The organism is Variovorax ginsengisoli (genome assembly GCF_030486595.1).
GTDB lineage: Bacteria > Pseudomonadota > Gammaproteobacteria > Burkholderiales > Burkholderiaceae_C > Variovorax > Variovorax ginsengisoli_B.
Genome location: NZ_JAUJZH010000005.1, coordinates 220534 through 275894, shown reverse-complemented (window position 1 = coordinate 275894; position 55361 = coordinate 220534). Strand labels below are relative to the sequence as shown.

Annotated in this window: 54 protein-coding genes and 3 tRNA genes (2 of these 57 only partly in view); 27 read left to right on the top strand and 30 right to left on the bottom strand. The window is 69.4% G+C overall.

Annotated elements, in window-relative coordinates; genetic code table 11:
* Positions 1-2655, top strand: the 3' end of a protein-coding gene (locus tag QZH52_RS09765; protein WP_301807402.1) for a DUF7379 domain-containing protein. It extends 2832 nt beyond the left edge of the window; the window shows 2655 of its 5487 coding nt (coding positions 2833-5487); the start codon falls outside the window, past its left edge; it ends in the stop codon at positions 2653-2655.
* On the opposite strand, the gene QZH52_RS09760 is transcribed toward QZH52_RS09765, so the two are convergent.
* From QZH52_RS09760 to QZH52_RS09735, 6 genes are all read right to left on the bottom strand, one after another.
* Positions 2606-3415, bottom strand: a complete 810-nt coding sequence (locus QZH52_RS09760; protein WP_301807400.1) for an N-acetylmuramoyl-L-alanine amidase — start codon at positions 3413-3415, stop codon at positions 2606-2608. The two genes, QZH52_RS09765 and QZH52_RS09760, sit on opposite strands and share 50 nt — an antisense overlap.
* A gap of 4 nt (positions 3416-3419) precedes the next feature.
* Complete coding sequence (locus QZH52_RS09755; protein WP_301807397.1) at positions 3420-4559, bottom strand: TIR domain-containing protein; 1140 nt, start codon at positions 4557-4559, stop codon at positions 3420-3422.
* Between the two features lie 99 nt (positions 4560-4658).
* Positions 4659-5636: a Bug family tripartite tricarboxylate transporter substrate binding protein gene (locus QZH52_RS09750; protein WP_301807395.1), complete on the bottom strand. Its 978-nt coding sequence runs from the start codon at positions 5634-5636 to the stop codon at positions 4659-4661.
* A 38-nt stretch (positions 5637-5674) separates the two neighbouring features.
* Entirely contained in the window at positions 5675-6439 is a 765-nt protein-coding gene (locus QZH52_RS09745; protein ID WP_301807393.1) for an SDR family oxidoreductase, read from the bottom strand.
* On the bottom strand, positions 6436-7158 hold the full coding sequence (locus tag QZH52_RS09740) for a fumarylacetoacetate hydrolase family protein (protein ID WP_301807391.1): 723 nt from the start codon (positions 7156-7158) through the stop codon (positions 6436-6438). The genes QZH52_RS09745 and QZH52_RS09740 overlap by 4 nt, the downstream gene beginning before the upstream one ends.
* A 5-nt stretch (positions 7159-7163) precedes the next feature.
* Positions 7164-8117 carry a 2-hydroxyacid dehydrogenase gene (locus QZH52_RS09735; RefSeq protein ID WP_301807389.1) on the bottom strand — a complete coding sequence of 318 codons (954 nt, stop codon included), beginning with the start codon at positions 8115-8117 and terminating at the stop codon, positions 7164-7166.
* Between the two features lie 83 nt (positions 8118-8200).
* Here QZH52_RS09735 and QZH52_RS09730 point away from each other — a divergent pair, with 83 nt between their 5' ends.
* The gene (locus QZH52_RS09730; RefSeq protein WP_301807387.1) at positions 8201-9364 is read left to right on the top strand and encodes a citrate/2-methylcitrate synthase; all 1164 of its coding nucleotides are present in this window, start codon (positions 8201-8203) and stop codon (positions 9362-9364) included.
* Between the two features lie 33 nt (positions 9365-9397).
* On the opposite strand, the gene QZH52_RS09725 is transcribed toward QZH52_RS09730, so the two are convergent.
* Positions 9398-10018: a MarR family winged helix-turn-helix transcriptional regulator gene (locus QZH52_RS09725; protein ID WP_301807386.1), complete on the bottom strand. Its 621-nt coding sequence runs from the start codon at positions 10016-10018 to the stop codon at positions 9398-9400.
* Between the two features lie 117 nt (positions 10019-10135).
* Here QZH52_RS09725 and QZH52_RS09720 point away from each other — a divergent pair, with 117 nt between their 5' ends.
* The 7 genes from QZH52_RS09720 to QZH52_RS09690 are packed head-to-tail and all read left to right on the top strand — an operon-like array spanning position 10136 to position 16935.
* Positions 10136-11365, top strand: coding sequence for an aromatic ring-hydroxylating dioxygenase subunit alpha (locus tag QZH52_RS09720; protein ID WP_301807384.1), 1230 nt, complete (start codon positions 10136-10138; stop codon positions 11363-11365).
* A 27-nt stretch (positions 11366-11392) separates the two neighbouring features.
* Entirely contained in the window at positions 11393-12577 is a 1185-nt protein-coding gene (locus QZH52_RS09715) for an ABC transporter substrate-binding protein (protein ID WP_301807382.1), read from the top strand.
* 16 nt (positions 12578-12593) lie between these two features.
* Positions 12594-13463 carry a branched-chain amino acid ABC transporter permease gene (locus tag QZH52_RS09710; RefSeq protein WP_301807380.1) on the top strand — a complete coding sequence of 290 codons (870 nt, stop codon included), beginning with the start codon at positions 12594-12596 and terminating at the stop codon, positions 13461-13463.
* Entirely contained in the window at positions 13460-14497 is a 1038-nt protein-coding gene (locus tag QZH52_RS09705) for a branched-chain amino acid ABC transporter permease (protein ID WP_301807377.1), read from the top strand. The genes QZH52_RS09710 and QZH52_RS09705 overlap by 4 nt, the downstream gene beginning before the upstream one ends.
* Positions 14494-15255, top strand: coding sequence for an ABC transporter ATP-binding protein (locus QZH52_RS09700; protein WP_301807373.1), 762 nt, complete (start codon positions 14494-14496; stop codon positions 15253-15255). Before QZH52_RS09705 ends, QZH52_RS09700 begins: the two co-directional genes overlap by 4 nt.
* Positions 15242-15970, top strand: a complete 729-nt coding sequence (locus QZH52_RS09695; protein ID WP_301807371.1) for an ABC transporter ATP-binding protein — start codon at positions 15242-15244, stop codon at positions 15968-15970. Before QZH52_RS09700 ends, QZH52_RS09695 begins: the two co-directional genes overlap by 14 nt.
* Before the next feature lie 2 nt (positions 15971-15972).
* Positions 15973-16935, top strand: a complete 963-nt coding sequence (locus QZH52_RS09690) for a PDR/VanB family oxidoreductase (protein WP_436411557.1) — start codon at positions 15973-15975, stop codon at positions 16933-16935.
* A 16-nt stretch (positions 16936-16951) separates the two neighbouring features.
* Here the strand turns inward: QZH52_RS09690 and QZH52_RS09685 are convergent, their stop codons facing one another.
* Complete coding sequence (locus QZH52_RS09685) at positions 16952-17098, bottom strand: hypothetical protein (protein ID WP_301807370.1); 147 nt, start codon at positions 17096-17098, stop codon at positions 16952-16954.
* Between the two features lie 877 nt (positions 17099-17975).
* Positions 17976-18278 carry a hypothetical protein gene (locus tag QZH52_RS09680; RefSeq protein ID WP_301807368.1) on the bottom strand — a complete coding sequence of 101 codons (303 nt, stop codon included), beginning with the start codon at positions 18276-18278 and terminating at the stop codon, positions 17976-17978.
* A 31-nt stretch (positions 18279-18309) separates the two neighbouring features.
* Between QZH52_RS09680 and QZH52_RS09675 the strand changes: the two genes are divergently transcribed.
* A complete protein-coding gene (locus tag QZH52_RS09675; RefSeq protein WP_301807365.1) occupies positions 18310-18624 on the top strand; it encodes a glycine zipper 2TM domain-containing protein in 315 nt (104 codons plus the stop codon).
* 140 nt (positions 18625-18764) lie between these two features.
* Here QZH52_RS09675 and QZH52_RS09670 read toward each other — a convergent pair whose 3' ends face one another.
* Positions 18765-19883 carry an AraC family transcriptional regulator gene (locus QZH52_RS09670; protein WP_301807362.1) on the bottom strand — a complete coding sequence of 373 codons (1119 nt, stop codon included), beginning with the start codon at positions 19881-19883 and terminating at the stop codon, positions 18765-18767.
* A 126-nt stretch (positions 19884-20009) separates the two neighbouring features.
* On the opposite strand from QZH52_RS09670, the gene QZH52_RS09665 reads away from it, so the two are divergent.
* Together QZH52_RS09665 and QZH52_RS09660 are read left to right on the top strand one after the other, a co-directional pair.
* The gene (locus QZH52_RS09665; protein ID WP_301807358.1) at positions 20010-21416 is read left to right on the top strand and encodes a DUF1254 domain-containing protein; all 1407 of its coding nucleotides are present in this window, start codon (positions 20010-20012) and stop codon (positions 21414-21416) included.
* 362 nt (positions 21417-21778) lie between these two features.
* On the top strand, positions 21779-22168 hold the full coding sequence (locus QZH52_RS09660; protein ID WP_301807357.1) for a hypothetical protein: 390 nt from the start codon (positions 21779-21781) through the stop codon (positions 22166-22168).
* Between the two features lie 301 nt (positions 22169-22469).
* Here QZH52_RS09660 and QZH52_RS09655 read toward each other — a convergent pair whose 3' ends face one another.
* Positions 22470-22742, bottom strand: a complete 273-nt coding sequence (locus QZH52_RS09655) for a hypothetical protein (protein WP_301807356.1) — start codon at positions 22740-22742, stop codon at positions 22470-22472.
* A gap of 126 nt (positions 22743-22868) precedes the next feature.
* Here QZH52_RS09655 and QZH52_RS09650 point away from each other — a divergent pair, with 126 nt between their 5' ends.
* On the top strand, positions 22869-23075 hold the full coding sequence (locus tag QZH52_RS09650) for a hypothetical protein (RefSeq protein WP_301807353.1): 207 nt from the start codon (positions 22869-22871) through the stop codon (positions 23073-23075).
* Positions 23076-23318: 243 nt separating this feature from the next.
* Here the strand turns inward: QZH52_RS09650 and QZH52_RS09645 are convergent.
* The 7 genes from QZH52_RS09645 to QZH52_RS09615 form a co-directional block, all read right to left on the bottom strand.
* A tRNA-Ser gene (locus QZH52_RS09645) sits at positions 23319-23406 on the bottom strand.
* Positions 23407-23445: 39 nt separating this feature from the next.
* Entirely contained in the window at positions 23446-24120 is a 675-nt protein-coding gene (locus tag QZH52_RS09640) for a TetR/AcrR family transcriptional regulator (protein WP_301807350.1), read from the bottom strand.
* 20 nt (positions 24121-24140) lie between these two features.
* Positions 24141-25400 carry a radical SAM family heme chaperone HemW gene (gene hemW, locus QZH52_RS09635; RefSeq protein WP_436411556.1) on the bottom strand — a complete coding sequence of 420 codons (1260 nt, stop codon included), beginning with the start codon at positions 25398-25400 and terminating at the stop codon, positions 24141-24143.
* Positions 25397-26002: an RdgB/HAM1 family non-canonical purine NTP pyrophosphatase gene (gene rdgB / locus QZH52_RS09630; RefSeq protein ID WP_301807347.1), complete on the bottom strand. Its 606-nt coding sequence runs from the start codon at positions 26000-26002 to the stop codon at positions 25397-25399. The genes hemW and rdgB overlap by 4 nt, the downstream gene beginning before the upstream one ends.
* A 31-nt stretch (positions 26003-26033) precedes the next feature.
* Positions 26034-26762: a ribonuclease PH gene (gene rph / locus QZH52_RS09625; RefSeq protein WP_301807344.1), complete on the bottom strand. Its 729-nt coding sequence runs from the start codon at positions 26760-26762 to the stop codon at positions 26034-26036.
* Positions 26763-26800: 38 nt separating this feature from the next.
* Positions 26801-27706, bottom strand: a complete 906-nt coding sequence (locus QZH52_RS09620; protein ID WP_286525260.1) for a PP2C family protein-serine/threonine phosphatase — start codon at positions 27704-27706, stop codon at positions 26801-26803.
* Entirely contained in the window at positions 27703-28710 is a 1008-nt protein-coding gene (locus tag QZH52_RS09615; protein ID WP_286525262.1) for a serine/threonine protein kinase, read from the bottom strand. Before QZH52_RS09615 ends, QZH52_RS09620 begins: the two co-directional genes overlap by 4 nt.
* 91 nt (positions 28711-28801) lie before the next feature.
* Between QZH52_RS09615 and QZH52_RS09610 the strand changes: the two genes are divergently transcribed.
* From QZH52_RS09610 to QZH52_RS09595, 4 genes are all read left to right on the top strand, one after another.
* Positions 28802-29719 (top strand): YicC/YloC family endoribonuclease, encoded by a 918-nt coding sequence (locus QZH52_RS09610; protein ID WP_286525264.1) that lies wholly within the window; start codon positions 28802-28804, stop codon positions 29717-29719.
* 43 nt (positions 29720-29762) lie between these two features.
* The gene (locus tag QZH52_RS09605) at positions 29763-30644 is read left to right on the top strand and encodes an RNA polymerase sigma-70 factor (protein WP_301807337.1); all 882 of its coding nucleotides are present in this window, start codon (positions 29763-29765) and stop codon (positions 30642-30644) included.
* 124 nt (positions 30645-30768) lie between these two features.
* Positions 30769-31248 carry a carboxymuconolactone decarboxylase family protein gene (locus QZH52_RS09600; RefSeq protein ID WP_301807334.1) on the top strand — a complete coding sequence of 160 codons (480 nt, stop codon included), beginning with the start codon at positions 30769-30771 and terminating at the stop codon, positions 31246-31248.
* A gap of 5 nt (positions 31249-31253) precedes the next feature.
* Positions 31254-32012, top strand: coding sequence for an SDR family oxidoreductase (locus QZH52_RS09595; RefSeq protein WP_301807473.1), 759 nt, complete (start codon positions 31254-31256; stop codon positions 32010-32012).
* Positions 32013-32017: 5 nt separating this feature from the next.
* Here QZH52_RS09595 and recD read toward each other — a convergent pair whose 3' ends face one another.
* The 5 genes from recD to QZH52_RS09570 are packed head-to-tail and all read right to left on the bottom strand — an operon-like array spanning position 32018 to position 45205.
* Positions 32018-34138, bottom strand: coding sequence for an exodeoxyribonuclease V subunit alpha (gene recD, locus QZH52_RS09590; RefSeq protein ID WP_301807332.1), 2121 nt, complete (start codon positions 34136-34138; stop codon positions 32018-32020).
* Positions 34135-37872 (bottom strand): exodeoxyribonuclease V subunit beta, encoded by a 3738-nt coding sequence (gene recB, locus QZH52_RS09585; RefSeq protein ID WP_301807328.1) that lies wholly within the window; start codon positions 37870-37872, stop codon positions 34135-34137. The genes recD and recB overlap by 4 nt, the downstream gene beginning before the upstream one ends.
* Positions 37869-41387 (bottom strand): exodeoxyribonuclease V subunit gamma, encoded by a 3519-nt coding sequence (gene recC / locus QZH52_RS09580; protein ID WP_301807323.1) that lies wholly within the window; start codon positions 41385-41387, stop codon positions 37869-37871. Before recC ends, recB begins: the two co-directional genes overlap by 4 nt.
* A 9-nt stretch (positions 41388-41396) precedes the next feature.
* Positions 41397-44057, bottom strand: a complete 2661-nt coding sequence (locus QZH52_RS09575; protein WP_301807321.1) for an AAA family ATPase — start codon at positions 44055-44057, stop codon at positions 41397-41399.
* Complete coding sequence (locus QZH52_RS09570; RefSeq protein ID WP_301807317.1) at positions 44054-45205, bottom strand: metallophosphoesterase family protein; 1152 nt, start codon at positions 45203-45205, stop codon at positions 44054-44056. The genes QZH52_RS09575 and QZH52_RS09570 overlap by 4 nt, the downstream gene beginning before the upstream one ends.
* 95 nt (positions 45206-45300) lie before the next feature.
* On the opposite strand from QZH52_RS09570, the gene QZH52_RS09565 reads away from it, so the two are divergent.
* The 10 genes from QZH52_RS09565 to greB all read left to right on the top strand — a co-directional run bounded on the left by QZH52_RS09565 (position 45301) and on the right by greB (position 53046).
* Complete coding sequence (locus tag QZH52_RS09565) at positions 45301-46239, top strand: WYL domain-containing protein (protein WP_301807315.1); 939 nt, start codon at positions 45301-45303, stop codon at positions 46237-46239.
* A gap of 54 nt (positions 46240-46293) precedes the next feature.
* Positions 46294-46914: a guanylate kinase gene (gene gmk, locus QZH52_RS09560; protein WP_286369933.1), complete on the top strand. Its 621-nt coding sequence runs from the start codon at positions 46294-46296 to the stop codon at positions 46912-46914.
* A gap of 32 nt (positions 46915-46946) precedes the next feature.
* Entirely contained in the window at positions 46947-47150 is a 204-nt protein-coding gene (rpoZ, locus tag QZH52_RS09555; protein ID WP_019656435.1) for a DNA-directed RNA polymerase subunit omega, read from the top strand.
* Positions 47151-47245: 95 nt separating this feature from the next.
* Complete coding sequence (locus QZH52_RS09550) at positions 47246-49498, top strand: RelA/SpoT family protein (RefSeq protein WP_301807299.1); 2253 nt, start codon at positions 47246-47248, stop codon at positions 49496-49498.
* 52 nt (positions 49499-49550) lie between these two features.
* Positions 49551-50114, top strand: coding sequence for a cytochrome b (locus QZH52_RS09545; protein ID WP_301807297.1), 564 nt, complete (start codon positions 49551-49553; stop codon positions 50112-50114).
* The gene (locus tag QZH52_RS09540) at positions 50111-50686 is read left to right on the top strand and encodes a YceI family protein (RefSeq protein WP_301807295.1); all 576 of its coding nucleotides are present in this window, start codon (positions 50111-50113) and stop codon (positions 50684-50686) included. The genes QZH52_RS09545 and QZH52_RS09540 overlap by 4 nt, the downstream gene beginning before the upstream one ends.
* 1 nt (position 50687) lies before the next feature.
* Complete coding sequence (locus tag QZH52_RS09535) at positions 50688-51404, top strand: YceI family protein (RefSeq protein WP_301807293.1); 717 nt, start codon at positions 50688-50690, stop codon at positions 51402-51404.
* The gene (locus QZH52_RS09530; protein ID WP_301807291.1) at positions 51401-51976 is read left to right on the top strand and encodes an SRPBCC family protein; all 576 of its coding nucleotides are present in this window, start codon (positions 51401-51403) and stop codon (positions 51974-51976) included. Before QZH52_RS09535 ends, QZH52_RS09530 begins: the two co-directional genes overlap by 4 nt.
* Positions 51977-52129: 153 nt before the next feature.
* Complete coding sequence (locus tag QZH52_RS09525; protein ID WP_301807289.1) at positions 52130-52342, top strand: hypothetical protein; 213 nt, start codon at positions 52130-52132, stop codon at positions 52340-52342.
* 122 nt (positions 52343-52464) lie between these two features.
* On the top strand, positions 52465-53046 hold the full coding sequence (gene greB, locus QZH52_RS09520; RefSeq protein ID WP_301807287.1) for a transcription elongation factor GreB: 582 nt from the start codon (positions 52465-52467) through the stop codon (positions 53044-53046).
* Positions 53047-53098: 52 nt separating this feature from the next.
* Here the strand turns inward: greB and QZH52_RS09515 are convergent, their stop codons facing one another.
* The 7 genes from QZH52_RS09515 to hrcA form a co-directional block, all read right to left on the bottom strand.
* Entirely contained in the window at positions 53099-53512 is a 414-nt protein-coding gene (locus QZH52_RS09515; protein WP_301807285.1) for a VOC family protein, read from the bottom strand.
* A 53-nt stretch (positions 53513-53565) separates the two neighbouring features.
* Positions 53566-53928, bottom strand: coding sequence for a hypothetical protein (locus tag QZH52_RS09510; protein WP_301807282.1), 363 nt, complete (start codon positions 53926-53928; stop codon positions 53566-53568).
* 86 nt (positions 53929-54014) lie between these two features.
* A complete protein-coding gene (locus QZH52_RS09505) occupies positions 54015-54206 on the bottom strand; it encodes a hypothetical protein (RefSeq protein ID WP_301807281.1) in 192 nt (63 codons plus the stop codon).
* A gap of 193 nt (positions 54207-54399) precedes the next feature.
* Positions 54400-54735, bottom strand: a complete 336-nt coding sequence (locus QZH52_RS09500; RefSeq protein ID WP_301807280.1) for a hypothetical protein — start codon at positions 54733-54735, stop codon at positions 54400-54402.
* 164 nt (positions 54736-54899) lie between these two features.
* Positions 54900-54976: transfer RNA gene (locus QZH52_RS09495), tRNA-Arg, on the bottom strand.
* Between the two features lie 167 nt (positions 54977-55143).
* Positions 55144-55220: transfer RNA gene (locus QZH52_RS09490), tRNA-Ile, on the bottom strand.
* A 36-nt stretch (positions 55221-55256) separates the two neighbouring features.
* Positions 55257-55361: the end of a heat-inducible transcriptional repressor HrcA gene (gene hrcA / locus QZH52_RS09485; protein ID WP_286525301.1), read on the bottom strand. Its footprint extends 903 nt past the window's final position; only the last 105 of its 1008 coding nucleotides appear in the window; its start codon lies beyond the right edge, outside the window; it ends in the stop codon at positions 55257-55259.

The window sequence follows — 55361 nt, the reverse complement described above, 5'->3', positions numbered from 1 at the left end:
GCGCTGCTGGTCGGCCACTACAGCGCGATGCGGCTGACCGGCGCCGAGGCCGTGATCGACCGGCTGGTCGGCAAGGGCATGAGCCGGGGGCTCGATGCCGGCCTGTATCCGGACCTGGTCGGCTCGCACCAGATCTTCGGCAATTGGCGCGGCGACCCCGAGAACCCGAAGCGCATGGCCAGCCCGGCCGCCGCGATCGTCTGCGGGCTCGGGCCCGAGGGCAAGCTGCTGGCGAAGGACCTGGTGTTCACGGTGCGCCAGGCGGTGCTGGCCTACGCCCAGCGCCTGTCGGAGCACCCGGGCGGCGCGCCGGCCGACTTCGAACTGGCCGCGACGCTGATCGGCAGCGGCGGCACGGGCATCACGACCGGCGGGTCCGCGATCGCGGTGGCGCTGGGCGCGGCCGAGGCCAGGCAGCGGCTCCAGAAGAGCGGCTGGCCGCAGCTCAGCCGGCTGATCGTGGTCGAGCTGTTCCTCGACCGGGCCGGCGACGCGTGGCGCGCGCTGCACGTGCAGCAGACCGCAACGCCCGATCGGCTGAAGGTGGTCGGCCACGTCGAGTCCGGCGCCGGCGCCATGACGCGGATGGTCGACTCGGGCTATCGCGGCGCGAGCTACGACCTGATCAGCGCGCTGCAGGCACCCCTGGCCGGCGACGCCACGAACCCGGTGATCGCCTACACCCTCGACACCCGGCGGGCGCGGACCGAAGTCCGTGCCCAACGCGCCCAGGGCAACCTGCTGCGCGACATGGTGGCCACGGCCTCGAACGACGGCAACCGCGATCCATCGATCGGCCGCACCTTGTTCAACCTGCTGGTGCCGGTGGAGATGGAGCCCTTCCTCGGCGGCAAGAGCGAGATGGTGATCGAGCTCGAACCGAAGACCGCCGGCATCCCCTGGGAGCTGCTCAACTCCAACCCCGACCCGAGCTCCGACGACCAGCGGCCCTGGGCGATCCGCACCAAGCTGCTGCGCAAGCTGCGGTTGGACGACTTCCGTGCCAAGCCGCGCGACGCCACACCCGAGGCCGCCATACTGGTGGTGGGCGAACCGCAATGCGATCCGACGACGTACCCCAGCCTCGAGGGCGCGCGCCGCGAGGCCACCGCGGTGGCCAACCTCCTGCGATCCGCGAGTGCCGCCGGAACCACCAGCGCCGTGGTGGCGCTCGACCAGCCGAATGCGCAGACGGTCGTGAATGCGCTGTTCGACCGCCCCTACCGCGCCGTGCACGTGGCCGGGCATGGCGCCTTCGGACCGAACGGCGGCGTCGTGCTGTCGGGCACCGACACCTACCTGGGCGCGAACGAGATCGAGGCGATGCGGGTGGTGCCGCAGCTGGTGTTCCTCAACTGCTGCCATCTCGCGGGCCGCGAGGCATCGACCGTGCTCGTGCCCCCGAAGCCGTACGACCGCGCCGCGTTCGCCGCCAACATCGCGGAGGCGCTGATCAAGGTCGGCGTGCGCTGCGTGATCGCAGCCGGCTGGGCCGTGGACGACGAAGCGGCAGCGACCTTCGCCACCACCTTCTACGCCAAGCTGCTCGACAACGCGCGCTTCATCGAGGCCGTCGGCGCCGCGCGCGAGGCCGCCTGGAAGACCGATCGCAACGGCAACACCTGGGCCGCGTACCAGTGCTATGGCGACCCGGACTGGACCTGGCGCGGCGACAACGCGGGTGCCCAGGCACCCCGCCGTGCGCCGTCGGAGGAATACGCGGGCGTGGCGTCGAGGGTGTCGCTCGAACTCGCGCTCGAGAAGATCGCGGTCGACGGCGAGTACCGGTCGCCGGACGCGCGGGGCCTTGGCGACAAGCTGCTCTACCTGGAGCAGGCCTTCGGCCCGATGTGGGGGCATCTCGGCATCGTGGCGGAGGCTTTCGGCAGGGCCAACGAGAACCTCGGCCGTCGCGCGCAGGCGGTCGACTGGTACCGCAAGGCCGTCGGATCCGAGGACGGCACGGCCTCGCTGAAGGCAGCCGAGCAGCTCGGCAACTTGCTCACCCGCCTCGGCGAGGCCAACGGGGACATCGCGCTGATCGACGAAGGTCTGATGCTGCTCGAGAAGGTGCTCGCGGTGGGGCGGACCTACGAGCGCGAGACCCTGCTGGGCTCGGGCTGGAAGCGGAAGACGCTCGCCCTGTCGGCGATCCAGGGCCGGGAAGCCGATGCCAAGGCGGCGTTGAAGCAGGCCAGCCTGCACTATCGCGAAGCCAACGACACGGCCCGCGCGAGTGGCAGTGTGAAGCGCTTCTATGCGGCCAAGAACTACCTCGACGCCGAGGTCCGCGCCGCGCTGCTGAGCAAGAAGCCGCCCGAGCTGGCGGACGCGCGCATCCAGGACGTGCGCGACGCGCTGCAACTGGCAGTCGCGAAGGCGCCCGATTTCTGGTCCGTGGTCGGCGAGACCGAGCTCGACATCCTGGTATCGCTGGTTCGCGGCCGCCTCGACCAGGACGCACCCCGGCTCATCGCCACGCTGTGCGACTTGAAGGTGCGCGTACCGTCGCCGCGCATGTGGGATTCGGTCTGGAACCAGGCCCGCTTCGTTCTCGAACCCTGCCTGTCGCGCAAGGACCAGCCCGAGGCGGACCGCCAGCGGGTCACCGAGCTGCTGGCGACGCTCGAGCGGCTGAAGACGCCTTCGACCTGACGGCCACGCCGGCCGGCGCAGCGGGCGCCTCGTCACAGAACTGCCGGGCCGCCGCGGTGATCGCCTCGGCGAGCGTCTGCCGGAACGACGCGCTGTCGAGCTGCAACTCGTCCGCCCGGTTCACTATCAAGCCGGCCTCGATCAGCACCGCCGGCATCGAGGCTCGCTTCAGCACCACCAGGTCGTCGAAGCGGTAGATGCCGAGCGCCGGATCGAGCAGGGGCCGGTTCTCTCCGGTGATGGGTTCGGCGTGATGCAGCGTGGGCGCCAGCGCGCGGCGCCGGAACTCGGCGCCGAGCAGCTCTGCCATTCGCAGGCTGCGGGCCTCGTCGGCGTTCCTGGCCGACACGAACAGCGAGTAGCCGCTGAACCTGTCGCTGTAGCGCTGCGCCCGGCCCTCGTACACCCAATCCGACATGTACTGGGGCTGTACCGAGTCGTGATGCAGCGAAAGAAACAGGCGCGCATGCTGCGCCTCGGCCCGCGCGGCACGCTCGGGCAGCGTGATCGGGGCCTGGTCCTCGACCGTCAGGAAGGACTGCTCGAAACCGGCGCGCCGCAGTTCGCGCAGCACGACCTCGGCGAGCTGCACATTGAACTGCACCTCCGGCACGCCGCGGGCGCTGGTTGCCCCGGGGCTGGTCCGGGTGTGCCCCGGATCGATGGCGATCGCGAAGCCGGCGCTGTCGCAGGCCCCGGCGGGCGATGCGGCCAGCAGCAGGGGCCAGAGCCACGCCAACGCACGGCGGATGGTGCGCATCGCCTCAGTTCGCCTGCGCGTTGAGGATCTTCTGGCGCTGGCCCACGATCAGCAGCTGACCATCGACGGGACGCACCCGCAGTTCGTCGCGGGCCATGCCCGACTTGCTGTCGCCGCGTTCCAGGCTGCGGACCCCGTAGCGGATCGTGTACGACAGCACCGCCGTTCCGTCGCCCGAAGACCGGTCGATGTCGATCGGTCCGGCGAGCCGGTTGTCGACCTCCGGCCAGCGGCGCTGGAAGTTCAACCGGTCCTTCAGGATGAAGGCCTTGGTGGCGTGCTTCTCGTTGAAGTACTCGACCTCGTCGGCATAGAAGGCCACCAGGTCGGTGGGGCTCGACCGGTTCTGGGTGCTGATGTAGCGGTGCACGAAATCGGTGAGCTGGCGGTCTGAGGCCACGGCCTGCTTCATGGGCGCGGGCGCCGGTGGGGGCACGAACACCGGGGCGGGTGGGGGCGCTGCCGCAACGACCGGTGGCGGCGCCGGCGGCGGCGGCGCGACCGGCGCAGGCTGCACCGGTGGCGCCACGGGCGCAGGCTCGGGCTCGCGCTTGGCCACCACGGGTGCCGGCTGCACCGCGGGCGGCGGCGGGGCGACGACGACCGGTGCCGGCGCGGGCGCCGGGGTCGGACGGCCGAGCACGAGATAGCCCGCGACCGCCGCCACCACCACGACGGCGCCTCCGATCACGGCCTGCTGCGTCCGGCGGCTGGAGGCGCCGGGCGGCACGCCATCGTCCCTGCGCGGCGGAGCCGCGCCGCCGTCGAGCGCGGCCGAGAGCTCGCGATAGCCCCTGTCGTAGTCACCGGTGAAGTCGACGAACTGCAGGCGCTTGAGGCGGAAGGGAATGTCGCACTGCTTCGCCAGGACGGGGATGACCTTCTTCTTCTCGCCGAGCGCATACGAGACCTCGTCCATCACGTTCTGCGAGGCGACCGCGGCCGGGGAGAGGATGGCCAGCAGGCAGGACGAGGCTTTCAGCGCTTTCTCGACTTCGTCGTCCCAGCGCGCGCCCTTGGCGATGTCGATCTGGTCGACCCAGACGTGGCGCCCGTCTCGACGGAGGGCCGAGGCGATCTTCAGCACGAGCGCTTCATCGCTGCGCGAATAGCTGAAGAAGACCTCTTCCGTTGCGTCTGGCATGTGCCCCTCTCGTGGCCCGCCGCGCATCTTCGCGCAGGGCAGGCCCTCGGCACAATCTGGCGGACGGCGTATGCAGCGGGAGCCGCGCGCCCCGCAGGCTCACTCCGGCTGGATGCCGGCCGCCTTGACCACCTTGCTCCACTTGGCGAGGTCGGACTGGATCAGCGAGGCGTACTCCTGCGGCGTGCCGCCCTGGATCTCGATGCCGGCGGCCTCCAGCTTGGCGCGCACATCGGGCAGCTTGAGCGCGGCATTGATCTCGGCGTTGAGCTTGTCGACGATCGCCTTGGGCGTGCCGGCCGGCGCCAGGAAGCCGCCGTTGGTGTTGGCGTCGTAGCCCTTGAGCCCCTGCTCTTCCGCGGTCGGCACGTCCGGCAGCGTCGCTGCGCGCTTGCGGGTCGACACCGCCACCGCCCGGGCGTTGCCGGCCTTCACCTGCGTCTGGATGGCGCTGATGGTGTCGATGTAGAGCGCGGTGCGGCCGCCCAGCAGGTCCGGCTGCGCAGCGGAGGATCCCTTGTACGGGACCAGCAGCATGTCCACGCCGGTCGCCATGCGGAACATCTCGGCCGCCATCTCCTGGGCACTGCCGCGGCCGGAGGTGGCGACCTTGGCCTGCTCGGGATTGGCCTTCATCCAGGCCACGAACTCGGGCAGCGTCCTGGCCGGGATCTTCGGGTAGATGGCGAACACCAGCGGCACCACGTGGGTGTAGACGATGGGCTCGAAGCTCTTCTCCGGGTCCCAGCCCAGGTTCTTGAACAGGAACTTGTTGATGTTGTGGCTGCCGCCCACGATGCCGATCGTGTAGCCGTCGGGCGCCGCCTTGGCGAGCACCTCGGTGCCGAGGTTGTTGGAGGCGCCGGGCCGGTTGTCGATGACCACCGGCTGGCCCATCGACGCCGCCATCTTGTCGCCCACGACGCGGGCGATCGTGTCGATGGCGCCGCCCGGCGGAGCGGGCACGATGACCCGGATGGCATGGGTCGGGTAGGCCTGGGCCGATGCCAGGATCGGCAGCGCGGCCAGGGTCGCCGAAACGGCAAGGATCTTGAACAGGGATGATGGGCGTGGCATGGATGTCTCCTTCTTGGGTTGAATCGAAAAACCGGTCTTCAGCCGCGGCCGACGTAGGGCATGGCGCTGGCCATGACGGTCATGTTCAGCACGTTGGCGCCGAGCGGCAGCGCGGCGATGTGGCGCACCGCATCGGCCACGTGCTTCGCGTCCATCATGGGTTCGGGCGCGACCGTGCCGTTGGCCTGCAGCACGCCGCGCGTCATGCGCTCGGACAGTTCGGTCAGCGCATTGCCGATGTCGATCTGGCTGGCGACGATGCCGAATGCACGGCCGTCCAGCGCCAGTGCCTTGGTCAGGCCCGACACCGCGTGCTTGCTGGCGGTGTAGGGGGCGGTGAAGGGGCGCGGCGTGTGCGCCGACACCGAGCCGTTGTTGATGATGCGCCCGCCCTGCGGCTGCTGGCGGCGCATCAGGCCGAAGGCCGCGCGCGCACACAGGAACACGCCGGTCACGTTGGTGTTCAGCACGCTGAACCACTTGTCCAGCGGCAGCTCGTCCATCGGCACCGCCGGGGCGTTGACGCCGGCGTTGTTGAACAGCATGTCGAGCCGGCCGAAGCGGCGCTCGATGGTGTCGAACAGCGCCTGCACGCTGTCCGGCTCGGTCACGTCGGTGGGCACGGCCATGGCGACCTGGCCTCGCGCCTCGGCCTCGGCCGCCAGCGCATTCAAGGGCTCGCCGCGACGGCCGGCCAGCACGACGGCCCAGCCATCGTCGAGCAGGCCGAGCGCCACGGTGCGACCGATGCCGCTGCCGGCGCCGGTGACCAGCGCGATCTTCTGGGAGGTGTTTGCGTTCAATTGAGACTCCTGGGTGGGTTGAATCCGGCACGGTCGCCCACGGTCATGGAGAACCGGCCGATGTCCGCCACCCCCCCGCTGACGACATCGCCCGGCTGCAGCGGGCCCACGCCCGCGGGCGTGCCGGTGTAGATCAGGTCGCCGGGCGCGAGCGTCACCGAGCGCGACAGCATCGCCACCAGTTCGGGCACCGGCCACAACAGGCCGGACAGGTCGGCGCGTTGGCGTTCGATGCCGTTGACCGCGAGCCATATGGCGCCTTGCCGCGGGTGGCCGCAGACGGCCGCCGGCACCAGCGGCGTGCAAGGCGCCGAGTGATCGAAGGCCTTGGCGGCCTCCCAGGGCCCGCCGGCTCGCTTGGCTTGCAACTGCAGGTCGCGCCGCGTGAGGTCCAGGCCTGCGGCATAGCCCCAAACGTGATGCGACTCCACCTCGGCGGGGTCGATGTCGAAGCCGCCGCGGCCGATGGCGACCACCAGTTCGATCTCATGGCAGAAGTCGCCGGTGGCCGGGGGATAGGGCAGCAGGCCGTGCGCCGGCACCACCGCGCCGGAAGGCTTCATGAACCAGGCGGGCATCTCCGGCGGCCGGGCCGGCTCGTCGGGGCTCCAGCGGTAGTTGCGGCCGATGCAGAACACACGGCCCACGGGGAACAGCGCCGGGCGGCCCGCCAGGGGCAGCGTGACCGGCGCGGGTGCCGGAAAGACGAAGGCCGTCATGCGGATCAGGTGGTCAGGCTCATCGCCGGCCGCTCGCCGGCCAGCGCCTGGGCGATGCTGTCCAGCACCATTTCGGCCATGGCGGTCCGGGTCTCCCAGGTGGCGCTGGCGCGGTGGGCCTGGAGCGTGACGCGGTCGGACTGGCGCAGCGCCAGGGGGACGCGCGGTTCGTCGACGAACACGTCCAGGCCCGCACCGGCGATGCGACCGGCGGTCAGCGCCGCCGCCAGGTCGGCCTCGTTGACCAGGCGGCCACGGGCGACGTTGACCAGGAAGCCGCGCGGGCCGAGGGCGTCGAGCACGGCCGCGTCGACGATGCCCTCGGCCTTGTCCGCCGCCGCGCACAGGACCAGCGCGTCGGAGTCACGCGCGAGATCCACCAGGCTCGGCACGAAGCGATGGGCCACGTCGTCCATCGCACGCAAATCGGTGTAGCTGACTGGGCAGCCGAAGGCCGCGGCCCGCACCGCGACGGCGCGGCCCACCCGGCCCATGCCGACGATGCCCACGTGCATGCCGCTGAACCGGCGCGCCAGCGGGATCGCGCTCGGCTGGGGGAAGCGCTCCCACTGGCCGTCGCGCACGAAGCGATCACCGGCACAGAGGTTCCGGCAGGCGGCGATCAGCAAGCCGATGGCCAGGTCGGCCACGTCTTCGGTCAACGCTCCCAGGGTCGCCGTGACGGGCAGGCCGCGCGCGCGGCAGTACGCCAGGTCGACGGCGTCGGTGCCGACACCGTTGACCGCCACCACCTTGAGGCCGGGCAGCTGTTCCAGCATGGCGCGCGGGATGCCCGTGTGGCCGCCGGTGATCACGGCGTCGACGGAAGCGCCATGGGCACGCAGCCAGGCTTCGCCGTCGGCGGCCTCGAAATGCTTGTGGACGGTGTAGCGCGATGCGAGCTTGTCGTTGATCGCGGGGATCAGGATCGGATTGAGTTGCAGGACCTGGGAGTTCATGCCGGCCATGCTAATTAATGCTTGATATAAGCGTCAATATTGATTTATATAATCAACATATTCAGACCCTTTGCATTCCGACCATGGCTTCCTGGATATCGATGGACGAGGCCTGTCGCCTCCTCGGCGTGCGGCCCCAGACCGTCTACGCCTACGTCAGCCGCGGCAAGCTGGAGGTCGCGCCCGACCCGGCCGATACGCGCCGCAGCCTCTACCGCGCCGAGGACGTGGCCGCCCTGGCCAAGCGCAAGCAGGCCGGCCGCAAGCACGAAACCCTGGCCGCCAACACGCTGTTCGGCTCGGAGCCCAGCATCCCGACCGCGCTGTGCGCGTTCTTTCGCGAGCGCCCGTACTACCGCGGCCAGGATGCGGTGGAACTGGCCCGGGCGGCCCACCTGGAAGACGTGGCGCGACTGTTGTGGGACGCCGAGCAGCCCGCTGACTTCTCGTGCGCCACGCCGATGCGCTCGGGCAAGCCTGGGCGGGTCGCCGCCTTCACCGCCCTGGCCGGCCTGGCGGCCAGCGGGCACTCGATCCGCGGGCGCCTGACGCGGGTGCTCCACACCGAAGGCCAGGGCCTGGTGGGTCTGCTGGCCAACGCTTTCGGCGCCCAGCCGGGGCGCCAGCCGCTGCACCTGCGCTTCGCGCAGGGCTGGAAGCAGACGCCGCGGGTGGCCGAGCTGCTGCGCACGGCCATGGTGCTGCTGGTCGACCACGAGTTGACCAGCTCGGCCTTTGTCGCCCGCATCGCGGCGTCGACCGGCGCGTCGCTGCCGGCCTGCCTGTTGGCTGGGCTGACCACGCTCTCTGGCCCCTTGCACGGCGACGCCTCGGGCCGCGTCCAGGCGCTGTTCAGCGAGGTGGAGCGGCTGGGCGATGACCAGGTGCTGGCGCACTACCTGTCGACCGGCATGCCGTTGGCCGGATTCGGTCACCACCTCTATCCCGAAGGCGATCCGCGCGCCGCTGCCCTGCTGGCCTTGTTCGAGCCGCCGAGGGTGATCGCGCGCTTCATCGAGAAGGTGACGCGCGAGACCGGCTTGCGGCCGAACATCGACGTCGCCCTGGCGGCCCTGGTCGCGCACCATCGGCTGCCCGCGGACGCGGCCTTCGGCCTCTTCGCCACCGCGCGCAGCGTCGGGCTGCTGGCCCACAGCCTGGAGCAACTGGGCGGGACCCAGGTGATCCGCCCGCGCGGTCGCTACGTAGGCCCGGTGCCCGAGCTTGCGCAGCAGGCGAAAGCGTAGCTCAGCGGATCGGCGTGTTGTTCGCGCGGCCCCTCACTCGCGCGGCCCGATGCAGCGCTCGTAGAGGCGCAAGGACTCCTCGAAGACTTCGAAGGCGCCGGGAATATCCGACATCGGCGCCAGCAGCCGGCGATGCTCGACCATCAGGCGCTGCAGGATGCCGTCGATGATCTCGAGGCCGCGCGGAGTGAGGCGGATCAGGTAGCCGCGCCGGTCGCTCGGGTCCGGAATCCGCTCCGCCAGGTCCTGCTTGGTGAGCTGGTCGATCCTGTAGGTGGCGGTGCCGGAGGTCACGCTGTGCATCTTCAGGATGTCGGTCGGGCGCAGCGCGTAGGGCGGGCCGACCCGCCGCAAGGCCATCAGCAACAGCATCTCGTTGAGCGTCAGGCCCGCCTTGTCGCATTCGAGCGCGGACGCCTCGTCCAGCAGCATGGCGATGCGGCGGATGCGGATCCCGAAGGTCAGCGGATCGACCTCGTCGCGCGCGAACTGCGTCCTCCATTGCCCGATCAGCACATCCGAGTTGCCCCAGAGGGGGTCTGCCTGCAGGCCTTGCGACCGCTCCGCAAGGGTGCCGCCCAACGCTTCCCGCAGCTCGAGATGGGCCTGGACGGGGGCTGGAGCGGGTGTTTTCTTGCGTGTGTTGGCTGGCATGGCGGGCGGTGACCTTTGCAAAAGTATAGGGGTAACTAAGTATCTTGATTTTCAAGATACTTGATATTCTTCCTACATCAGCTTGTTCGACCACCCCTTGAACGCGAGGAACCCACGATGAAGACGATCCCGATCCGCGACATCTCCCAACTCCAGGGAAGCGCCTACAACCACCCCCCCGCCCATGCCGACGACACGCTAGTCGGCGTCTCGCGCGGCACCGCCGCGGGCGAATACCTGCGCCGCTACTGGCAGCCCGTGGGCCTGTCGAGCGAAGTGACCGAACGGCCGCAGATGGTCCGCGTGCTGGGCGAGGAGCTCGTACTGTTCCGCGACAAGGCCGGCCGCGCGGGCCTGCTGTACCCGCGCTGCATGCACCGCGGCACCTCGCTCTATTTCGGCAAGGTCGAAGAAGAAGGCATCCGCTGCTGCTACCACGGCTGGCTGTTCAGCGTCGAAGGCCACTGCCTCAACCAGCCCTGCGAGCCGGACGGCGGCCAGCATCGCGAATCGGCCCGCCAGCCGTGGTATCCGGTGGAAGAGCGCTACGGCCTGGTCTTTGCCTACATGGGCCCGCCCGAGAAGAAACCCGTGCTGCCGCGCTACGACATCCTCGAAGACCTCGAGGACGGAGAGTTCATCGAGGTGGTGGGCGACGGCTTCGCCGGCTACGCCGACCGCGTCGAAGACCCCCACATTCCCTACCACTGGCTGCAGAACTGGGAAAACGTCGTCGACCCGTACCACGTGCACGTGCTGCATGCGACCTTCAGCGGCATCCAGTTCGCCGAAGGCTTCAAGGTGATGCCGCGCGTGGAGTTCGAGCCGGTCGAGTCGGGCGTGATCTACCACGCCTATCGCAACTTCGCCGACGGCCGCTCGATGGACCGCATCAACTCGGCGCTGCTGCCCAACATCTCGGCGATTCCCGAGGTCGACCTGTCGGCCGGCCGCGGACGCTGGATCGGCTGGCACGTGGCGGTCGACGACACCCACTTCCGCGGCTTCTTCGCGGTGCGCACCAGCAAGGGCGGCAGCTTCGAGCCGTTCAAGATGCACAACGGCAAGTCGTGGCTGGAGCTCTCCGAAAAAGAAAAGCAGGACTTCCCAGGCGACTACGAGGCCCAGGGCGGCCAGGGCCCGGTCAACCTGCACTCGGACGAGCACCTGGCCACCAGCGACCGCGGCATCGGCATGCTGCGCCGGATGATGAAGAAGCAGATCGCCATCGTCGCCGCTGGCGGCGATCCGCTGGGCGTGCACTTCGACGAATCCGAGGCGCTCGTGAAGATCCGCTCGGGCAACTTCTACGCCGAGGCCGGCGTTCGCGAAGCCACGCCCGCCTGACCGCCACCCCACCAGAGAGACAACCCCATGATCCGCAACCTGCTCGCGGGCGCCATTGCCCTTTCCTTCGCCCTGGCCACCGCCGCCCGGGCCGATACCGTCAAGGTCGGCATCATCGCGCCGCTGTCCGGGCCCTACTCGGTCGGCGGCAAGATGTGGGAGACCACCGTGAAGGCCTTCCAGAAGATCAACGGCACCAGCGTGGGCGGCCACCAGGTCGAGGTGGTCTGGAAGGACCTGGCGGACATCAACCCGGCGCAGGCCAAGGCGCTGGCGCAGGAACTCGTCGTCAAGGACAAGGTGCAGTACATCGGCGGCCTGTTCTTCACGCCCGACGCGCTGGCCGTCGCCGCCATTGCGCAAGAGGCCAAGGTGCCGAGCGTGATCTTCAATGCCGCCACCTCGTCGATCCTGGACAAGTCGGACTTCCTGCTGCGGACCTCCTACACCCTGCCGCAGGTGACCGTGCCGGCGGCGAAGTACGCGCTGGACAAGAAAGTCAAGACGGCCGTGACGCTGGTCAGCGACTACGGTCCGGGCCTCGATGCCGAGACCGCCTTCGTCAGGACCTTCGCGGCCGGCGGCGGCCAGGTGGTCGAGAAGATCCGGGTGCCGCTGAAGACGACCGACTTCGGGCCCTTCATGCAGAAGGTCAAGACGGTCAAGCCCGATGCGATCTTCGTCTTCGGCCCGGGCGGCCCGCCCACGTACGCCATCATCAAGGCGTACTCGGAAGCGGGCCTGAAGCAGGCCGGCATCCGCTTCATCGGCACGGGCGAGACCAGCGAGGTCGACCTGCCCGGCATCGGCGACGCCGCGCTCGGCCTGGAGACCGCGCTGCACTACTCGCCGGTCCATCCCTCGGCCAGGAACCAGCAGTTCATCAAGGCGGCGGCGGAGATCTCGCCCTCGACCATCATCAACGCGACCGCGGTGGGCGCCTACGACGGCATGACGGTCATCTACAAGATGATCGAGGCCACCGATGGGCGGCCCGACGGCGCCAAGGCACTGGCGGCCGTCAAGGGCTGGCAATGGGAGAGTCCGCGCGGGCCGGTCAAGATCGACGCGGTGTCACGCGAACTGGTGCAGAACGTCTATGTGCGGGTGGTGGAAAAGGACGCGGCCGGCAAGCTGGTGAATCGCGAGATCCTCACCTTCGACATGCAGCCCGACCACGGACGCTCGCCCGAATTGCGGGCCGCGAAGTGACACGCCGGGGCCAGACGTGACGACCACGCTGCTGGGAAGCATCCTGCTCGACGGGATTGCCTACGCGATGATCCTCTTCATGATCACCATCGGGCTCTCGATGACGATGGGGCTGATGCGGGTGACCAACCTGGCCCATGGGGCCTTCGCGATGTTCGGGGGTTTCATCGCGGCCACGCTGCCGGCGCGCTTCGGGCTGCCGCCCTATGCGGCAATCGTGGTCGCGGTGGCGGCGGTCGCGCTGGCGGCGGTGCCGATCGAACGGCTGCTGATCCGGCGCTTCTACCGCCGCCCCGAACTCGACCAGATGCTGGTCACGATCGGCATCATGTTCGTGCTGATCGCGCTGGCCGACCTGCTGTTCGGCTCGGCCCTGACGACGCTCAAGCTGCCGGACTCGCTCACCGGCAGCGTCGACATCGGCCACCGCTCGGTGCCGGTGCATCGCCTGGTCGTGACCGCACTCGGCCTGGGCGTGCTGGCCGCGCTCTGGTTCTCGGTCGAACGCTCGTCCTTCGGCATCAAGGTGCGGGCAGCGGTGGACAACGCGCCGATCGCCCAGGCGGTCGGCATCGACACCACGCGCATCTACGCCTTCACCTTCGCGGCCGGCGCGGGCCTGGCGGCGCTGGGCGGCATCGCCGGGGCCGAACTGCTGCCGATGGAGCCGGCCTATGCATCGAAGTACCTCGTGACTTTTCTCGCGGTGGTCGCCGTCGGCGGCCACGGCACCTTGTTCGGTTCGTTCCTGGCCGCGCTGCTGCTGGGGATGGTGGACACGACCATGAAATACCTGGTTCCCCAACTCTCCTCGATCGCGTTCTTCGCGACCATGTTCCTGGTCCTGCTGGTGCGCCCGAACGGGCTGTTCGGGAGGCACGCATGACGCCCCCTGCCGCCACCCTCGACGCGCTCCCGCTCGCGGCCTCGCCGGCCGCGGCGCGCAGGCCCTGGCCGCTGCTGCCCGAATGCGGCCTGGCCGCCCTTGGCCTGGCCGCCTACGGGCTGTTTCCGAGCGACCTCGGACTGCTCACCAACATCTGCGCGATGGCGCTGTTCGCGCTGTCGCTCAACCTGGTGCTGGGCCAGGCCGGCATCGCATCGATCGGCCATGCGGCGCTCTACGGCGCGGGGGCCTACGCGGCCGGGCTGTTCGCGATGCATGTCTCGCCGGAACCTCTGCTCGGCCTGGCCGTCGGCGGGCTCGCGGGCGCGGCCGTGGCGCTGGCCAGCGGCGCCGTGCTGCTGCGCTCGAAGGGCCTGACGCTGGTGATGCTCACGATCGCCACCTCGCAGATCCTGCTCGAGTTCGCCAACTGGGCGCGCGACATCACGGGCGGCGACGACGGGCTGACCGGCTTCAGCGTGGCGCCCCTGCTCGGCCGGTTCGAGTTCGACTTCGCCGGCCGCACCGGCTACCTCTACACCCTGGCCGTGCTGGTGGTGGCGTTCCTCGGCCTGCGAAAACTCGTGGACTCGCCGTTCGGCCTGACCGCACGCGCGATCCGCCTCGATGCAGGCCGCGTCGAAGCGCTGGGCGGGCGGGTCTACCCGCACCTGCTCGCCGTGTATGCGATCGGCGGCCTGGTGGCGGGCCTGGCGGGCGCGTTGACGGCGCAGACCACCAAGGTGGCCAGTCTCAGCATGCTCGACTTCCAGCTGTCCGCCGGCGTCCTGATCATGGTCGTGCTCGGCGGCACCTCGCGGCTGGCCGGCGCGATCATGGGGACCATCGCCTACATGGTGATCCAGCACGTCGCCTCGGGACTGAGCCCGCACCATTGGCTGCTGGTACTGGGCGTGCTGCTGGTCGCCACGATGATGGCGCTGCCCGGCGGCCTGATCCAGCTGGTCGACATGCTCCGCGCCGGCATCACGGCCTGGTGGCGGCGGCGCGGCAACGGCGGGAGCACGCCATGAGCGCGCCCCGGCTGCAGGCGCAGGGCCTGCGCATGGCCTTCGGCGGCCTGAAGGTGACCGACGACGTCTCGCTGTCGCTCGCGCCCGGCGCGCGCACCGCGCTGATCGGCCCCAACGGCGCCGGCAAGACCACCTTGGTCAACCTGCTGAGCGGCGCCTTGCGGCCGCAGTCCGGCGCCGTCTTCCTCGATGGCGTGCCGGTGACGCGGCTGTCGCAGGACACCCGCGTGCGCGCCGGACTGGTTCGCACCTTCCAGATCAGCCGCCTGTTCCGCGAGATGACCGTGCTGGACAATGTCCGCACCGCGGTGCTGCATCGCCGCGGCCTGGCGGCCCGGGTCTTCCAGCGCGGCGCGCAGGCGCAGAGCGTGCTGGACGACACCCATGCCGCGCTCGGCGCGCTGGGGCTGGAGCGGATCGCCCGGCGCATCGTCGGCACCCTGGCGCTGGGCGAGCAACGGCTGGTCGAGATCGCGCTGGCACTGGCGATGAGGCCGCGCGCGCTGCTGCTCGACGAGCCGGCCGCGGGCGTGCCCCAGAGCGAGAGCGGCCGGATCTTCGATGCGATCGAGCAGCTGCCCGCCGACCTCGCGATCCTGCTGATCGAGCACGACATGGACCTGGTCTTCCGCTTTGCGCGCCACATCGTGGTGCTGGCGGCGGGCGCCTTGCTGGTCGAAGGCGCGCCGGCGGCGATCGCCGCCAACGACCAGGTCAAGCAGATCTATTTCGGGAGAACCACGCATGCCAGCCACTGAGCGCTCCTTCGAACTGGTGTTCGACGACGTCACCGCGGGCTACAACGGCGCGCCGGTCGTGCAGGGCCTGTCTTTCTCCGTGCGGCAGGGGCAGCGGGTCGGCCTGATCGGCCGCAACGGCGCCGGCAAGACCACCACGCTGGCCACGGCCATGGGCCTGGCCCAGCTGCAGCGCGGCGCGGTGCGGCTGGGCGGTCGCCCGGTCGGCGCCATGCCCACGTTCGAGCGGGCCCGGCTCGGGCTGGGCTATGTGCCGCAAGGGCGCGACATCTTCGCCTCGCTGAGCGTCGAGGAGAACCTCGTGGCGGCCATGCACGGGCGTGCGGTCAGGCCGGCACTGGAGAAGGCCTATGGCTTGTTTCCGCGCCTGTTCGAGCGCCGCGGCAATGGCGGCAACCAGCTCTCGGGCGGCGAGCAGCAGATGCTGGCGGTCGCCCGCGCGCTGGTCGCGGAGCCCAGGGTGCTCCTGCTCGACGAGCCGCTCGAAGGCCTCGCACCCAAGGTCCGCGACGAGCTGATGCAGGCCATCGAGCAATTGGCCACTCAGACCGGGCTCGGCTGCCTGCTGGTCGAACAGCATGTCGACGTGGTGCTGGATTTCGCCGACGAGATGGTGGTGCTCGAACGCGGCGTGCCGGTGTTCAGCGGCAGCACCGAGGCGCTTCGTGCCGATCCGGCGCTGCTGAACAGCGCCATCGGCCTCGAGAAGGTCTGAAGATGATGACTCAAGATGCAACCCTGCAAGCCAGGATCCGGTCCGTCCGCTACGCCTGCGAGGACGTGCTGCTGTTCGATCTGCGCGCACCCGATGGCCGCCCCCTGCCGCCCTTCACGGCCGGCTCGCATGTCGACGTGCAGCTGCCCGGCGGGCTCAACCGCAGCTATTCGCTGCTCAACGATCCGGTCGAGCGCCATCGCTATGTCATCGGCGTCAAGCGCGAGGCATCGAGCCGCGGCGGCTCCGCCTGGATGCACGACAGCGCCCGCGCGGGCTTGCTGATCGACATCGCGGGCCCGCGCAATCACTTCGGTCTGGTGGAGCAAGCGCCCCACAGCGTGCTGATCGCCGGCGGCATCGGCATCACGCCGCTGTGGAGCATGGCGCAGCGACTGCGGGCGCTGCAGCGGCCGTGGACGCTGCACTACCGCGCCCGCAGCCGTTCGCACGCGCCGCTGCTGGAGGAACTGTCGCAGAGCGCCCTGGCCGATCGCGTGCACCTGAGCTTCAGCGATGCGAGCGATGGCGCCCGCCTGGACCTGGCGTCGATCGTCGGCCAGGCGCCACCCGGGGCGCACTTCTATTGCTGCGGTCCGCAGCCGATGATCGAGGGCTTCGAAGCCGCGACGCGGGCGATCGAGCCGGAGCGCGTCCACCTCGAACATTTCGGCGCCAAGGAGGCGCCGGCCACCGAGGGCGGCTTCGCGGTCCGGCTGGCGAAGAGCGGCCGCGTGATCGAGATCGCGCCGGGGCGGACCATCCTCGACAGCCTTCGCAGCTGCGGCGTGGCGGTGGCCTCGTCCTGCCAGCAGGGCGTCTGCGGCCTCTGCGAGACGCGGGTCATTTCGGGCACGCCCGATCATCGCGACCTGGTGCTGTCGGATGACGAGAAGGCGGCGGGGCAGACGATGATGATCTGCTGCTCGGGGTCCAGGTCGGAGGAACTGGTGCTGGACATTTGAAATGCCCATGCGGGCCTCAGAAGGTGGGCGATTCAATCTCCGGCGGCTTGGACGCCAGCGCCGCTTCCTCTCCCGAGAACATGTCGCCGAGGTAGGTGACGGGGTGCCCTGCAGCCGGACCCACTCCTGCCGGCTCCACGTATCCCGCAAGAACGTTTCCCATGTTTTTCGATTGAATGCCCGGCCTCTGCGGCTGACACGCGGAACTCGCAATGACCAGGCATGCGATCACCAGGGGACGAAATACTCGAGGGCACATGACACGCTCCTGCACGCGAAGCGCCAGTTGTCGAACCTTCGCCCTGCGCAGCCTTCGCGTTGGACGCAAGGTACGCCTTTGCCTTGTGGCTGTCGTCCTCGAAACAGATGACGGGTTTCGTCGCTGTGGCACAGTCCGGCACACCGGACCATCGCCGGCCATTGCGCATGAAAACTGAATCAGGTCCCGTGCTCGCAGGCAGACAGCCCGACGCATTCGAGAAGAGAGTGCGGTTTTGCTGCGGCGCGCTGCTTGGCCTGGTCGTCGGCTTGGGCCTGTGCGTCCGGCTATGGCCCCTGGGCCTCTTCGCCGTGTGCGCGCTCGTTAGCATCGCAGTCGTCGCCTGCGGCGTGTGCGCGGCTCGACTTGGCGACAGATTCTGGGGCGGTCTTCGCTGGTTCCAATAGATTCGCGAAACAAGCGCCGACGCCGAAGTCGCCACGAAAAGCGCGTGCGCACTGACCTGAGGGTTGGTCACAATGGCATGACTGGAGATTCATCCGTCCTATGAAGCATGCATGTCCCTCGTGCCGCGCCGCCGGCATCTCGGCTTTGGCGAAACGATGGTCTGCCCGCGAATGCCCGGCCGCATGTGCACTCTGCGGCGGTCTCTCCCATGTCTTGGCCAGTACGTCGAGTGGCATCTTCGTCGGGACCATCCTGGTGTTCATCGTCGGGGCATGGCGTCGCGCGGAAATGTTCCCGATACCAAAGGAGAACGCGCAAGCGGCGGCGGCGGTCGGTTGGTTCCTGGCCGGCCTCTCTGGGTTGTTCACGCTGTTCAGTTGAAGGCGGCGTGCGGGCCCGCGAGCAGCGCCGGCGCGTCCAGCACAGACGGGCCGGGAATTGACCAGGCGCAAATTTGGCGACCCCAATGTATTGACAGGCGCCGCGCATCGGCGATGCTTCCGAGTGCGCCCGGTGCCTTCGCATCGGGGGATTGAAGGGAGACCGCCATGGCATCGACTTCATCCAGACGGCCGAACGCTGCGGCCGGCGTGCCAGCGATCTGCGTGCTCGCCGCCATGCTGGCCGCGCCACCGGCCTGGGGGGCGGAACAGGCGCCTGCCGCTGCGTCGTCCAAACCCTGTTCCGTTTGCGGCAAGGTCGAATCCGTGCGCAAACTCGAAAGCACGAAGCCGACCTCCGGCGTCGGTGCCGTGGCCGGCGGCGTGGTGGGTGGCGTGGTCGGCCACCAGGTCGGCAGCGGCAGGGGCCGGACCCTCGCCACCGTCGCCGGTGCCGGTGCCGGGGCCTTCGCGGGCAACAAGGTCGAGAAGAAGAAGAACACGAACCAGGCCTACGAGATCGGCGTGCGGATGCAGGACGGCTCATTACGCACCGTCAAGAGCACCACGGCGCCGCCGGTCGGGCAGGCGGTGACGCTGAAGGGGGATGTGCTGCAGGCGGCGGGGGGCAAGGCGAAGTAGCGGCCTGAGCGCGCAAGCATGCCCATGCGGGCTCGACGGAGAGTGCGACCACCAGGCGGAGCACCAGCGGAAGGCCGCCGCCTGGTCTCCGACCTTGAGATACCGTGTGCATCCGCCTGCTCGGAGGAAGCCATCGGTCGTTACTCCGATGTCGGCCGATCCTCCACGACGCTCCGAGTTGGAGTCGGCCGGCTTGTTCGGTACTCCTGCGGTGCCAAGCCGGTCGCCTTGCGGAATGCGCGGGCGAAATTTGCCGGCGTCGAATAGCCGAACTCGGTTGCTATCTCCGCAATCGAAGCATTCGAGCCGTCGAGCAGTTCCTTCGCGCGTCGCATGCGGATGAAGTTCACGAGTTCGCGAAAGTCTGCTCCGCCATCCCGGCGCAGGACCCGCTGCAGCGTGCGAACGCTGGTGCCCAACGCGCGCGCCGTGCTGTCGATCGTCACAACGCCGGTCTGGACTTGGGCCCGGATGTGCGCGGTGACAACCCCCAGAAGATCGTTGAGGTCGACGGGCTCCTTGAGGACTCGTGCGACATCCTCGACAGTGACGAGTCGAGACTGGTACGGCCCATGGACCTGGCGGTCCAGCAGCCGCGAGTCGAAGTAGACCGAGACAGCCGCCGCGTCGAACAGCACGGGGCAAAGAAATGCGTCCTCGAAGGGTGTCGACGCGGCCGGGCGGGGAATGTCCAGTTCGATTTGGCGAGGAAGAAAGTCGGGCCCGAGGTAGGCACGCAGAAGGCTGAGCAGGACTCCTGCGGTGCCACTGGCCACATGCGCATAGCCCGCTCGCCCCCGCATCGCATTGAAATAGCTGGCTCGGGCCATGCCTGCCTCGACCGTGATCTGCATCCTGTCGCCCGTGCTGTGATAGCCCAGGGTGGATGCTGCGCGGGCGATCGCCGCGCCCAATGTGTTGGCGGCCATGACGTACTCGCCCCAGCGGCCATAGGTGGTCAACGACAGGTGCGGCGCCGTGAAGAGCCCGAGATTCGATTCTCCGGAACGGCGCTCAATCTCCCACAGGAAGCCCGTCATGGTGACCTGGGGAATAAAACATTCGTGCTCCTCGATGAGTTCGATGTCGAGCATGACCGCCTGCTTGGCCTGCCTCAGGACCTTCTCGCCGAACGCATCCCGCACGAGTGCCGACACGCCGGCCATCGCAGTGACCGAGATCACCGGAGGCGCCGTCACACCGGCATTCGGCAGTTGCACCCAAGGGGTTGGCGCAAAATGAGTGGCGACTTGATTCACTTGTCTCTAGCCTTCGTTTCGTGAGAGAGAGCACCCATACGATCGCCTGCGTTTTCGAATGAGGCACGCGTTCAAGAGGCGTTGCCCTTTCGAATATCACAAACGATTGCTACAGGAGTGAGTGCATTGAAAATCAAGATCTTCTCCGGTCTGCTGGCGACCACCGGCCTTCTGGTGAGCGGCCAGCCCGCCTGGGCACTGACCGCGGATGAGGCGAGGGATATCGCCGTCGACGCCTACGTCTACGGTTACTCCCTCATGTCGGTGGAAATGTCGCGCAAGGTGATCACCAACGTCAAGGCGCCGACAACCACGCGGGCTCCCATGGGACAGTTCGCGAACCTGCGCGAGTACCCCTCAGCGGCGTACCGCGACGTCACGGCACCAAACGCCGACACGCTCTATTCCAACGCGTTCATCGATGTCTCCAAGGAGCCATGGGTGGTGAGCTGGCCGGCTATGGGCGACCGCTACTATGTCTGGGAGTTCTACGACGCCTGGGTTCCAGTCACCTTCGATCCCGGTTCGCGCACGACCGGACAGGGCGCGCAGACCTACGCCATCACTGGCCCGAACTGGAAAGGTTCGCTTCCTGAGGGCGTGAAGGAAGTCAAGTCACCGACTTCCACCGTGTGGATCCTGGCGCGTACCTATTCCACGGGCACGCCGGAGGACTACAAGGCCGTCTGGGCGCTACAGGACCAGTACAAACTTTATCCGCTCAGCGCCTGGGGCAAGAAGTACACGCCTCCGCCGGGCAAGGTCGACCCCAGCATCGACATGAAGCGCTCGGTTCGAGACAGTGTCAATGCCCTTGGCGCCGTCGAGTACTTCGGATGGATGGCGAAGCTGATGGTGAACAATCCGCCGTCGACCGAAGACGCCCCAATGATGGCGAAGCTGGCGAAGATCGGTCTGGTGCCCGGCCAGGACTTTGACCTCGGCAAACTCGAGCCTGCCGTCGCGGACGCGATCAGATCCGCCCCAAAGGTCGCCTGGAAGAAGATCGTCGACTACACGAAAGACTCGGGACAAACGAAGGACGGTTGGCTGCTCAATCTCAAGGTCGGCCACTACGGCACCGACTACATGGCGCGCGCCTGGCTGTCCGCGTTCGGGATTCCCGCGAACGCTCCGAAGGACGCCGTGTACGTGGTCGGCATGGCAGACTCGGCCGGCCAGCCGCTGGATGCCTCGAAGAACAACTACGTGATCCACTTCGACAAGGCGAGCAACTTGCCGCCCGCATCGGGATTCTGGTCGCTGACCATGTACGACAGTGGCTACTTCTTCATTCCGAACCCACTCAACCGGTACACCGTGAGCATGCGCAACAAGCTCAAGACGAACGCCGACGGTTCGATCGACCTGTACCTCCAGAAAGACAACCCGGGTCCGGACAAGGAATCGAACTGGCTTCCCGCACCCGCATCCACATTCATCCCGATGTTCCGCCTTTACTGGCCGAAGGAGTCGCCTCCTTCCGTCCTGGATGGAACGTGGTGGCCGCCAAAGATCACGAAGGCGAGCTGATGGGCGTGGAACGGCGATGATCGGCGAACGAATGACCTCTTCACTGACCTTCAGGTGATATCACCCGCAGAGACCTCTCCACTACCTTGCCGACAACAACGTTCGGTCCGCAAAAATCAGCCAGCGGGCGGCTACCCGCGGGCAGGCCGTATCTCCCCATCCTTTTCTCCACCCCAGCGGTCACTTACTCTCACATAGGCTTCCTGGATGACGGCGGTGAGTGCCTTCTGGCGATGCGCCGGGGCCCCAGGAACTCGGGAGACTTTGGTCTACGGCGTTTCACATGCCGCGTCAATTGGCGTGACTGGACGGTGTTAGCTCGACAGTGTAGGGTTCATCCCTTCGAAATCGAGGAGCCCATCGTGCCAACCACTCAGCAATTGAGCATCACTCCGCCTAGCGATGAGGCGGACATTGCGGGGGGCAAGTTGCAACGCATTCTTTGTTCAATCGTCGGCACGTCTGCCATCTGGATACTGGCGGCCTGCCAGCATCCGACGCCAAGTCCGTCGATCGGTGTCGGCAATCCCTATCCCGTCAGCAAATACGTTTGCGATGGGACACGCTTGGCTGTGCGCTTGATGGGAGAAAGCGCCTCGGTCTCCGTCGACGGAGCGGCCGCCATCGATCTTCCTGCAATCGGAAAGTCGGGGACGACGTTCTCCAACGGACGCCAGACGATGCTCATCGAGCAGGGCCGCACCTCATGGGCTGTGGGGCGCGCCACGCCGGTGGCTTGCACCGGCGGCTAGCAGCCTGGAATACTCAATGGCACCGGCGTGGGCGGAAAGTCGGCGATCGAGCCCTGGTTAATGCCAGCGACGGCACCCATGGGCATCTGCATATCTACATTCTTGGCGAGCCTGACGCCCACCAGGTCGCCAGGATGCAACCCAAGTTCACGATCAGCTCATGCTGAAGCTCGCACATGTCGCGGAGCGCTTCATGCATGACGGTTCGATCATCGGCCAATAGTCAGCCGGTGCTGGTTGCCACCGACTCAATCGACAAGCTGCGACGTGCCTGTCCGAACTACTCTAGACCCGAGGGAGTTCATGCGCGCGCTACCGACCTTCTCGCGTCGCGCTTCGCGAGCAGTTCGTTGTTGCAGAACGAGAGGCTGAGACTGGCCAGCGCCAACGCGAAAGAATCGAGCCCCTCGGCGATCACCCGGAAGGACTTCCCATCGTCGGACGGCTGCACGACATAGCGGACGCGGCCGAGCAAGTCCTTGCCCCGCACCTTCACGCTCGGGTCGTCCTGCGTGGCGCGCTTTAGCCGATTGCTGTCGGGGTTGAGGTCCTGCCGGTCAGTGGCGACAGCCATCCCGCTCAGAAATTTCCGAAGGCACTAGCAGAAACAGCTCATGGACCTCCCGCCATCAAGCCTGTTCTCATAGACGGCCGCGATGGAACGCTTCCTGGCCTTTTGTGCGGCGCCCCCTGACCATTCATGAACATCGATCTGATTCCCTCGGCTTCCGATTCACCCATCGGTGAGTCATCCTCCACGCCCCTACAGGACCCCATCCGATGGATTGCCGCGCTCTACGGCGCGTGGCGTCAGCGCGCAAGGGACGCGGACCAGGTGAGGATGATGAGCGCGCTGGAGCGCTTGGACATCGGCCTGCCCCACGATCCCTTCGATCGATACCGATAGCCGGTCGCGAGGCACATGCCGGCGCCGGCCGAGGCCCGCGCGATCTCTCTGGCGCTTGCAGGACACTGGTTTCGACGTCAGCGGCTGTCCGGCTACTCGAGCGTCGCGATCAACAAAGCGTCAGGGCGTAAGACCGCCCTCCAGTTGCTCGACGCGATGCACCTCTTTCTATCCGGCACGCTGCCACTGCGAGATGTGATTTTGCGACTACGGCGTCACGCTTCGCTTGCGGGACAAGCCGTATGGCGGAGAGTGTGAGATTCGAACTCACGGACGGTTGCCCGTCGGCAGTTTTCAAGACTGCTGGTTTAAACCACTCACCCAACTCTCCTGGGCTGCCGTCGCGTTGCACGGCGGCAGGGTCGGGATTTTAGTCGTTCGCGGCCGGTGCCCAGCCGCGCAGCACGAGGTCGACGATGTCCTCTGCCCAGACCCGCCGCTCGTCGGGCCCGGCCAACGGTTTCGAGATGAAGAACCGCACGCCGCCGAAGGCCAGCGTCGACAGTTGCACTGCGGCCAGTTCGGGCGACGGCACGCGCAGCTTGCCGGCGCGGTGGGCCTCGGCCAGGTAGTCGACCACCGGCGCCAGCACGTAGCTGTTCTCGGCGTAGAGCGACTTCGCCAGTTCCGGGAAACGCACCGCCTCGGCGATGACCAGGCGCATCAGCGCCAGGGTCTTGGGCTCGGTAGCGCTCAGGTACATGCGCTCGACCAGGTCGATCAGCGTCTGGCGCTCGTCGCTGCCGCGGTGCACCAGCGTGTTCTGCATGGTCTCGCGGGCGTTGCTCACGGCGCGGTGCGCCACTTCGCGGAACAAGGCTTCCTTGTTGTCGAACTGCCGGTAGATGGTGATCTTCGCCACGCCCGCTTCGCGTGCGATGGCCTCGATGCTGGTGGCCGAATAACCCTTCTCGAGGAAGGACTCGAGCGCCGCCGCCAGAAAGGATTCGCGCAGCGCAGCCGCCTGCTCGGGGCTGGGGCGGCCCCGCGAGCGGCGCTTGGTCGCTGCCTCGGTGTGTTCGATGCTGTCTTCGTTGTGTTCCATTGCGCTTGTCGTCGTTCCCCTCAGTCCGGCAGGAAGATGGACTGCAGGTCGCTCAAAAAGTCGAAGCCGCGCGTCGTCGGCCAGACACGGGCCAGATCCCGTTCGATCAATCCCTTGCGCTCGGCCTCCTCCAGGCCGCGCTGGATGCTGGTGATGGCCAGGCCGGTGCGCTCGCCGAATTCCGCAAGCCTAAACCCATCCTTGAGCCTCAGGGCATTGAGCATGTATTCAAAAGGCAACGCAGCGATCCCGACCTCCTCGCTCTGCGCCACCGCCCGGCCGGCGATCGCGTTGTCCATGTACAGCCGCGGCTCCCGGAACCGCACCTGCCGCACCACCCGGTGCGCAAAGCTCAATTTGCTGTGGGCGCCGGCCCCGATTCCGAGGTAATCGCCAAACTGCCAGTAATTCAAATTGTGTGCACAGGCATGGCCCGGGCGGGCGTAGGCCGATATCTCGTATCGCTGGAGGCCGTTGGCGGCGGTGCGTTCCGTGATGCGATCGAGCATCTCGTATGCCGCATCGTCCTCTGGAATCGTGGGCGGAAACTTGGCGAAGTAGGTGTTGGGCTCGATGGTCAGGTGATACACCGACAGGTGCGGCGGCGCCAGCGCCAGCGCCTGGCTCAGGTCGGCGTCGAGGCCTTCGAGGGTCTGGCCCGGCAGCGCGTACATCAGGTCGAGGTTGAAGGTGTCGAAGGCGGCGGCCGCCTCTTCGACCGCCGCGATGGCCTGAGCCCGGTCGTGCACCCGGCCGAGCGCCTTCAGGTGCTCGTCATTGAAGCTCTGCACGCCGACCGACAGCCGCGTGACACCGGCCGCGCGGTAGGCGCGGAAGCGGTCGCGCTCGAAGGTGCCGGGGTTGGCCTCGAGCGAGATCTCGCAGTCGGGCGCCAGCTTGAGGCGCGCGCGCAGGTCGCCGATCAGGCGGTCGATGGCGGCCGGCGAGAACAGGCTGGGCGTGCCGCCGCCGATGAAGATGGTGTGCACGGTGCGTCCCCACACCAGCGGCAGCGCGGCGTCGAGGTCGGCCACCAGGGCATCGATGTAGCGCTGCTCGGGCAGCGCGTCGCTGCCGCCGCCGCTGCGCCATTCGTGCGAGTTGAAGTCGCAGTAGGGGCACTTGCGCAGGCACCACGGCAGGTGCACATAGAGCGACAGCGGCGGCAGCGCCGCCAGTTGCAGCGGGCCGGGCCGCATCAGATGCAGCACGTCGTTGGCGCTGGCCGCGCCCGCGGCCGCCTCTTCGGCGCCGGCAGCGATCGGGATGACGATGCTCACGGCGACAGCCAGCGTTCGCGCATCAGGGCCAGCATCGCCCGGGCGGCCTGACCCCGATGGCTGTTGGCGTTCTTCACGTCGGTCGGCAGCTGGGCGAAGGTCTTGCCGAACTGCGGCAGGAACATCACGGGGTCGAAGCCGAAGCCGTTGTCGCCGATGCGCTCGCGCGTGATCTCGCCAGGCGCGCGGCCGACCGCGATCAGCGGCTCGGGGTCGTCGGCGCTGCGCAGCGCCACCAGGGTGCTGACCAGCGCGGCGCGGCGGTTGTCGAGCGTGGCCATCTGCTCGAGCAGGGCGCGCACGTTGTTGGCGTCGCCCTTCTCGTAGCCGAACTGCGTCGCGTAGTAGGCGGTGTCGACGCCCGGCAGGCCGCCGAAGGCGTCGACGCACAGGCCGGCATCGTCGGCGATCGCCGGCAGGCCGGTGATGGCCGCGGCATGGCGAGCCTTGGCCAGCGCGTTCTCGACGAAGGTGCGGAAGGGCTCTTCGGCCTCGCCGACGCCGAGTTCGGATTGCCGCACCAGCTCGACGCCGAGCGGCGCGAACAACGCCTGCAGCTCCGCGAGCTTGCCGGCGTTGTTGGAAGCCAGTACCAGTTTCATGCCACGGGGCGCCGGTGCGCGGGGTCGATCCTCAAGCGGCCAGCGCCTGCGTCTGCAGCACGGTCAACTCGCCGATGCCCTTCTCGGCCAGGGCCAGCAGCGCGTTCATCTCGTCGCGCGTGAAGGCCGCGCCTTCGGCCGTGCCCTGCACTTCGACGAAGTGGCCGGCACCGGTCATGACCACGTTCATGTCGGTGTCGCAGGCCGAGTCCTCGGTGTATTCGAGGTCGAGCAGCGGCGTGCCCTGCACGATGCCGACCGAGATCGCCGCCACGTGGTCGAGGATCGGCGTCGCCTGGATCTTGCCGGCGGCCAGCAGCTTGTCGACGGCGTCCTGCGCAGCCACGAAGGCGCCCGTGATGGCCGCGGTGCGGGTGCCGCCATCGGCCTGCAGCACGTCGCAGTCGAGGTGGATGGTGCGCTCGCCGAGCGCCGCCAGGTTGAACACGGCGCGCATCGAGCGGCCGATGAGACGCTGGATCTCCTGCGTGCGGCCGCTCTGCTTGCCGCGGGCGGCTTCGCGGTCGCTGCGGGTGTGCGTGGCGCGGGGCAGCATGCCGTATTCGGCCGTGACCCAGCCCTCGCCGCTGCCGCGCTTGTGCGGCGGCACCTTGTCTTCGACCGAGGCGGTGCACAGCACGCGGGTCTGGCCGAACTCGATCAGCACCGAGCCCTCGGCATGAATGGTGTAGCCGCGGGTGATGCGCACCGGGCGCAACTGGTCGGCGGCACGGCCGGCGCTTCGAACGAAAACTGTCATCGTGGAAATGGGGAAAAGGGGGAAATGAAAGACGGAGACTAGGTCTTGCGGGCCGCCGAGCGCTTGATCGCCTCGTTGATCTCGGCGATGGAACGTTCGATGGCGTCGTCGTCGAGGTCGTCGAGCTCGCTGTCGGAAGGCATGCCGGCCTGAATGGTGGAGGCGAAAACGCCGTCGCTGATGCTGTCGGTCGACACGCCGCGCTTCTGGCCCGGCGCGTCGGGGGTTTCCCATTCGAGGGCGATCAAGGTGACATTGTCGCTGTGGGCGCCGCCGTTGCGCAGCGCCATCTCGGCCAGGTCGGGCGCCGAGTCGGACACCGGCTTGCCGGACGAGAGGATGTGGACGATGACACTGTCGTCGAGCACGCCCCAGACGCCATCCGAACACAGCATGATCCGGTCGCCGCGCTGCAGCTGCAGCGGCGCCGAGACGTCGAACAGCGGCGTGGTCGGTGAGCCCAGGCAGGTCAGCAGCAGGTTGCGGTTGACGGCCTCGGGGCCGGCATTGGCGCGCGGGCGCTCGGCGTGCGAATGGTCGCGGGTGCGGGTCAGCAGCTCGCCGTCGCGGATCACGTAGAGCCGCGAATCGCCGCAGTGGATCCAGCTGGCGGAGTTGTCCTGGATGACGGCCGCGACAACGGTGGTGCGGGGCGTGTCGAGCATGCCCTTGTTGCCGGCATAACGCATGATCTGCTGGTGCGCGGCCATCACCGAGGCGGTCAGGAAGGCCTTGACGTCCTTGACGACCGGCCGCGCCTCGCGCTGGTAGAGCGCCGCGATGGTCTGCAGCGCGAGCTGGGCCGCCACCTCGCCTTCGGGGTGCCCGCCCATGCCGTCGGCCAGCACGAACAATCCGGACTCCCGCGTGTAGCAGTAGCCCATGCGGTCTTCGTTCTTGAGGCGGCCCCCCTTGCGGCTGACCTGGAATACCGAGAATTTCATGCGGGGCGTGTGGTGGGCGCGGCGGCCTTGGGCAGCCCCTTCTTTTCGAAGGAGCGCATGTTGTCGATGGAAAGCCTGACCTTCTCGCCGACCGTGAGCTTGGTGTAGCGGCGCTCGCCTTCGCGGCTGAGCTCCTTCTGCAGCGCGAACACCGACTGCGGACGGGACAGCGGGTCGAGCGACATGCACCATTCGACCACCTCGATCAGGTTGTCGGAGTAGATGCCGCGCAGGCGCGAGAGCGACAGGCCCAGGCGGTCTTTCTCGATGCGCTGGGGGGCGTCGTTGGGCGGATAGCCCTGCATGCAGGCGTAGATGCAGGCGCCGATGGCGTAGATGTCGGTCCAGGGGCCCATCGACGAATCGCGCCGGTACATCTCGGGGGCGGCGAAGCCGGGGGTGTACATCGGACGGATGAAGTTGCCCTCCTTGGACAGCACCTCGCGGGCGGCGCCGAAGTCGATCATCACGGCGCGGTCGTCGTCGGTGACGAAGATGTTGGCCGGCTTGATGTCCAGGTGCAGCATCTTGTGCTGGTGAACGATGCGCAAGCCGCGCAGAATCTCGTCGAAGAGCGAACGGATCGTCGATTCCCTGAATACTTTCTGCTTCTTGAGGTCGCGCGCGGTGACGATGAAATCCTGCAGGGTGGCGCCCTCCAGGTAGTTCATGACCATGTAGACGGTCTCGTTCTCGCGGAAGAAATTGAGCACGCTGACCACCGAGGCGTGCGAGATCTGGGCCAGCGAGCGGCCTTCCTCGAAGAAGCTCTTGAGGCCCAGGCGGTAGAGCGAGAGCTTCTCGGGCGGCACCTGGGGCGCCAGCTCGCCGGTGCCACGGGTGGCCAGGGACGAAGGCAGGTATTCCTTGATGGCGACCTGCTGGCCGCTGGTGTCGACGGCCAGGTAGACGACGCCGAAGCCACCGGCGGACAGCCGCCGCACGACGCGGTAGCCCCCGATCATCGTGTCGGGAAGCAGGGGCGAAGGTTTGACCTTTGACATAATCCGGGAGTTTCGCGCGAAGGCGATGGTGCGGCAAGCGAACGCCGTGCCGAGGCCTCGGTGAAACGCAAACAAACCACAGCGAGGCGCGATGCCAGTTTACAGCATGACCGGCTATGCCAGCGGCCAGAACGGCCCCACAGGCAGCCACTCCGACGCCGAAGCGAGGCCCCAGCCCACGGGCCGCCTCGGGGTCGAGATCCGCTCGGTCAACAGCCGATTCCTCGACCTCACCTTCAAGCTTCCCGAGGAGCTGCGCCAGCACGAACCGGCGCTGCGCGAGCTGCTCACGGGCCAGCTCAAGCGCGGCAAGGTCGAGTTGCGGGTGGCCTTCGAGAACACCGCCAGCGCCGGCGTCGCCGATCCGTCGACCAAGCTGCTGCAGCGCCTGAACGGGGTCCAGGACAACATCAAGTCCTGGCTGCCGAGCGCCCGCGACCTCAGCGTGGCCGACGTGCTGCGGCTGGCGGCCGGCGATTCGGCGCCGCGCGGCGACCTGGGGCCGGACCTCACCGAACTGACCGAAAAGACCCTGAAGGCCCTGCTGGCGGCGCGCGAACGCGAAGGCGCCCGGCTGGCCAAGATGCTGCTGGACCACCTGGGCCAGCTGCGCAAGCTGGCGGCCCAGGCCCTGCCGCTGGTGCCGAAGCTGGTCGAGCAACAGCGCACCCGCTTCCTCGAACGCTGGCAGGAGGCGATGGGACTGGGCGCCGGCGCCACCGCGCCCGAGGCGGCGCAGGACCGGGCCCTTTCGGAAGCCACCGCGTTCGCGATCCGCATCGACGTCGCCGAAGAACTCACCCGGCTGGATTCGCACCTGGACGAGATCGAGCGGCTGGTGAAAAAGGGCGGCGAGATCGGCAAACGGCTCGATTTCCTGATCCAGGAGCTGCACCGCGAGGCCAACACCCTGGGCTCGAAGTCCGCCACGCTGGAGATGACCCGGATCGGGGTCGACATGAAGGTGCTGGTGGAGCAGATGCGGGAGCAGGTGCAGAACATCGAGTGAGGGCGGGCGTCACAAACGCCTCGCGTCCAACGTCTGAGACGCAATGACCGACCCCACCACCACCTTCAACCGCCTCCGCCCCCGCCTGCAGGGCATCGCCTACCGCATGCTCGGATCCGTGGCCGAGGCCGAGGACGTGGTGCAGGACGCCTGGCTGCGCTGGCATGAATCGGACCAGACCGGCATCGACAACGCCGAGGCCTGGCTGGTGACCATCACCACGCGGATCGCGATCGACCGGCTGCGCGCCGCCAAGGTGCAGCGCGAGCACTACGTCGGCTACTGGCTGCCCGAGCCGGTGCTGACCGATATGCCCTCGACGCCCGAGCAGACCAAGGAGCTGTCGGACGACGTCTCGGTCGCCTTCCTGTTCATGCTCGAACGGCTGGCGCCCGAGGCGCGCGCCGCCTTCCTGCTGCGCGAGGTGTTCGATGCCGACTACGACGAAGTGGCCAAGGCCGTCGGCAAGAGCGAGGCCGCCTGCCGCCAGATCGTGCACCGCGCCAAGGCGCAGCTGCGCGAGGAGCGGCCGCGCTTCGCGGTCTCGCGTGATGCCCACCACCAGCTGATGCGCGGCTTCGCCGAGGCGCTGTCGCGCGGCGACTTCGCGGCCATGAACGGCATGCTGGCCGAGAACGCCGAGCTGATCGGCGACGGCGGCGGCATCGTGCCCAGCTTCGGCAAGCCCCTGCTGGGCGGGCAGCGCATCGCGCAGCTCTTCTATGCCGCCCACCTGCGCTTCGGCAGCGGCGTGCGCGTGGAGCTGGCGATGATCAACGGCGAATGGGCGCTACTTCGCTTCATCGACGGGGTGCTCGAATCCGCTCAGTCGTACGAGACCGACGGCGAGCGCATCACGCGCATCCACGTGCAGCGCAACCCCGAGAAGCTGGCGCGGCTGGCGGCGGCTTTCCAGGGGCGTTGAGGCGGGGTCTGTCACAAACCGGCGAGCTGGCACGTCTTGTGGACATGGATGCAAAAGATCCGTCCATGCAGCGACTTCTCGCAAACGGATGCCTCAGCCGTTCTGGGGCCCTCAGGAAGTGACCATGACCCAACGCATCAACGCCATGCAGCAATCGCCCGAGCTGTTCAAGAAGTTCGTCGAATTCAGCATGCTCGAGAAGAGCAGCGCCATCGAGCAGAAGACCCTGGACCTGGTGCACATCCGCGCCTCGCAGATCAACGGCTGCGGCTTCTGCCTCGACATGCACGTGAAGGAAGCCAAATTGCACGGCGAGCGCGAACTGCGCCTCTACCATCTGCCGATCTGGCGCGAATCGACCCTGTTCAGCCCGCGCGAACGCGCCGCGCTGGCCTGGACCGAGATCCTGACCCGCCTGCCCGAGCACGGCGTGCCCGACGATGTCTACGACCGCGTGCGCACCCAGCTGTCGGAAAAAGAACTTTCCGACCTGAGCTTTTCCGTGATGGCGATCAACGCCTGGAACCGGCTCAATGTCGGCTTCAAGACCGCGCCCGGCTCGGCCGACAAGGCCTACGGCCTCGACAAGGCAGGACTTGAATGAACACCATGACGATCGTCGTCATCGGCGGCTCCGGCCTGATCGGAAGCAAGCTCGTCGCCAACCTTCGCCAGCGCGGCCATGAGGTGCTCGCGGCCTCGCCGGCCTCGGGCGTCAACACGATCACGGGCGAAGGCCTGGCCGAAGCGCTCGCCGGCGCGCAGGTGGTGGTCGACGTCGCGAACTCGCCTTCGTTCGAGGACAAGGAGGTGCTCGAATTCTTCGAGACCGCGGGCCGCAACCTGCTGGCCGCGGAGGCCGCGGCGGGCGTGAAGCACCATGTCGCGCTGTCGGTGGTCGGCACCGACCGGCTGGCCGAGAGCGGCTACTTCCGCGGCAAGATCGCGCAGGAGAAGCTGATCCGCGAGGGCTCGATCCCCTACACGATCGTCCATTCGACGCAGTTCTTCGAGTTCCTCGGCGGCATCGCGCAGTCGGGCTCCGACGGCCAGACCGTCAAGCTGTCGCCGGCCTTCGTGCAGCCGATCGCCTCCGACGACGTGGCGGCGGCGATGACCGAGTACACGCTGGGCGCACCGGTCAACGGCGTGGTCGAGATCGCCGGGCCGGAACGCGTGCGGATGCCCGAGCTGCTGCAGCGCTACCTCGCCGCGACGAAAGATCCGCGCCAGGTCGTGGCCGATCCGCAGGCGCGCTACTTCGGCGCCCGGCTCGAAGACGACACGCTGGTGCCGAGCGGCAAGAACCCGTGGCTGGGATCGATCGGCTTCGAAGCCTGGTTCGCCAAGTCCGCGGCTTCGAAGTAGCCGGCTCAGGGCCTGCTCAGGCCCAGCCCCCCGACCCGCTCGACCCGCTTGCGCACCGCGCCCTGCATCACCTCGGGTGCCGCCACCAGCGTGAACCAGTGGCGGGCCCGCGTGATGCCGGTGTAGACCAGCTCGCGCGTCAGCACCGGGCTGGGCCGCTCGGGCAGCAGCAGCGCGGCATGCGCGAACTCTGAGCCCTGCGACTTGTGGACCGTCATCGCGAACACGGTCTCGACCGCGCGCAGCCGGCTCGGCAGCACCCAGCGGATGCCGCCCTGGCCGTCGCCGGCCGCGAAGGCCACGCGCAAGGTCCAGCGCGGGCGCTGCTCGCCGGGCAACCAGGCCGGCATCGCCAAGGTGACGCCGACGTCGCCGTTCATCAGGCCCAGCCCGTAGTCGTTGCGGGTGACCAGCACCGGGCGGCCCGGGTACCAGCCGCCATGCTCGGCTTCGAGCAGGCCCTCGGCGCGCAGCAGGCCGGCGATGCGCTGGTTCAGCCCCGCGACGCCCTGCGGGCCGCTGCGCAAGGCGCACAGCAGCTGGAACTGGCCATAGGCCGCGAGCACCTCGCGCGCCCAGGCGTCGAAGTCGGCCTGCGGGGCATCGACGCCGGGCTTGCCCTGGCTCATCCGAGCCAGGTAGTGGCGGTAGCCGGCCGGCGGCGGCACGGCCTTGCCGCCCTCGACGCGCCCCATTCCCTGGCCCGCGAAGCCCTCGGGCGCGCCATCGACCACCAGCCGGCGCAGCGCCGCGTCGTCCAGGCTGCGCTGCTGCGACAGGTCGGCATGACCGCGATCGAAGACCCGCCGCACCGCTCCGGCGTCGCCCGCATTGACCGCCTCGGCCAGCTTGCCGATGCCGCTCGCGGCGCTGAAGCGATGGCTGATGCGCAGCTTGATCACCGCCTGGTCGAGCGGGCTGCCGGCGGCATCGCACAGCTCGGGCTCCAGCAGCTCGCCGGTGACGGCCTCGAGCCAGGTGGCGGTGTCGGCGCCGTAGTGGCCCGCGTCGGCGCGCTGGCAGAGGTCGCCCAGCACGGCGCCGGCCTCCACCGAAGCGAGCTGGTCCTTGTCGCCGAGCAGGATCAGCGGCGCATGCGGCGGCAGCGCGGCGAAGACGGCGGCCATCATCTCGAGGTCGAGCATCGAGGCTTCGTCGATCACCAGCAGGTCGAGCGCCAGCGGGTTGCGCGCGTCGTGGCGGAAGTGCCGCGTGTCGGGGCGGCTGCCGAGCAGCCGGTGCACGGTCGTGACCTCGGTCGGAATCGCCGCGCGCACCGCCGCCGGATCGGCCAGCCCTTCGAGCGGCAGGCGCGCGACCGCGCCGGCGATCGATTCGTTGAGCCGCGCCGCCGCCTTGCCCGTGGGCGCGGCCAGCCGGATGCGCAGCCGGCGGCCCTCTCCGCCGGCCAGCGCCAGGTGCTGCAGCACCGCCAGCAGCCGCACCACGGTGGTGGTCTTGCCGGTTCCCGGGCCGCCGGTGACGATGCCGAAGTGCTGGCGCGCGGCCAGCGCGCAGGCGATCTTCTGCCAGTCGGCCGCGGCGCCGTCGCGGTGCGGGAACAGCACGTCGAGTGCCGCTGTCAATGTGGCGCGCATCTCGGGCGCGGCCGCCGCGGTGGGTCGCGCCACGCGCTCGCCGATCGCGGCCCGCACCGACTGCTCGTACTGCCAATAGCGGCGCAGGTACAGCCGGCTGCCGATGCGCACCAGCGGCGTGGTGCCGGGGCCGTCGCCGACCAGCGCCGGATGCGTCAAGGCCCTGGTCCAGCGCGCCAGCGTCACGCCGGCCAGCAAGGCCGAGGGCGCGGTGATGGGCGCGGCATCCTCCGCCGCGCGCGCCGCGCCTTCGGGCGGCATCGACAGCGCCAGGCCCGCATCGGCCAGCGCCGCCTGCAGGTCGAGGCAGGCATGTCCGCGGCCGAGCTGGTGGCTGGCCAGCGCGGCGCCGAGGACCAGCAGCGGGTCGGCCTCGGGCGCCTTCTGCGCCAGGAAGGCGGCGAAGCTGCGGTCGAGCGCGCGCAGCCAGCCTTCGGCGACCCAGCGGTCGAGGTCGGCGAGCAAGGCCGCATGGCGCGCGGGCGGCGCGCCGAGGAAGACGTCGGTGGACACGGTCGGGGCTTTCATGACGGCTGCTCCGCCGCAGCGAGCGCCGCGCCGCTGAACAAGACATCGAGCGCGTCGATCAGCGCTTTTGGCGGCCGCTCGCAGTGCAGCCCCTGGCCCGGCGCCGCATGGCCGCGCAGGAACAGGTAGACCGCGCCGCCGACGTGGCGCTCGTAGTCATAGTCGGCGAGCCGCGAACGCAGCAGCCGGTGCAGCGCGAAGACGTAGAGCACGTACTGCAGCTCGTAGCGGTGCTGCAGCACGGCGTCGCGCAGCGCGGCGGGCGTGTAGTCGGCATCGCGCGGGCCCAGCCAGTTCGACTTGTAGTCGGCCACGTAATAACGGCCCTCGTGCTCGAACACCAGGTCGATGAAACCCTTGAGCATCCCGTTGAGCTGCTGCGGCAGCAGCGCTGGGCGCGGCGCACCATCCAGCGTGTGGCGGCAGACCAGGGCGTCGAGCGCGCGCAGGTCGACCTGCTGGACGCCGAACCAGAATTCCATCTCGATCTGGACCCGGCCCAGCGCCGCGGGCGCCACCGCGCCGCCTTCGGGCACCAGCGCGCCGAGGTCCAGCGGCGCAGCCAGCCAGCCCAGCAGCCAGGCGCGCAAGGTCTCGGTCCAGGTGCTCCAGCCGCTCAGGTTGCAGCGGCGGGCGACCAGGTCGGCCAGGTCGGCCTGTGCCGCGGCATCGGACTGCAGGCGGCCGAAGCCCTGGCGGCCTACCCATTCGAGCAGGCCATGCAGGAAGCTGCCCGGGCCGGCGCCGCGCGGGAAGTCGTGCAGGCTGCCGGTGCTGGGCGCCGGGGTGCCGAAATCGTCGTCGGGCGCGATGGCGTCGCCGCGGCTGTCGGCGTAGATGTCCTCGGCGGCGCTGGCCGGCGTCGGCGGCAGCGCCAGCCGGGTCGCGGGCTCGCCGAGGGCCAGCGCGGCCTCGTCGTCGAGCAGGTCGCCGGCCCGGCTCAGGGCCGAATAGCTGGCCACCCACCAGCGTTCGCGCGGACCGGATGGCAGGGCCGGCTCGGGCGCCAGCTGCAGTGCGTCGGCGACCGGGCTGTAGCGCGCATCGTCGGCCTCGGGGGCGGCGTCGACCGCGATGGCCGCGGACGTCTTCGCCCAGTCGCGCAGCGCATCGGCCAGCGCCGATGCCGCGAGCGGCGCCCCGCCGCCCAGCAGGTAGCCGAGCGCGCTGCGCTCGACGCCGGCCAGCGGCGCCACGCCGACCCAGGTGGCATGGCGGGCCCGTGTCAGCGCCACGTAGAGCTTGCGCAGGTCTTCGCCCAGGCGTTCGTGGTCGACCCTGGCCAGCGCGTCGGCGTCGGCCTGCAGCGCCACCACCAGGTGGCCCTGCGCGTCGTGCCACTTGAGCGGCAGGTCGTCGGCCTTGGCGGCGCGGAAGGCGGTGCCGAAGGGCAGGAAGACCAGCGGGTATTCGAGTCCCTTGGACTTGTGCACGGTGACCACCTTGACCAGGTCGGCGTCGCTTTCGAGACGCAGCTTGCGGGCCTCGTTCTCGCTCGCGCTGTCCTCGCGCTGCTCGGCCAGCCAGCGGATCAGCGCGTGCTCGCCGTCGAGCTGCGCGCTGGCCTGCTGCAGCAGTTCGGCCAGGTGCAGCAGGTCGGTCAGCATGCGCTCGTCGCCCGCCGCCAGCAGCCGCTGCGGCACGCCGAAGTCGTTCAGCAGGTGGCGCAGCATCGGCAGCACGCCCTGGCGCCGCCAGGTCTGCTGGTAGCGGCGGAACTGGAGCACCCGGGCTTCCCATTGCAGCTCGTCATGGTTGAGCCGGTCGAGTTCGGGCCAGCTGAGCGCCAGTGCCGCGCTGCCGAGCGCGGCGCGCAGCGGCCGGTCGTCGTCGGGCTCGGCGCAGGCGGCCAGCCAGCGCTGCAGTTCCGCGGCCACCGGACTCTGGAACACCGAGTCCTTGTCGGACAGGTAGACGCTGCGCACGCCGCGCGTGGCCAGTGCCTGGCGCACCGCGCTCGCTTCGCGGCCGCTGTTGACCAGCACCGCGATGTCGCCGGGCTGCGCCGGGCGCAGCGCCTCGCCTTCCTTGGTGAAGCCGGTGCGGCCCGCCAGGCCGCCGGCGAGCAGCCGCACGATCTCGGTGGCGCAGGCGGCGGCCAGCAGGCGCTGGGCCTCGCCGTTGCCGGGTGGGGGATCGCCATCGAGCGTCCAGCAGGTCAGCGCCGGGGCGGGCTGGCCGGCGACGGTCCAGCGCTCGCTGCGGCCCCGGGCCTGGACCGGGACGAAGGGCAGCGGATTCTCGCCATCGGCGCGAAACAGGAAGGCGCCCTGCCCCGTCTCGCGCGCCTCGGCCTGCAGGAAGACCTGGTTGACGGCTTCGACCATCGCCGCCGTCGAACGGAAGTTGGTGCCGAGCGTGGCGTGCCGGTCCAGGGTGTCGCGCCGCGCCGCCAGGTAGGTGTGGATGTCGGCGCCGCGGAAGGCGTAGATCGCCTGCTTGGGGTCGCCGATCAGCACCACGGCCGTGTCCTGCGCGTTGGCCGCGATGCCGTAGACGGCGTCGAAGATGCGGTACTGGAGCGGATCGGTGTCCTGGAACTCGTCGATCAGCGCGACCGGGAACTGGCGCCGTATCAGGGCCGCGAGACGCTCGCCGTTGGGGCCCTGCAGCGCGGCGTCGAGCCGGGTCAGCAGTTCGTCGAAGCCCATCTGCGCGCGCCGCGCCTGCTCGGCGGCGAGCCGGTCGCCCGACCAGCGGGCCGCATGGCGCAACAGGTCCTGGCGGCCGTCGGGCAAGGCCCTGACGGCGTCCTGCAGGCCGGCCAGCGCGTGCAGCGCCGGATGGCGCAGCAGCGCGGCGTCGCCGCTCCAGCCATCGCCCAGTCCGCCCGGCGTGAGGCGCTCCCACGCGGTCTTGGTCAACGACGGCAGCAGCGCATCGCCCTCGGCCCAGTCGCGCAGCTTCTGCATCCATTCCTTGCGCTTGGGCAGCTTGCATTGCCTGGCCGCGACCGCGGCCTCGAGCCCGGCCACCAAGCCGGCGGCCCACCCGTCGTCGCCGGCCCAGGGCGCCTTGAGCACCGACAGCTCGCGACCGGTGTGGGTGCGCGCGCGCTCCAGCGCCATGGCAGGCGGCAAGCCCTCGCCCAGCACCTCGCTCAGGCCGACTAGCTTTTCGACCGCCCCCAGCAGGGCGTCGGGCGTGGCCCACCAGCCATGCACCTGCTGGGCGTCGGCGGGCGCCAGCGGCGTGAAGAAGGTGCGCCAGTAGTCGCGCATGACCTCGGCCTGCAGCTCGCGCTGGTCGGTCTCGAGCGTCTGCGTGAACAGGCTGCCGCTGTCGAAGGCGTGCTCCCGCAGCATGCGGTTGCACCAGCCGTGGATGGTTGAGACCGCGGCCTCGTCCATCCACTCGGCGGCCAGCCGCAGGGTGCGGGCGCAGGCCAGCCATTGCGCTGGCGGATAGTCGGCGCGCAGGTCGTGCAGCAGGTCCTGGCCCGGTGGCTGCGGCGGCACCGTCGCGGGATCCGCGAGGAAGGCCTCGGCCGCCTCGGCCAGGCGGGCCCGGATGCGGTCGCGCAGCTCCTTGGTGGCGGCCTCGGTGAAGGTGACGACCAGGATCTCGGGCGGCGCGAGCGGCCGGGTGAAAGCGGCCTCGCCGCCATGTCCCAGCACCAGCCGCAGGTACAGCGCGGCGATCGTGAAGGTCTTGCCGGTGCCGGCGCTGGCCTCGATGAGGCGGCTGCCGCGCAGCGGAAAACGCAGGGGGTCCAGCAAGGAAGGCAAGGTCATTCGGCCTCCTTCGCCGGCGCCCGGCCGACCGCATCGCTCATCGGCTTGAGCAGCGCCAGCGCCCAGCGGGCGAACTCGCCGTCGGCCCACAAGGATTCAAAATCGCGGAACGCGCGGGCCAGATAGGCGTTGCCGTCGCACTCGCCGAACTTGCCGTAGGCCGGGTCGCTGTCTTCATAGCAGGCGCGCGCGGCTTCGCGCGGCGCGCCGGCGTCGATGTCGGCCTGCGTGCCGCCCTTGCCGAGCCAGGCCAGGGCGCTGCGCAGCGCCAGCGGCAACGGCCGGTCCAGGCCCTGCTGCCAGGCGCCGAGCAGCACTGACCACCAGGCGCGCGCCCGTGACCCGGACAGCGGATGCAGCGTCACGCTGCCAGCCTTGCTGACGATGCGGCTCGTGATCGATCCGCCCTCCAGGTGCGCCGCCACGTGCGCGATCCAGAACGGCACAAGCTTGTCGAGCCTGTAGCTTCGGTCCTTGACCAGGCTGCCGCTGTCCAGCAGCAGGCGGCATCGCTCGCCGGCCGCATTCCGGCGCAGGCCGCCGAGCCAGTCCGCGAGGCGTAGCGGCTCGGACAGGCCCTCGGGCAGGAAGTCCAGCGCGGCGTCGGGCAGGGGCTCGGGCCATTCGGCCAGCGCCTTCTCGTATTCGGCGAACATCTTTTCCATCGGCTCGGCCAGCCGCTCCTGCACCAGGGCGGCGAAGTGGCCGGCCGGCAGGTCGCCGCGGCGCGCCATGCGGGCGAGTTGCTTGCCCAGCGCCTCTTCGCGCGAGCCGCCGGCCTCGATGGCCGCCCGCTGCGCCTGGATCAGCTCGTTCTGCAGCTGCCAGTTTTCGAGGGCGTCGATGGCGAAGGGCTCCTCGTCCTCGCCGACCGGATCGTCGGCCTCGAAGTGGATGCCCAGCCGCTGGCGGAAGAAGCTCTTCACCGGGTCCTTCAGGAAGTCGGCCAGCAGGCGCAGCGTGAGCGGGCCGTCGAAGCGCCAAGGCGGCAGTGCGTCGGCATCGGCTTGCTCAGTCGCACGGGGCGCCAGGCCGGCGCGCCATTCACGCGCATGGCTGAACAGGCGCACATCGCCGCCGAGCGTGAAGTAGGCCGGATGGAAAGGCTGCAGGCGGTGCTCCACGGTCAGCGCATGCAGCAGCCGCCGGCCGGCGTCCGGCGCTGGCGCTTCCTCGTCGCCCGCGAGCCGCCAGCCGGCCGCCAGGTGGTCGCGCAGCTGCGCCACCAGCACCGAGGGCGGCCGCTCCGAATGGTCGAGGATGCTGCGGCCGACCCAGCTGATGTGCAGTTGCTCGCGCGCCGACAGCAGCGCCTCGAGGAACAGGTAGCGGTCGTCCTCGCGCCGGGAGCGGTCCCCGGGCCGCCAGTCGTGGCCCATCAAATCGAAATCCATCGGCACGCGGCTGCGCGGATAGTCGCCGTCGTTCATGCCCAGCAGGGCCACCACGCGGAACGGGATCGCGCGCATCGGCATCAGGGTCGCGAAGGTCACGGCGCCGGCAAAGAAGGGCTGGTTGAGCGTCGGCTGGTCGATCTGCGCCAGCCAGTGCTCGCGGACCACCGACAGCGGAACCGGCTCGGCCATGGCCGCATTGGCGCAGGCGTCGAGCCATTGCTGCAGCGACATCTCGAGCCGCTTCAGCGTGAAGCCGTCGCTGTCCTCGTCGGCGGCGAAGAAGTCGGCCAGCAAGGCCCGCAGCCGGACGCCCCACTCGGCGGGCGCTGCCGGCGTGGCCAGCGTGCGCCAATGCGATTCGAGCGCGGCCAGCAGCTGCACCAGCGGGCCGAGCAGCGCGGCGTCGAGCCCGCCCACTTCGTCGAGCGGCTCGACCTCTTCCCAGGCCTCGCCGGTGCCCACCGCGTAGCCCAGCAGCATCCGCTGCAGGCCGAAGTCCCAGCTGTTCTGGGCCAGCGCCCCAGGCAGGTCGAGCTGGCGGCGCTGCTCGGCATGCAGCCCCCAGCGGATGTTGGCGGCCGAGATCCAGCGGTGCAGCAGCGGCAGCTGGTTCTCGTCGATGCCGAAACGGGCCCGCAGGGCCGGCACTTCGAGCCAGTCGAGCAGGTCGCTCACCGCGATGCGCGATTGCGGCAGGGCCAGCAGCTTCTCGAGCGCCCCCAGCAGCGGGTCGTGATGGCGCTGGCCCTGGTCGGCCAGCGTGTAGGGCAGGTGGCGCGGATCGTCGGCGCCGAGCAGGCCGAAGACGGCCTGGATGTGCGGCGCGTAGGCCGCGACGTCGGGCACCATCACGATCACGTCGCGCGGCCGCAGCGTGGCATCGGCGGCGAAGGCCGACAGCAGCTGGTCGTGCAGCACCTCGACCTCGCGCTGCGGGCCGTGCGTGACGTGGAAGCGGATCGACCGGTCGGCCCGCGCGTCGAGCGCCGGCCATCTGCCGCGGGTCTCGGCCAGCGGACGCAGGTCGCGGATGTCGTCCTGCAGCTGGCGCAGCAGCGTGTCCTGCGGGTTGGGGTCGAAGCAGTCGATGCGCTGGCCGATGGCGTCGAAGTGCTGTGCATAGGACTCCTGCGCATCGTGGGCGTCGAGCAGGCGGATGAAGTCGCGGCCCTGTTTGCCCCAGGCGGCCAGCAGCGGCTGCGCATGCAGGTGCAGGTTTTCTTCGGCGATCGCGCCCTCGCCGCCCGGACGCCGGCGCTGCCGCAGGCGCTCGGCGCGCAGCAGGTCCTTGTCGGCCACGATGTGCGACCAGTCGTGCTCGCAGGGGTTGTGCACGCACATCAGCACCTGCATCCAGCGCGCCAGCGCGCCCAGCACCTCGAGCGACTGCTGCGGCAGCGAAGAGACGCCGAACACCACCAGCCGGCGCGGCAGTCCGGCCGGCCGCTCGCCCTGCCAGCCCGCTGCAGCGGTCATGAAGCGCTGGTGCACGGCGGCCCGGCCGTGGGCGGCGCCGGCCGGGCCGACGTCGTCCAGCAGCGCCCGCCACAGGCGTGGCTGCCAGCGCAGTTCGTCAGCCACCGGCTGCTCGCCCGAACGGCTGGCGACGATCCGGTCGTGACCCTCGGCCCAGCCAGCCAGCCAGTCGGCGCGATAGACCTGGTACTGGTCGAACAGGTCGGCCAGGCGCTCGGCCAGCTGGTGGCGCTTGCGGAGGTCGGCGTCGTCGGCCAGGAAGCGGCGCAGCGGCGCGAACACCTCCTCTTCGAGCAGCGAGGGCAGCAGGCGCATCAACCGCCACACCAGCAGGGCCTTGTCGAAGGGCGAGGCCGCGGGCACGGCCTGCGTGCCGAGCACCGCCCGGTAGGCCTGCCAGATGAAGGTGGCCGGCAGTTCGGTCTGCAGCGCGGCGGCGATGCCGATGCCGCCCTGGGCCGGATCGCGCGCCAGCGACAGCCTGAGCCACTGCGCCACGCCGTTGCTCTGCACCAGCACCCACTCGTCCTCCAGCGGCGCCAGCGGATGCCGCGCCATCCAGGCGAGCATCAGGTCGCGCAGCGCTTCCGGATGGTTGCTGTGCACGGCCATGAAGCCGGGAGAGAGAGCGGTGTCGGTCATTGCGAGATGTCAGGCCAGCGGCCGGAGCGCCACGCCCATGTCCTGCCAATTCTGCGGGTGGCAGGTGAACAGCAGCACCTGGTGGCGCTGCGCGGCGTCGAAGAGCACGCGCTTCATCTGGGTCAGGCGCGGCGCGTCGCTGTGCACCAGCGCGTCGTCGAGGATCAGCAAGGTCGGCCGGCCAGCCTGCTGCAGCAGGTCGGCATAGGCGAAGCGGCTGATCAGGCCGAGTTGTTCGCGGGCGCCGAAACTCAGTTCTTGCACCTGGCCCGATTCGGTCGCGCCGTCGGCCTGCGAGCGCACCAGGATGCCCGGGGCGAGGCCGGCGTCGATCTGCACCGTGGCGCCCGGCAGCAGCAGCGGCAGGTAGTGCTGCAGCCGCTCCTGCAAGGGCGCCTGCAGGCGCGCCAGCGTAGCCTGGCGCTTGGCGTCGAGCTTGCTGCAGAGCAGGTCGAGCGCCTCGGCGCGGCGCTGCAGTTCGGCGTGGCGGCGCCGGGCCTGGCCGAGCCTGCCGGCCAGGGTGTCGCGCTGCTCTTCCAGGCCCTGGGCACCTGCCTGCTGCAGCGTGTTCTCGAGCAGCAGGATGTCCTCGCGGCGCTGCTGGTGGCCGCGCGTCATCTGTTCGATGCTGCGCTGCAGGCGGTCGATGTCCTGGGCCACGATGTCGGGCCGGGCCTCGCGCACCTGGGCGTTGGCTTCCTCGATCCGCGCAGCCAGCGCGGCGTGCTCGGCACCGGTGGCCAGCAGTTGCGCCTGCGCCTCGGACTGGCGCTGCGTGCGGGCCGGATCGGCCAGTGCCGCCTGGGCCGCGAGATGCTCGTGCTGGGCGGTGTCACGCAGGCTTTGCGCGGCGGCCTGGCGGCGCTGCGCCTGTGCCAATGCTGTGGCGCTGGCTTGTTCGGTGGCGGTCGCCGCGTCTTGCGCCGCTTCGGCCTGGTCGGCCGGCAGCACGGCTTCGGACGGCACTTCGGGCAGCCGCGCCAGCGCCTCCTGCGCGCCGCGGATGCGCGACTGCGCCTCTGCGTGCGCACCCCGCAAAGGCTCCAGCCCCTTGGGCGCGACGATGGCCAGCGCCTGCTCGGCCAGCCGCAGCTGGGCCTCCCGTTCGGCCGCTGCGCCGAGCCGCGCCTGCGCGTCGGCGAGGTCGGACACGCCCTGTGCCTGCAAGGCCGCGCGCAGTTCCTGCTGCGCCTCGGCGTGACTGCGGGCCAGCTGCGCCAGGTCGTCGCCGCCCGGCGTGATGACCAGCTCGCCGCCGCCGGGCAGTCGCAGCGTGGTGGGGGCGTCGAGCAGGCGTTCACCGCGGGCTTGCAGTTCCCCGCTTTCCGCATCCGTCTTCAAGCCGAGGACCACGCCCTCGGGCAGCGCGAACTGCAGCCGCGTGGCGACCGCCTGGCGCCGCAGCGAGGCGTCGCGTTCGGCACGGTCGAGCTCGATCAGGCGCTGCACCTGGGCCTTGGCGATCGTGGGTACCCCGGCCGCGCCATCGCGCAGCGCGGCCAGGCGCTGCTGCGCCTCCTCGGCGCGCCGCAGCGCGTCCTCGCTGCGGACCAGTTCGGCCTGGGCCTGCGCCACCTGCTGGCGCAGGTTGCGGCGCTGGTCCTCCTGGCGCGCAACGCGCGAGGCTTCGCGGGCCGCGTGGGCGCGCGAGCGGGCCGATTCGGCGTGCTCGCGCGCCGTGGCCACTGCGGCATCCGCCGCCTGCAGCTGTTCGGTGGCCTGGGCCAGCGCCTGCTCGCGCTGGGCGGCGTCGGACTGCTGCCGTGCCAGCCCTTCGAGCTCCTTGACGAGCAGCCCGCGCGTGCCTTCGAGCTGCAGCAGCCGGGTCCGGTCGTTCTGCACCCGGGCCTGGCTCTCCTCCAGGACCTGCTGGCGCCGCCGGGCGTCGCCCAACGCCTGGCGAAGCGTTTCCCAGGGCCGCGCTGCCTCGTCGGCCCGATGCTGGAGCCGCAGCGCCGCCAGCTCGTCGACCTGCTGGCGATAGCTGGCGATCTGGAAGTCGAGCGCCTCGGCCTGCGACTGCCAGGCGGCGATCGACTCGCCGGCCTCGAGGTAAGCCGCGCGCGGCTTGCCGGTGCTGGTCAGCAGCTCGTTGCGCTGGGCCCGGAACCGGTCCAGAAGCTCGTCGCCGCCGGTGGCCGCCAGCGCCCCCGCCGCGGCGCCGACCTGCCCCTGCAGCGCATCGTGCAAGTGGTCGCGCGCGGGGTCCACGCTGAGTTCCTGGCCAGTGCCCTGCTCCACCCAGAGCAAGCCCGGGATGCCCCAGTGCTCGGGCTTGCTGGCACCCTTGCTGGCGAAGGCGAAGCCGAAGCGCTGGGCCAGGTGGTCTTCGGCCTCGGTGCCGTCCAGCGTGCGCACGCCGATGCGCAGGGTGCAACGCTTCTTGCCGAGGAAGCTCTTGACCAGCTGGTGCGGCTGGCCGTCGAGCACGAAGTCCAGCTCGACCTGCGGTGCCGCCCCGCTGCCTTCGCCCCAGGGGCGCAGGTCGTCCACCACGGTGGAGCGGTGGCGCTCGAAGAAGGCGGCGCGGATGGCGCGCACCAGGGTGCTCTTGCCGGCCTCGTTGGGCGCGGTCAGGATGTTGAGCCCGGGCTCGAAGCCGCGCAGTTCCAGCGGCTTGCGGAAGCGCCGCAACTGCTCGACGCGCAGCCGGGTGATCTGGAGGTTCATGCGGCTGCCGCCTCGATCGGGACGATGGCCACCGCCGGCGCGCGCTGCACCAGCGCCGTGGTCAGCAGGGCCAGCGCCTCCTGGGCGATCCGCGCCTGCGGCTCGGCCCCGCCCTGGGCCTCGCGCAGCTCGGCGATCACCTCGCCCAGGTAGCCGTCGGCCTGCAGGCCGGCGATGTCCTCTTCGGTCGGCACCAGCTGCAGAGCCGACAGGTCGGCCTGCAGGTGGCGCGCCCGCGCCTCGGCGCTGCCGACCGCGGCCTGCAGCCGCTGCCGTCCCGCCAGGTCGATGCGCCCCTGGACCCGCAGATCGACCACATCCTGCGCGCCGAGCCCGGCCAGTTCTTCCAGCAGTGCGTCGAGATCGCTCGCGACATGCAGGTGGGTCGCCAGCAGATGCCAATGGAACTGGCCGACCGCCAGCGGCGTGACCTGCGGCTCGGCGCCCGGCGCGGCGATCTCCACCAGCAGCGCCTGCCCGGCGTCGTTCGCCTTGAAGCGGTCGGGCTCGGGCGTGCCGGCATACCAGGTGCGGGCGTCGATGCGCTTGCAACCGTGCCAGTCGCCCAGCGCCAGGTAGTCGAGCCTCGCGCTGGCCGCGCGGTCCGGCGCCAGCGGATTGGCCGAGTCGATGCCTTCGGCCAGGATGCCCTGCACGCTGCCGTGGCCCAGGCCGATGCGCAGCAGGCCGGGCGGCGTCTCGGCCGTGTCGAACCACGCCGTCAGGTCGTTGTAGGTGTGGCGCTGCGTCAGCGGCGCCGGCAGCACCGCGAAGCCCTGCGCCTCGAACAGCCGCAGCTCGGGCGCCAGCAGCAGATGGGCGTTGGGCGGCACCACGCCCAGCCGCTGGGCGCGGGTCCAGACGCTCTCTGCCAGGGCGGCGTCGTGGTTGCCGGGGATCATGAGCCACGGCCCGGCATAGCCCGCCAGCGCGTTGAACAGGCGGCGCACGGTGCGCTCCGACACGGTCTGAGCATCGAAGACGTCGCCGGCCACCAGCACGGCATCGACCTGGTGCCCGGTGGCCAGCAGCGCCAGCCGCTCGACCGCGGCGATGCGGGCTTCGGCGAGGATCGGCGCGTGCTCGGGGTCGAAGGTGGCGAACTGGCGGCCGATCTGCCAATCGGCGGTATGAAGGAAGCGAGTCATGGTGCGAAGTCCCTTTGCGCTATTACATCATCATTTTGATGACATCAAATCAGCTTTTTGATGTTTTATGGTGACGATCGGGTTACCATCCGGCCATGCCGCCGATTCCCCGCGCCCAGCTCGAACGCCTGTCGTACATCGACTTCCGGCTCTATTTCCTGGGTGAACTGCGGCGCTCCGACCTGGTCGCCCGCTTCGGCATGGGCCCGGCCGGGGCCACCCGCGACATCGCGCAGTACCGCGAGGCCGCCCCCGGCAACCTCGACTTCGACGGCACCCGCAAGCTTTACCTGCCGAGCGCCACGTTCAGGCCGCTGTTCGAGCACGCGCCCCAGCGCGTGTTGAGCGCCCTGTCGCAGGGCTTCGGCCAGGGCGCGGCCGAAGACCTGTCGCCGCTGCTGCGCTGCGAGATCCCGACCGCGCTCAGCCGGCCCCGCATGGACGTGCTGGCGCCCGTGACCCGCGCCATCCACTGCGGCAAGGCCGTGCGGCTGGTCTATCACTCGCTGTCCGGCCCGCCGGGCGAGCGCGAACTGGTCCCCTTCGCCCTGGTCGATTCAGGCGTGCGCTGGCACGTCCGTGCCTTCGACCGCAAGTCGGCCGAGTTCCGGGATTTCGTGCTGACCCGGATCGAGTCGCCGGAGGTGCTCGCCGACAGTGCGGTCGGCCCCCGGGAAAGCGCCGAGCACGATGTCCAGTGGAGCCGGATCGTCGAGCTCGAACTGCTGCCGCACCCCTCGCACGCCCGCCCCGACGTCATCCGCCGCGACTACGACATGCCCGACGGGGTGCTGCGCATCCGGGTGCGGGCCGCCAACGCCGGCTACATGCTGCGGCGCTGGAACGTCGACTGCTCGCCCGACCTCAGCCTGCGCGGCCCGGAGTACGCACTCGGCCTGCGCGACCCGCTGGTGCTCTACGGCGCGGCCAACGCGCTGCTGGCGCCGGGCTACCGGCCGCCGGCCCCGGCGAGCCCGGCTGATAAACTACCGGGTTCCCGCCAACGCGACGACACCGCCGCATCCAGCCGCTGACGCCCGCTTCGGCCGGCCTCGCGCCCGGGCCGGCTGGCATCGAACAAAGAATCCATGGACTACCCCGGCAACATCTTCGTGGTCGCAGCGCCCAGCGGCGCCGGCAAATCGAGCCTGGTCAAGGCGCTGATGGAGCTCGACTCGGCCGTCCAGCCCTCGGTCTCCCACACCACCCGCCCGCCGCGCGGCCAGGAGAAGCACGGCCGCGAATACTTCTTCGCCTCCCACCCCGAATTCGACGCCATGGTCGAGGCCGACGCCTTCGTCGAATGGGCCCATGTGCACGGCCAGCGCTACGGCACCTCCAAGAAGGCCATCGAGGAGCGCATCGCCCAGGGCGCCGACGTGATCCTCGAGATCGACTTCCAGGGCGCGCTGCAGATCCGCAAGACCTTCGCCAACGCGGTGATGATCTTCATCCTGCCGCCGAGTTGGGAAGAACTGCGCTCGCGACTCGAACGGCGCGGCGAAGACAGCGCCTCGATCATCGAATTGCGCCTCCAGAATGCCGCCGAAGAGATGGCGCGTGCATCGGAATTCGACTTCGTTATAATCAACGAGGTATTTGAGCGCGCACTTTTCGACCTGAAAGCGATCGTCCACGCTCAGCGGCTGCGCTACTCCGCACAGCGCCGCGCACGCGCCGACACCTTCGCCGCGCTGAACATCCCCTGAAACGACCCCAAAGTCCGCACCGAAAGATCCTCATGGCCCGCATCACCGTCGAAGATTGCCTCGTTCACATCCCGAACCGCTTCCAGCTCGTGCTGGCCGCCACCTACCGCGCGCGCATGCTGAGCCAGGGTCACGCGCCCAAGATCGAAAGCAAGAACAAGCCGGCCGTGACCGCGCTGCGCGAAATCGCTGAAGGCAAGATCGGCCTCGAGATGCTCAAGAAGGTCCCCGGCTGAGAAGTTGATGCTCACATGCAACAAGGAAGCACCGCACGCGGTGCTTTTTTTGTGGCTGAATGCGACGATCCGGCGGCCACGCTAAAGTGGTACCCATGAGCGCGGTCGTCAAGCCCCTGACCGGGGCATCCCCTGTCCTGCGGCCGAGTCCCGCGGCGCTGAATGCGGCCGCCGCCAGTTTCGCCGCCCTGACCGACCGCCTCGACTATCTCGGCGCCGAAGACATCGACCTGGTCCGCCGCGCCTACCGCTTCGCCGACGAGGCCCACCTGGGGCAGCTGCGCAACAGCGGCGAGCCCTACATCACCCACCCGATCGCCGTGGCGGCGCAATGCGCCGAATGGAAGCTGGACGCCCAGGCGCTGATGGCGGCCCTGCTGCACGATGCGATCGAAGACTGCGGCGTCACCAAGTCCGAGCTGATCGAGCGCTTCGGCGCCCCGGTGGCCGAGCTGGTCGACGGCCTGACCAAGCTGGACAAGCTGCGCTTCAATACCCGCGAGGAGAACCAGGCCGAGTCCTTCCGCAAGATGCTGCTCGCGATGGCGCGCGACGTCCGGGTGATCCTGGTCAAGCTGGCCGACCGCACCCACAACATGCGCACGCTGGACGATGCGCCGCGCGAGAAGTGGGCCCGCATCTCCCGCGAGACGCTCGAGATCTACGCCCCGATCGCCCACCGGCTGGGCCTGAACCAGACCTACCGCGAACTGCAGGACCTGTCGTTCCGCCACCTTCGGCCCTGGCGCTACTCGGTGCTGTCCAAGGCGGTGGCAAAGGCTCGCGGACGGCGCCGCGACCTGATCCAGAAGGTGCAGCAGGAAGTCGAGACCTCTTTCGCCGCCGCCGGCATGAGCGTGCGCATCGCCGGGCGCGAGAAGACGCTCTATTCCATCTACCGCAAGATGGATGAGAAGCACCTGAGCTTCGCCCAGGTGACCGACATCTACGGCTTCCGGCTGATCGTGCCGACCGTGATCGCCTGCTACACGGGCCTGGGCATCCTGCACCAGATGTACAAGCCGCTGCCGGGCAAGTTCAAGGACCACATCGCGATCGCCAAGCTCAACGGCTACCAGTCGCTGCACACCACGCTGGTGGGCCCTTCGGGCGTCAATGTCGAGTTCCAGCTGCGAACCGAGGCGATGCACGTGGTGGCCGAGTCGGGCGTGGCGGCGCATTGGCTCTACAAGGCGCAGGAGCCGGCCGCGGCCACCAGCGAACGGCTCGGCGCCAAGTGGCTCCAGTCGCTGCTCGACATCCAGGACGAGACCCGCGACGCCGCCGAATTCTGGGACCACGTCAAGGTCGATCTGTTCCCGGACGCGGTCTACGTCTTCACGCCCAAGAGCCAGATCATGGCGCTGCCGCGCGGCGCCACCGTGGTCGATTTCGCCTACGCGATCCACAGCAACATCGGCGACCACACCTCGGCCGCCCGCATCAACGGCGACCAGGTCCCGCTGCGCACCGAGCTCAAGAACGGCGACGTGGTCGAGATCATCACGGCGCCGGTGTCCACTCCCAATCCGGCCTGGCTCGGCTTCGTGCGAACCGGCCGCGCGCGCTCCAAGATCCGCCACTACCTGAAGACGCTGGCGCATGCCGAATCCGAGGGCCTGGGCGAGAAGCTGCTGGCGCAGGCGCTGCGCGCCGAAGGCCTCGGCAAGCTGCCCGACGACGACACCGAGCATCAGGCGCTGTGGGAGAAGCTGCTGCGCTTCACCGGCAACCGCACCCGCCCCGAACTGCTGACCGACATCGGCCTGGGCAAGCGCATCGCGAGCATCGTCGCCAAGCGGCTGATGGCGCTCCTGGCCGAGCGCGGCGAGAAGCCCGATGCCCTGATGCTGAGCCGCGAGCGCTTCACGGCGCACGAAGCGGTCTCGCAGGGGGCGGTCACGCTCGACGGCAGCGAGAACTCCTCGGTGCGTTTTGCGCTCTGTTGCCGGCCGATCCCGGGCGATGCGATCGTCGGCTACCTGGGCCACGGCGAGGGCCTGGTGGTCCACACCGAGGAATGCGGCGTCGGCCAGCGGCTGCGCTACAAGGACAGCGAGCGCTTCTTTGCGGTCGAGTGGGCCGACGAGCCGGTGCGCACCTTCGAGACCGGCGTCGTGGTCACGGTGCGCAACGACAAGGGCGTGCTGGCACGGGTGGCGGCGGCGCTGGCCGACGCCGAAGCCGACATCACGCACGTCGAGATGGCCGACGAGACGCCGCAGGATTCGACCGACCTGCGCTTCGTGATCGCGGTGCGCGACCGCAACCATCTCGATGCCGTGCTGCGCGCGGCGCGGCGCACCCCGTCGGTGCTCGCGGCGGCCCGCACGGTGCCCGCGCCCTGAGGCCGTCGGCTTCGAAGCCCAGCCGGACCAGCGCCTCCAACGGGTTGCACGCATGGCGCGACCAAGAAGCTCCCCGGCCCTGGCCTGGAGCGCCGCGGCCAAGTCCTTCCACTGGGGCGTCGCGGCGCTGATCCTGCTGCAGTTCGTGCTCGGCTGGCTGGCGGCCAGCTGGCGGCTGTCGCCCACCAAACTCGATCTCTTCGTCTGGCATAAATCGATCGGCATGCTGATCCTGGCGCTGGTCGTGCTGCGCCTGCTGAACCGCCTGGCGACCCGCGCCCCGGCGCTGCCGCCCGGCATGCCGGCCTGGGAACGCGCGGCCGCGCACGCCAGCCATGCGCTGCTCTACGTCCTGATGCTCGCCCTGCCGTTGAGCGGCTGGATCGTCAGTGCCGCCGCCGGCGTCCCGTTCCGCATTTTCTGGCGCCTCCCGCTGCCGGCCATCGTCGCGTCCGACGAGCACACCGCCGAGCTCGCCGCAGCGGTGCACTTCGCGCTCGGCATCGCCCTCGTCGCGCTGCTGGTGCTGCATATCGCCGCGGCGCTGCGCCACCACTTCGCGAAGCGCGACGACGTCCTGACCCGGATGCTTCCCGCCAGGACCCCTCGCACATGAACCCAAACGCAGGCTCGATCGTCCTGGCGCTGGCCTTCGCCGCGCTCCAGCCCGCCCGGGCGGCCGACTGGAAGATGGCGCCCGCCGGCAGCCGGCTCGAATTCGCCGCCCAGTTCGAGAAGACGCCGGCGCCTGGCATCTTCAAGGATTTCGACGTCCGCCTGGGGCTCGACGGCGACAGCCCGGCGGGCGGGCGCCTCGACGTCACGATCCGGGTCGCGAGCGCCGACATGGCGAGCGCGGACATCAACAAGGCGATCGCCGGCGCCGAGTGGTTCGATGTCGCCCGCTACCCCGTTGCCGAGTTCCACGCCACCGAGATCCGCCGGGCGCCGGCGGGCTCGCCAGCCGGGCGCTTCATCGCGCGCGGCACGCTGGCGCTCAAGGGCGTGACGCAGCCGCTCGAGGTGCCGCTCGCCTGGACCGCGGCGGCCGGCGGCGCGACGCTGGACGGCGAGTTCAGCGTCAAGCGCAGCCTGTTCGGAATCGGGACCGGCGAGTGGGCGGCGACCAGCGTCATCGGCGCCGACGTGAACGTGAAGTTCCACGTTCAATTGCGCGAGGCCCGCTGAAGTGGCCGCGCCGCGCACCGCGGGCATCGCATGGCTGGCCGCGGGGGCCGTCGCGGCCGTACTGGCGGTCGCCGCCTGCGCGCCGCTGGTGCGCGAAACCGCGCCGCCGGCCGCGGCCGCGAAGGGCGCCGTGCCCGAAGGCTTTCCCGCCGAGCACTACGCGCGGGGCGAGGCGGTCTATCGCATCGACAGCGCGCGGTCGCTGGTTGCCATCACCGTGCGGCGCGGCGGATCGCTGGGCCATCTCGGGCACGACCACATCGTCGCCAGCCGCGCCGTGCAGGGCTTTGTCGCGCCGCGCGAAGGCCTTGCCGACCTCTTCATCCCGCTGGCCGAGCTCACGGTCGACGAGCCGGCGCTGCGGGCCGAGGCGGGCATGGACACCCAGCCCAGCGAGTCCGACATCGCCGGCACCCGCTCCAACATGGTCGACAAGGTGCTCGAGGTGCAGCGCTTCCCCTTCGCGACCATCCGCGTCGACCGGCCCGTAGCGGACGGTCCGCTGGCCGTCGCGATCATGCTGCACGGCGTGCGCCGCAGCTTCACCGTGCCGGCCCCGGTCGCCCTGAGCCCCGGCGAGATCAGCGTCGCCGGCACGCTGGAATTCAACCAGTCCGATTTCGGCATCGCGCCCTTCTCGATCCTGGGCGGCGCCATCCAGGTGCAGGATCGGCTGAGCCTGCGCTTCAGCATCCAGGCGACCGCGCCGTCGCCATGAAACGGCGTACTGCCGCCTCCCTCCTCGCGCTGGGCTGCGCGCCGTGCACCTGGACGGCGGCCGAGGCGCAGCTGCGCATCGAGTCCGCCAGCCAGGGCGAAGGGGTCGTGGTCACCGCGTTCGCCGACATGCAGGTGGACCCGCGCACGGCATGGAGCGTGATCTCCGACTACGACAACCTGGCCGAATTCATCCCGGATATGCAGAGCTCGCGGGTGGTGCAGCGCGACGGCGACCGGCTGCTGGTCGACCAGGCCGGCCACTTCGGCTTCCTTTTCTTCCAGCAGGCGGTGGCCGTCCGGCTGGAGGTCGTCGAGTCGCCGCGGCAGCACATCGTCGCCCGCGCGGTGAGCGGCAATCTCCGGCAGATGGAGGGCCGCTACGCCCTGGAAGTGCTCGCCACCGGCGAGGTGCGGCTCTCCTATGCCGGCCTGCTGGAGCCCGAATTCCCGCTGCCGCCGGTGGTCGGGAAGGCGGTCATGCGCCGGGTGATGACGCGGCAGTTCAACGCCCTGGTGAAGGAGATCGTGCGCCGCGACGCCGCCGCGGGCGCGCTGCCGGTACCCCGTTGAAGGGCCGGCCTGTCCGATCTGTAACGGGCGGCAACCATCAACACTACAGCCGGGGTGGACGCCCTGTGACGGCCGCGCCCGAGACGCCCATAATCCGCCCTCGGCCAAGCCAGGGGCCGGTTCCGAATCCTGGCGCTCAATGGGGCGATCACGATGAGCTCATTGCAAATGTTCCTGCCGGCATCCGAGCCCGCACGCAGCGAGGCCCTGGCTCTGCTGCAGAAGTCGCACCGCCTGCCGAGGCACCTGGTCCGGGGCATCGTGCCCGGCGCGTCCGGCAAACGGGCCGCCCTCGCGACGGGGGCTGATCAGGTGCAACAGCAGGCTTTCGACACCCCGTCCGAAGCGCAGACCCAGACCGGCTGACGCTCGCCGGACCCCGACATGGGTTCGAACGCCGGTATCTTTTGTATCCATTGGCATCCTGACGCAGGCACCTCGCCCGGGTGCGCGGGTCGAGATTTAGGCTGTGATACAACCTTCGGCCCATGAGCAAGGCATTCACGAAGGAGAGCGACACCGACAGCGACGACGATGACGGTGGCGCCGCGCTGCCGCCGTTGCCCGCGGGCAGTAAAAACTACATGACGCCGGCCGGCTATGCGCGCCTGCGCACCGAACTGCTCGATCTCATGGACAACGAGCGGCCGAAGGTGGTCGAGGCCGTGCACTGGGCGGCCAAGAACGGCGACCGCTCGGAGAACGGCGACTATCTCTACGGCAAGAAGCGGTTGCGCGAGATCGATCGGCGGATCCGCTTCCTCACCAAACGGCTCGAAGTGGCCGAAGTCACCGATCCCTCGGTGCACCATGGCCGCGACCAGGTCTTCTTCGGGGCGACCGTGCGCTACGCCGACGAAAGCGGCGACGAGCGCGAGGTGACCATCCTGGGCATCGACGAAGCGAACAGCGCCGAGTCCCAGGTCAGCTGGATCTCGCCGATCGCACGGGCGCTGCTCAAGGCCAGGGAAGGCGACGTGGTCAAGCTCGCGACCCCTGGCGGCGTGCACGACGTCGAGGTGCTGGCGGTGCGCTATCCGGCGCCCGCGTCCGGCGCGGATTCGCGCTGAGTGCCGTGGTGCTGCTCGACTTCTGCGGCTGGTCGACCCTGCACCGACCGGATCAGGCGCTGCCGGGCGCCCCGGGCTCGGGGTCGTGGCAGGCGACGCAGAACTTGTTGCCGTCGGGATCGCGGAAGTAGGCGCCGTAGTAGTGCGGGTGGTACTCGGGCCTCAGGCCGGGCGGGCCTTCGCAACGGCCGCCCTGCGCGAGTGCGATCGCGTGGGCGCTGCGCACCATCGCCCGGTCGGCGGCGGCGAAGGCCACCATCTGGCCATTGCCGGGCGCATGCGGTCGGCCGTCGTGCGGCTTGCAGATCACGAAGAAGGGCCGCGTGCCACCCGCGGCATGCCAGCCGGCCCAGGGCCGTTCGCGCTCGCAGAAGCGCATCGCGACACCGAGGCTCTCCATGAGCGGCCGATAGAAGCCCAGGGCGCGTTCGAAATCGCTCACGCTCACGAAGACATGCGAGAACATCGCGGCTCCGGCAGAAGGTTGGCCCCGACGAGCCGCAGGCGACGCATCGACGCTCAGTTCTTCGGCGCCGGCGCCGGCACCGGCACTTCGGTGCGGCGGAGCTTGCCACCGCCCTGCACGCTGCCGCTGATCGTGGTGTTGCCAGTGCCGAGCACGCGCTTCTCGCAGGCCTCACGGGCACTGGCGGGCTGCCGCTGGCAGCGTGCGAGCGCATTCTGGTCGTACCCGCCAGGGCTGTTCAGCTGGCCTTGGCGCTTCGCTTCCTGGGCGGCCGCCTTCTCGCGATAGCAGGCGGTCCGGTCGACGCGGGGATCCTCGCAATTGGGCGCGTTGGACTGGGCCTGCGCGGACAGCGCGCCCAGCATCGCGCCGCCAGCCAGCAACGCACCCACCGTTGAACGAAGGACTGAGTTCATCGTGCCACTCCCGGTTGGAATAGGGGATGCGCAGTCTGCCGGCAACCGGCCGAGTTGCCAAGGCACACGAAGAGCGCAAGCATCGCCTACCAGAAGCGCCACCAGGGCCGTGCCGGCCGGACCTCCGGCTCGAGCGGCCCGTGGCCCGACGGCGTCGACCCGAGCCGCTTTCGCAATTCCGCCTCCAGGCGATGCGCCTCCTTCAAGGCATCGGGATCGCCAAGCTCCGCCCGCTTTCGCTGCACATACGCCGCTGCGGCGAGTTCTTCATCGCTCATCGACTCCATCCGCTGATTCTGGCCGCAGCACCTTGCCTGGCCCATAAGCCGTCCGGCCGGCCCGCGACGGCATATCGGCCAGTCGCGGGTTTTCCCTTATTCCTGGGGACAATGCTGGGGAAAACCGTGTCGACTTCGGTCGAGATCGTTGCCTGGCGTGGCCTGCGACACGGTGCTTCAAAAAGCAGCACATTCAGGGCTGGTTCCGGGTCCTGGCGGCGGTTGGCTTCGATGGCGTCGCGACGCTGGTGGCCAGCAGGGCCCAGGCGACGAGGCTGAAGAGCGTGCCGCCCCAGCCGGACCCGGTCCTGCAGTCGACGGCAAAGAACTGCGCCACCAGCGGAAAGCTGTCGACGATGATCATTCCCGTGTAGGCGGGGAGATGGAAGATGTAGACGGCCCAGGTGACGAAATCGCCGAGGGTGATGGCGCCATCGGCGTTGGCGTCGAGCGCCCGCTGGACGGCGTCGCCGGCCCGGGAGCCAACCCACCAGCGGCGGCAGTGCTCGCTGTCGTTGACGATGCGCATTCGGATGCTCTCCTCGAAATCATCATGGCTGTCGCGCACGACGTGCTGCGCAGTGTCGTCGCATGGCAGCCGGATGGCAAAGGGTCGAGGGGCGGCGGGGTCGATGACGACCCGCAAAAGAAAATGGCCTAGAGGAGATGAATCCTCTAGGCCATTCGAGAGAGTGGTGCGGCTGGCAGGAATTGAACCCACGACCCCTTGGTTCGTAGCCAAGTACTCTATCCAACTGAGCTACAGCCGCACAGCTTGCGATTATAGCATGCATTTCAGCTACCTTTCCAGCCAGAAGCCGGAATGAAGCTCAACGACATGCGGACGGCTCGTTCCGGGCTGTCACCGGGGAAGACCGAGTCTGCGAAGACTCTCGATCGCGCATGGAGTCTAACCCATGCGTCGCGAGGAGTCGGGTGGTAGGCCGTCCTGGGCTTGAACCAGGGACCAACGGATTATGAGTCCGCTGCTCTAACCAACTGAGCTAACGGCCCACGCGCCAGGGATTCTAGTGGGCCCGGCGCCCTTCCCTACTTGCGGTGGCTCAGCGCGTTGGTGACCAGCTTCGACGTGATGTCGACGATCTGGATCATTCGCTCGTACGGCATCCGGGTCGGGCCGATCACGCCCAGCGT

Excerpts from the sequence above, each read along its gene's own strand:
- QZH52_RS09760 (WP_301807400.1), bottom strand. The coding sequence starts at position 3,415 with ATGCGCACCATCCGCCGTGCGTTGGCGTGGCTCTGGCCCCTGCTGCTG.
- QZH52_RS09755 (WP_301807397.1), bottom strand. The coding sequence starts at position 4,559 with ATGCCAGACGCAACGGAAGAGGTCTTCTTCAGCTATTCGCGCAGCGAT.
- QZH52_RS09750 (WP_301807395.1), bottom strand. The coding sequence starts at position 5,636 with ATGCCACGCCCATCATCCCTGTTCAAGATCCTTGCCGTTTCGGCGACC.
- QZH52_RS09740 (WP_301807391.1), bottom strand. The coding sequence starts at position 7,158 with ATGACGGCCTTCGTCTTTCCGGCACCCGCGCCGGTCACGCTGCCCCTG.
- QZH52_RS09735 (WP_301807389.1), bottom strand. The coding sequence starts at position 8,117 with ATGAACTCCCAGGTCCTGCAACTCAATCCGATCCTGATCCCCGCGATC.
- QZH52_RS09730 (WP_301807387.1), top strand. The coding sequence starts at position 8,201 with ATGGCTTCCTGGATATCGATGGACGAGGCCTGTCGCCTCCTCGGCGTG.
- QZH52_RS09725 (WP_301807386.1), bottom strand. The coding sequence starts at position 10,018 with ATGCCAGCCAACACACGCAAGAAAACACCCGCTCCAGCCCCCGTCCAG.
- QZH52_RS09720 (WP_301807384.1), top strand. The coding sequence starts at position 10,136 with ATGAAGACGATCCCGATCCGCGACATCTCCCAACTCCAGGGAAGCGCC.
- QZH52_RS09715 (WP_301807382.1), top strand. The coding sequence starts at position 11,393 with ATGATCCGCAACCTGCTCGCGGGCGCCATTGCCCTTTCCTTCGCCCTG.
- QZH52_RS09705 (WP_301807377.1), top strand. The coding sequence starts at position 13,460 with ATGACGCCCCCTGCCGCCACCCTCGACGCGCTCCCGCTCGCGGCCTCG.
- QZH52_RS09700 (WP_301807373.1), top strand. The coding sequence starts at position 14,494 with ATGAGCGCGCCCCGGCTGCAGGCGCAGGGCCTGCGCATGGCCTTCGGC.
- QZH52_RS09695 (WP_301807371.1), top strand. The coding sequence starts at position 15,242 with ATGCCAGCCACTGAGCGCTCCTTCGAACTGGTGTTCGACGACGTCACC.
- QZH52_RS09690 (WP_436411557.1), top strand. The coding sequence starts at position 15,973 with ATGATGACTCAAGATGCAACCCTGCAAGCCAGGATCCGGTCCGTCCGC.
- QZH52_RS09685 (WP_301807370.1), bottom strand. The coding sequence starts at position 17,098 with ATGGGAAACGTTCTTGCGGGATACGTGGAGCCGGCAGGAGTGGGTCCG.
- QZH52_RS09655 (WP_301807356.1), bottom strand. The coding sequence starts at position 22,742 with ATGGCTGTCGCCACTGACCGGCAGGACCTCAACCCCGACAGCAATCGG.
- QZH52_RS09650 (WP_301807353.1), top strand. The coding sequence starts at position 22,869 with ATGAACATCGATCTGATTCCCTCGGCTTCCGATTCACCCATCGGTGAG.
- QZH52_RS09640 (WP_301807350.1), bottom strand. The coding sequence starts at position 24,120 with ATGGAACACAACGAAGACAGCATCGAACACACCGAGGCAGCGACCAAG.
- rdgB (WP_301807347.1), bottom strand. The coding sequence starts at position 26,002 with ATGAAACTGGTACTGGCTTCCAACAACGCCGGCAAGCTCGCGGAGCTG.
- rph (WP_301807344.1), bottom strand. The coding sequence starts at position 26,762 with ATGACAGTTTTCGTTCGAAGCGCCGGCCGTGCCGCCGACCAGTTGCGC.
- QZH52_RS09620 (WP_286525260.1), bottom strand. The coding sequence starts at position 27,706 with ATGAAATTCTCGGTATTCCAGGTCAGCCGCAAGGGGGGCCGCCTCAAG.
- QZH52_RS09615 (WP_286525262.1), bottom strand. The coding sequence starts at position 28,710 with ATGTCAAAGGTCAAACCTTCGCCCCTGCTTCCCGACACGATGATCGGG.
- QZH52_RS09610 (WP_286525264.1), top strand. The coding sequence starts at position 28,802 with ATGCCAGTTTACAGCATGACCGGCTATGCCAGCGGCCAGAACGGCCCC.
- QZH52_RS09605 (WP_301807337.1), top strand. The coding sequence starts at position 29,763 with ATGACCGACCCCACCACCACCTTCAACCGCCTCCGCCCCCGCCTGCAG.
- QZH52_RS09600 (WP_301807334.1), top strand. The coding sequence starts at position 30,769 with ATGACCCAACGCATCAACGCCATGCAGCAATCGCCCGAGCTGTTCAAG.
- QZH52_RS09595 (WP_301807473.1), top strand. The coding sequence starts at position 31,254 with ATGACGATCGTCGTCATCGGCGGCTCCGGCCTGATCGGAAGCAAGCTC.
- recD (WP_301807332.1), bottom strand. The coding sequence starts at position 34,138 with ATGAAAGCCCCGACCGTGTCCACCGACGTCTTCCTCGGCGCGCCGCCC.
- recB (WP_301807328.1), bottom strand. The coding sequence starts at position 37,872 with ATGACCTTGCCTTCCTTGCTGGACCCCCTGCGTTTTCCGCTGCGCGGC.
- recC (WP_301807323.1), bottom strand. The coding sequence starts at position 41,387 with ATGACCGACACCGCTCTCTCTCCCGGCTTCATGGCCGTGCACAGCAAC.
- QZH52_RS09575 (WP_301807321.1), bottom strand. The coding sequence starts at position 44,057 with ATGAACCTCCAGATCACCCGGCTGCGCGTCGAGCAGTTGCGGCGCTTC.
- QZH52_RS09570 (WP_301807317.1), bottom strand. The coding sequence starts at position 45,205 with ATGACTCGCTTCCTTCATACCGCCGATTGGCAGATCGGCCGCCAGTTC.
- QZH52_RS09565 (WP_301807315.1), top strand. The coding sequence starts at position 45,301 with ATGCCGCCGATTCCCCGCGCCCAGCTCGAACGCCTGTCGTACATCGAC.
- gmk (WP_286369933.1), top strand. The coding sequence starts at position 46,294 with ATGGACTACCCCGGCAACATCTTCGTGGTCGCAGCGCCCAGCGGCGCC.
- rpoZ (WP_019656435.1), top strand. The coding sequence starts at position 46,947 with ATGGCCCGCATCACCGTCGAAGATTGCCTCGTTCACATCCCGAACCGC.
- QZH52_RS09550 (WP_301807299.1), top strand. The coding sequence starts at position 47,246 with ATGAGCGCGGTCGTCAAGCCCCTGACCGGGGCATCCCCTGTCCTGCGG.
- QZH52_RS09545 (WP_301807297.1), top strand. The coding sequence starts at position 49,551 with ATGGCGCGACCAAGAAGCTCCCCGGCCCTGGCCTGGAGCGCCGCGGCC.
- QZH52_RS09540 (WP_301807295.1), top strand. The coding sequence starts at position 50,111 with ATGAACCCAAACGCAGGCTCGATCGTCCTGGCGCTGGCCTTCGCCGCG.
- QZH52_RS09530 (WP_301807291.1), top strand. The coding sequence starts at position 51,401 with ATGAAACGGCGTACTGCCGCCTCCCTCCTCGCGCTGGGCTGCGCGCCG.
- QZH52_RS09525 (WP_301807289.1), top strand. The coding sequence starts at position 52,130 with ATGAGCTCATTGCAAATGTTCCTGCCGGCATCCGAGCCCGCACGCAGC.
- greB (WP_301807287.1), top strand. The coding sequence starts at position 52,465 with ATGAGCAAGGCATTCACGAAGGAGAGCGACACCGACAGCGACGACGAT.
- QZH52_RS09515 (WP_301807285.1), bottom strand. The coding sequence starts at position 53,512 with ATGTTCTCGCATGTCTTCGTGAGCGTGAGCGATTTCGAACGCGCCCTG.
- QZH52_RS09510 (WP_301807282.1), bottom strand. The coding sequence starts at position 53,928 with ATGAACTCAGTCCTTCGTTCAACGGTGGGTGCGTTGCTGGCTGGCGGC.
- QZH52_RS09505 (WP_301807281.1), bottom strand. The coding sequence starts at position 54,206 with ATGAGCGATGAAGAACTCGCCGCAGCGGCGTATGTGCAGCGAAAGCGG.
- QZH52_RS09500 (WP_301807280.1), bottom strand. The coding sequence starts at position 54,735 with ATGCGCATCGTCAACGACAGCGAGCACTGCCGCCGCTGGTGGGTTGGC.